Below are 56,753 nucleotides of genomic sequence, written 5' to 3'. Positions count from 1 at the left end.
GGCAAGAACGATCTTGGTCAGCGGCCGTACGTGAGGTTCTGTACCGCGTGCACGGCGAGGGCCTCCTCGACCGCGTCGGCGTTGTACTCGGGCCAGTACCGGTCATCGAAGTGCAGGGTGGCGTCCGCGGCCTGGTAGAGCAGGAATCCGGACAGGCGGCGCTCGCCGCTGGTGCGGATGACCACGTCGGGGTCGGGCAGTCCCGCGGTGGACAGGTACCGCTCGACGGGCAGTTCCTCGCGCTCGTCGTAGTCCGGCGCGTAGAGGGCGTGGGCGACGGCCTGGCGGATGTCGGCGCGGCCGTCGTAGCCGATGCCCAGGCAGACGGTCATCCCCGTCCGGTCGGCCGTGGCCTGCTCCGCGCGGTCGATGGCGGCCAGGAGCCGGCCGGGGATCAGGTAGTTGCCGGAGAACTGGCGCAGGACACGGATCGGGCCGGTCGTCGCGGCGGTCTCCTTCTCCAGGATGTCGACCATCACGTCGGTGAGGATCTGCACCTCGGCCTCGGCGCGGCCGAAGTTCCGGTCGGACATGAGGAACACGGACGCGACCTCGAGGCCGCGGGCGCGGCAGTGGTCGAGGACCTGGTGGACGACGGCCGCGCCCTGACGGAAGCCGTGTTCGACGGTGTGACCGTTGGCGGCCGCCCACCGGCGGTTGCCGTCGGCGATGACGGCGAGGTGGCGGGCGGTCGGGGCTACGGGTGCGGAAGACGTCTGCATGGCCGGGAGGAGTACAGACACGGTGCGCCTTACGTCATGCGGTGAGGGCGGCGAAGACCAGGCCCGCCGTGATGGTGCCCGCGGCCGCGCCTGCGATGGTCTGGGCGAGGGTGTGGTCACGCAGGCTGATGCGGGACCAGGCGAGGATGGCCAGCAGCGGGTAGGCGAGCCAGACCAGCGGGCCCCAGGTGAGGGCGAGCATCGCCAGGGCTCCGCCGGCGACCGCGGTGTGCACGCTGATCTTCCACTTCCACACGGCGGTGGGGACCAGGAGCACGGCGAGGGTGGCGAGCATCGCGAGGACCAGGGCGAGCATCGCGCGGGGGGCGTGGAAGACGAGCATGGCGCCGATGCCGGTGGCGACGGACGCCATGATGACGGGTATCAGCAGGGTGCGGCGCTGAACCTGGCCGACGTGCCGGTCGGCCCACTTCCCCGCGCGCATCCCCTTCTTGATGTACGCCATGGGGATCGCCGCGGCGAACAGGATGGCCTCGAGCGCCCACAGCGCGCCGGTGAGCGGGTTGTCCTGGGCGAGGCCGACGCCCAGGGACACCAGGATGATGACGTTGCGGGGCTCGGCGCGGTCGGTGATGAGCCGGGCGGCCCGGTTCTCGACGGGGGCCGGGGCGGGTGCGGTGGTGCTGCTCATGCGGTGGCTTCCTGGAGAACGAGGTGTCCGGCGAGGCGGTTGGCCGCGTCGTCGAATGCGGGCGAGGCGTAGTGGCGGGCGACCCGGGCCAGCCATCGGGTGTTCGACGCCAGGTCGTCGCGCAGGGACAGCAGAGATACGGCGGGGGTCCTAGCGTGGGGCTCGCCGTCGACGGCCCGCTGGCGGGCGACGCGCAGGCACAGGGCCTGCTTTGCTGCCTCGGCCTCCCCGCCGGAGAGGCCGGCCGTGCGGGCTTCCTCGAGCGCCCGGCCGGGGAGGTCCTCCTCGACCCACGGGAGCAGCTCGAACGCGGCGTCGGAGATGTCGACGATGCGGGCGTCCAGGCGGCCGTACAGGTCGGTGAAGGTGTAGCGGTCGGCCAGGGCGCCCGTCGGCTCCTGAAAGCGGCGCTTGATGACGTCCGGCGGGAGGACGGAGACGAGCTCGGCCCACAGGGGGCGGAGGTCGATCAGGGCCCGGCGCATACGGACCGCGCGGAGGACGATCTCCACGGCGCGCACGGAGCTGCCGACGATGATGAACAGGATGGTCACGAGCTGGATGAGCGACCCGCCGCGGTGGAACTCGGCCTCGTTCAGCGGGAACGTCCAGTGCGTGAACCCGCAGATCAGGAACGCGATCCGGTACACCGGGTAGAAGGCACCCGCGGCCGCGCCCGCGGCCATGAGGCGCATGCAGACGCGCAGGAGGCGGTCATCGGTGCGCCTGGCCACGGTGAGGCAGAGCACCGCGGAGGGGGCCAGGGCCACACCCATGGTCAGGAGGTAGGCGGCCAGGTGCACGGTGCCGGCGACGTCGCCGTACTGGGCGGAGGCGAAGTCGGGGGAGCCGTCGGGCGCGGTGATCGAGGGCCGGACGTACGGGAAGACGGCGGAGGCCGCGATGCTCATGACGGCCACGAAGACCATGCGGGGCTTGAAGTCGATCCAGCGGAGCCAGGCAGGCTCTTTGTCACGGGGTGGGACGACCGACTTGAGCCAGCCCACCAGGAGGATGCTGGCGAGCATCACGCACAGGTGCTTGGGCAGGACGGCCGCGTCCTTGAAGTGGAACAGGCGGGCCAGGGCGTCGTCGATGAAAGCGAGTCGCAGGGTGGCGCCGACGGTGAGGGCGGTGAAGGTGGCGAGGATCGCCCGCTTCCCCGGGGTCTTGGGCCAGTAGTAGGTACGGACCGCGACCACCACCCAGAGGGGGATGGTGGTGAACAGGTCTATGAGGTCGTCAGTGGACACGGGGGCCTTCGGCGAGGGGTGGGCGGGGGAGGGTCACAGGCTGTCGTGCAGCCGGCCGACCAGCGGGTCGTGGTGCCGGGTGTCGCGGGCCTGGTCCGCGGCCGTGCGGCGCAGGAGGAACGCGAACCGTTCCGCCGCGTCCTCGACGCGCACGTACTCCGGATCCTGGGGCCCGTCGTGGGAGCGGGCACGGCCGAACAGGCAGCCGTCCAGGAACTCGGAGCTGAGGAATTCGTACGTCTCGGCCTGCCGTGGCTCGGTGGGGAGCTCGAGGGGCTTGTGCCGTAGGGCCTGGTGGCCGAACTCGTGGCCGAGGGAGTGCACGGCGGCCGCGCCGGTGAGCGCGGGGTCGAGCCACACCACGTCGCTGTCAGCGTGAGGGCGGGTCAGCCACAGGGCGTTGGCGTGGATCTGGGGGAATGGGGAAGCTCCACGCCACAGCTCGAGAGCACGTGAGTAGCACGTCTGGTAGTGGTCCCGCATGACTGCGAAGAGAGAGTCGACTGTGAGCGGGTTCGGGACGGTCAAGGCCGCCAGAGTCTGGCGCACCTCGCGGTCGTTGGAGTATCGGATCACCTGAGTGCGTACCTTGTGGGGGGCTAGTCGCTGGACGGTGCCATGGGCTCACCGGCGCCGCGTTCCATGTCTTCGATCTCCTCGAGCCGCTGGGCGTACTGGACGACGCGTTTCTGGCCGGCGGGAGACAGGCGGCGTGCGGCCCGCGCCAGCACGGCGACAGTCGGTGGTTCGTCGTCAAGGGTTCGACGCCTGTAGGCGGTCAAACGTTGCACTTCTTCCATGACCTTTTTCGAGGTCTCGCTGCCAGTGGCGTTGAACACGTCCAGGGGCAGGCCGAAGAAGGCGGCGAGCAGGGAGGCGGCCTGCACGCTGGGGCTCTTGATGTCGCCCTTGCGGAGTCGGCGGACGTACTCGCCGGTGATGGACCCGGGGCCGAATTTGGCGTTGATCGCCTCGGCGACCTCGGTGTTCGTCGGGGGAACGAACGTGCCGGGGTTCTTCGGATCCTCCTGGGCCTGTGACTCGAGGAGGAGGTTCAGCACTTCGCTGAACGAGCGGGGAGGGGGGGTGGCTGAGGTCACGGTGTGGTGGTCTCTCCTGGCGGGACGTGAGGTTCTCACCCTAGCTCCAATCCAACAATCGGTTGGCGCTGCAGAGGTTTCGACCACGAATCGTTTGACGATGACCCTGGTGACCATCTTTGATGGGTGGCGGAACGGCACGATCCTGCAACGCTTGGTTACCGGAAGTGCTGCCGTTTGCCCTGGATAACCGCACGTATCCCCCCGGAAGGCCCCCCGTGGCATCGCTACCTCTCCTCCGCCCTCACTGTCCGACCACCCAGTCGGTTCCACCCGCTTAGACCCCTCGCACGCTACTCGGTATCGAACTAACATTCGAGAACGAGCCATCGACGGAACGGATCAACGTGACGATCTCTGACATCGGGCCCCACGACCTCTCTCCGCGCACGCTCACGGAGAGAGGTACCGAGAGCGACCCCGCGCTGCTGTTCGGCGTGGAGAACTCGGTCGATTTCGTGATCGGCTCCGAGGTCTCGCCCGTCAACGCGATGGAGCAGGCCCGTGCGCTCGCCGCGCTGGCACTGCCTCGGATGCTCGAGGGCGTGCGCGACGTCACCACGATCTCCGCCGACGTCCAGGCCGTCCTCGTCGAGCTGGTGGACGTCACCGCCCGGCACACGGTCGGCGCCGGCCTGGTCGCACGGATCGCGTACGACGGATGGCACGTGATGCTGTCGGTGGGGGAGATGAACTGCCCTCTGCCCGCGCCCGAGGAGGAGCCGGGCCTGTACCTGGTGCATGGCGTCGCCGCCGAGGTGGGCCAGAACATCGGCGACCACGGCGGCCGCGTCACCTGGGCCGCGATCAGGACCCGGGCATGACGACGCCCCCGGCCACGTCGGCAGGGGGCGCGCAGGATCAGCGATCTACAGGTCGAGAACGGCCCGGACGGCGCGGTCTACGCGCTCCATGTCGGCGGCCGAGACGTAGCCCTCGAGTTTTCCCTGCTCGAAGCGCTGCGGCCGGAACGCGGAGATGTCGGGAGCCATGACGACGCCGGCCACAGGCTCCTGGATCGGGACGGTGACGAGGGTGTCCCGAGCGTCCGCGACCTCTTGGATCAGGGCACACAGGATGCCGCCCGGGTGCAGTCGGATCACCGCGTTGTTCTCGATGACCAGGACCGTGCGTTCGCGACCCACGGTGGGGATGCGCCACACCGAACCGCGCTGGATGTCGGTCACGCGGCGTCCGCCTCGGCGGCCTCGAACAGGTCCTCCGCCGGGTCCAGGGCGCGCAGCCGGTTGTACTCGAGCATCCCGTCGTTGATGAGCTTCTCCTCCAGGGCCTGCTCCATGTAGGCGGAGAAGTTGTCGCCGGCCGCAGCCTGGCCGCGAGCCTCGAGTTCGAACGGCAGCGTGATGCTGACCTTCTTCCTCGCAGGCGTCCGTGGTGTCGTCATGCCAACCATCCTACCGTTCGGATGACGCAGGTGTAAGGTGTGATCGCCGCCACCGAAATTAGCGGCAGACATGCAGAAGGGGCATCAACCTGGCCCGGTTGACGCCCCAACTTCCTACCCGGTCCTCGCCAAAGGGGGTAGGGACTGCTTGGCATCGAGCATACAGGCACCTCGGCGCGGCCACTCGTTTCCGCGCCAGGCTGTGATATTCGCGATGCGCGGTTCCTGCCTCTCTGGACCCATGAACCTCAGAGAGAGCGATTGTGAGTCTCGACCCGATCCTGTGGGCGATGAAGGACGCGCCCACGGCAGACATCAACGAGTGGGGCACCCTCTGCTGCCTCGCCGAAGCGGCCGACGAAGACGGCTGCAACGCCTTCCCGTCGGTCAAGACGATCGCGAGCTACGCCAAGATCAGCACGCGCACCGTGCAGCGCGCCCTGGCCGCGATGGAGGAGCGCAAGCTCATCGCCGAGGGCGACCAGCGCGCGGCCATGTACATCCCCGAACACCGACGGCCCACGGTGTACGACCTGCTGATCCCTCACGAGTGGTTCCGTGACATCGAGCGCACGAACGCCTTCCGCGCCCGCCTCGGCCGCAGGCCGCTGACCCGCGAGGATCGTCCGGCCATCGCCCCGGCCCCGCCGAAGAAGACCCGCGCCGACAAGGGCAAGCCCAAGCCGAAGCAGGCCCCCGAGTCGGCCCCCGCGGAGGGCGAACAGGAGGGGCGACTGGAAGTCACCCCTGTGGAAAACACCCCCTCCGAGGGGGGGCGACAGGAAGTCACCCCTGTGGAGAACCCCGAAAAGGGGGCGACTACAAGTCAGGGGGTGACTACAAGTCCCGAGAGGGGTGACTACAAGTCCGAGGGGGGGCGACTTGAAGTCACCCAACCCTCCCCTACTACCCGCACCACTGACTCGCCCCTTCCCTCCGTAGGTTCCAGCGCTGCAGCTCCTGCAGCCGGGGAGGGAAGGAAGGACGGCCAGGCTGTCGATATCCGTACCCAGAAGAAGAAGGCTCGAGCCGTGGAGAGGACACCCGGCGTCGACCTGCTGCTCGGTCTCGGCCACGAGAGGCCGGAGCTGCTGCTGACGGGGAAGGTTCTGCAGGACCAGGGCCGCGCCGTCGATGGGCTCCTGTTGGACGACTTCCCCCGCGATCTCATCCTCACCGTGCTGCTGCGGCCGCTGCCGACGGACACCCGGTCGGTGGGAGCTGTCATCGCCCGGCGCCTGTCGGACCTCGCGTCGACGCCTGTGCCGCGCCGCGCGGTGATGCCCGCTCCCCGCGACCCGGAGAACGCCCCCGGCTACTGGGAGCGCTACGAGGAGATCAAGAACAGCAGCGTCTGGCAGCCCGACGCGATGATGCCCGGCGAGGACGTCGACGGGATGCTTCTTCGCCGCACGAGGTTCTCGGACTGCAAGGAGTGCCGGGACCCGATCACCACGCCCACGGGCACGGACCGGTGCGTGAAGTGCGAGGGCTGGCCCCGCTGCCCGCTGTGCCAGAAGTATGCCCAGCCGGGCACCGCGTGCGAGTCCTGCGAGGTCCGCCCGGACGAGGTGGTGTTCGAGGTGTGCGAGGAGCACGGGGACCGGTTCGTCCAGGGCACGGCGTGCTTCCAGTGCGTCGTCCCCAGCGCGTGAACAGCGCCGCCCGCCTCGGAGGGTTCCGGGGCGGGCGGTCAGTCGAGCAGGCGGAGCCGGTTGGCGGTGTCGGCCACGACCTCGGCCCACTCGCTGGTGTCGTACCAGGCGACCGGCAGGCCGTCCTCGTCCGTGTCGACGACGGCGAAGGGCTGCAGCCGCCCCTTCCGCACGACGTTGTCCTGGGGGCGGAAGGCGACGCCGAAGCGTTCCGGCGGCCCGTCGCCGGCTGCGCCGATGCGGGCGAACTGTTCGGCGATCTCGGCTCTGTCCGGGTCGGCCGGGGCCGAGTGCGGGGGGAGTGGGCGCCGGCGGCCGGGAGGCTCCGGGAGATCGGCGGGCGTCACGCCCAGGCGCTGCAGGGCCTCGGGCACGAAGCCGAGGTGTCGGGCGACGATGTAGTCGTTCTGCTCGGGGATCGTGCCCAGCTCGCGTCTGCCGAGCCGTACGTACAGGGCGAGCAGCTCCTCGAGGGCCGCGGCCGCGGCGCGCTCGTCGCCTGCGGCGCGGGCCTGGTCGATCTGCTGGAACAGCGGGCCGGCGGGCACGGCGAACGGGTCAGACACGGTGTGGCTCCTACCCACGTCGGGTCGGTCGGAGGTGCCAAGCTACTACCGTCTGAGTGGATCCGGATAACGGGCCTGGGCGCCCCCTCCTCCTAGGTGCTTTTCGCGCGCACAGCCCACGCGCCTCGCGGCGCGGCTGGCAAGGAGGGAGGGGCGCCCAGGCCCGTTATCCAAAGAATCAGTCAGGCCGTGGCCGTGACCTCATCGGGGTGCATCTTGGAGACCCTCATCACGTAGAACCCGACGTGGTCGGGCACGCGCTTGATACGTAGGACACCACGGCGTTTGCCGGTGCGGATCACCAGCCGGAGGATTTCACGAGGTAGTCCCACGTTCTCCACGTGCGCGGCCGCGGCCGGCGCCGGGATCCACTGCTGGTGGGGGAACCGCATCAGGGCCAGGTCGATGTGGGACGGCTGGTCAACTGCGGGCGGCGTGATCACGGGGGTGCTCCTTCTCTTTAGGTCTGGCTCCCGCCGCGGTGCTCTCCGCGACGCTCGCCTGCAACGGCGAGATTACAGTAAGCCCAGGGCAATCGAACATCGCACATCCGTACGGTGACGCCCGGAGAGTGGCCGGTTATGCTTCCTGAGCGCCACAGCGGAAGACGATCCTCCTGTACCGGGTTGGGTGTTCTGAGTCCTCGGACCCGCACGTCGGGCGCCCAGACGGCACATGGGGGGACTTCACGCCGTGACCGACCGATCCGTAACCGTTGACCAGCTCATGGCACGTGCAGCCTCCGGAGGCGCCAAAGCGCCAGAGGCCATCAGCGAGCTCTACATGCGGCTGCACTCCGTGGTCCATAACTGGGTCCGCCAGTACGTCCGCGACCCGCACATCTCCGAGGACCTCGCGCAAGAGGTCTGGATCAAGGTGGCGCAAAACGTGGCGCGATACCAGCCGGGCACGAAGCCCATGGCCTGGCTCGCGACCATCACGCGCAACACCGCCGTCGACTACCTGCGCAAGGAGCAGCGTCGGCCCACCGAGGTTCTGCAGGCCGACGACCTGATGCTGGACCGGCCACGGCCGGGAGCGTCCGTCGCGCAGCAGCTCGAGCAGAAGCAGGTGGCCGAAGCCATCGCCCAGGGCATGAACGAATTGAAGCCCGACCAACGTAAGTGCCTGCAGCTCCGATTTTTTGACGGGTGCACTCCTGCGCATACTGCGCAGATCATGGGAAAGACCGAGAGTGCAGTGCGTACTCTGCAACATCGCTCCTTGAAGCGGCTGGCGAAGGTCTTGCCCGAAGGGGAGTCCTCCGCCGACCTGGTGGAGATGCTGCTGACCATCGCAGCAAGCAGAGGAAGAGTCGTAGGTGTTCGTGTCGAGGCCGTGCTGGAGAGGGAGAGGGCGCATCATGTTCGGACGCGCTGACAGGGAAGCCGAGCGCCTGGAACGTGCGCTCGAGGGCGGCCCAGTCCCTCACGACATCGAGACGCGCCGCGCGATGGCGGCCGCGGGAGCCCTGGCCCCGGGCCACACACGGAGCCCCGAGCGGATCAAGCAGACGCACGACGCGATGATGGCGGCCTTCATGCGGACCTTGAACCCGCTTGAGACCCGCGACGACGCCGGCACCGACGACGGCCTGGAGGACGTGAGCCTCCACCGCGAGGAGATCGCCCTGCCCGGCGGTGGCGAGCTCGTGGTCTCCGACATCGAGGAGATCACCCCCGACCGCCTGCAGAACCTCGCCGCGGCCATGGCCGAGGTGATACAGCGCAGGGCGAAGGACCACCAGCCGTGAGCAGCCCGGCGGAGAAAATCGACATCGTCGTCGGCGACTTCCCGGCCGACGCGGCGCTGTTCAGGATGCACGGTGTGCGCACGCTGTTCATGGGCCAGGGGCAGACCTTCACCCGGGCCGTGGACAACGTGCTCAACGTGCTGCCCGGGATCACCCGGGAGGCCGCCGAGCGGATGATCCGGGAGCAGTGCCCGGAGTTCAAGGACCTCGACGACATGCTGGGGCTGAACGCCCCGGCCCCGCCGAGCGTCGAGCGCCCGCCGGTCGACCTCAAGGACGACGTCGCCACGGAGAAGCTCCCGCCCGCGGGCAAGCGGCGGCGCAAGGCGGTCGTCGTCGCCGCACTGCTCCCTGCGCTGGCGGCGAGCTGGGCCCTGGGCCGGTACACGAACATCGTCGACGACGCGCCCGTGCACGCGAAGGCCAGCGCGCCGGACGTCACGCCGGACGCGGCCGGGACCAAGGTCGAGAACGCCCCGTTCACCGACGACAAGTTCGACTATTTCTCCGGCGCGAGCAAGATCGAGTGCAACCCGGTGAGTGCGCTCGAGGCCGAGTGCACCGATGCCGACGGCATGGTGATGTCGACCAAGGCCGCGACCGGCCCGGACAGTACGATCTTCACGTTCTCCTACGGCAAGGAGCAGATCGGCCTGCGCATCTTCTACGACGCCGACTATGCCCGCACATGGGCACGTCAGGACGGGTCGCAGGAGCTGTACCAGGACATGAAGGTGCACGGCCGGTACGTGCTGTGGGGCACCGACCAGGCGCGCATCGCCGAGTACATGAAGCTGCTGCAGCAGGCGGACAAGGACGCGGGCCCGAACGTGATGGGCGGGTCCACCCCGCTCCCGCCGCGGCTCGCAGCCCTCACCCTGGGCACCCTCGGCCTGAACAGCCAGGAAGTGCACCAGATCATCGCCCAACCCGCGGTAGCGACGTCGGACGCGCCGTCGATGGTCGCGGCCCGCCTGGTGCTCGGCCTGGTGGACGCGACGCCCGTGTACGGCGGCCCCGGCGGTGACGACATCGTGGCACTCGCCATCGGCATTGAGCGGCCCCCGGCCGCCACTGGTGGCGGTGTGGTGCTGGTGACAACGCCCGAGCCGCCGGCGCAGACGACCACGCCGCCGCCCGTGCAGACGACCACGCCTTCCACCCCGACGGCCCCGTCCACGCCCACCACCACACCGACGTCGACCCCGTCCACGCCGAGCACCCCGACGACGCCGCCGACGCCGCCGACGGACACGACCACCACCCCGCCCGCGCAGACGACCCCGCCGCCGGTCGAGACGACCCCGCCGCCGACCGCGGACCCCACGCCGAGCCAGCCGGAGGGGACGACCCCACCGCCGGTAGAGACGACCCCGCCGCCGGTCGAGACGACCCCGCCGCCGACCGCGGACCCCACGCCGAGCCAGCCGGAGGGGACGACCCCGCCGCCGGCAGACACGACGCCGCCGCCGAGCGCGGACCCCGTGCCGAGCGAGCCGGACGGGACGGCCACCCCGCCGGACGAGGAGACGCCGCCCCCGGTCACCGACACGCCGGTGGAGGAGACCCCCGCGCCGCCGGTGGAGGAGACCCCGGCCCCAGTGGAGACGCCCGCCGAAGGGGCCACACCGCCGGGGCAGGACACCAACTCGGAGTCCGCCAACCCTCCCGGCCAGGAGCAGAAGGCGACCGACGACGAGGGCCAGGCCGACGCCGACGACTTGCTCATCCTGCCGTCGGCCTGGACCGTGCCCGCCGCGGCCTGAACAGCCGAGAGGGGCCCCGGACGATGGTCCGGGGCCCCTCTCGTGTGCGTACGGCTAGAACGGCGGCTCGTCCGGCGCCGGGCCCGCCCACGGGTCGTCAGCGGCCGGACGGCCAGCGGACGGTGTCGAGCGCTGCACCCCGTTGCCCCCGCCGCCCCCGCTGGTCTTGGTGACCTTCGCGGTGGCGTTGCGCAGGCTCGCGCCGACCTCCTCGACGTCCAGCTCGTAGACCGTGCGCTTGACGCCCTCACGGTCCTCGTAGGAGCGCTGCTTGAGGCGGCCCTGGACGATGACGCGCATCCCGCGCTGCAGGGACTCGGCGACGTTCTCGGCCGCCTGCCGCCACACGGCACAGGTCAGGAACAGGCTCTCGCCGTCCTTCCACTCGTTCGTCTGCCGGTCGAAGGTGCGGGGAGTCGAGGCGACGCGGAACTTGGCCACCGCGGCGCCGGAGGGAGTGAAGCGGAGTTCGGGGTCGTCGACCAGGTTTCCGATGACGGTGATGACGGTCTCGCCTGCCACAGCGGGCCTTTCAGGAGTCGGGGACCGGCCCGCGGGTGCGAGCCGGCCGGAGGAGGGTCAGGAGAACAGCAGCTTCCACGTCTTCGGGCCGGGGATGCCGTCGGCGTCACCCGCGAGGGAGGCGTGCGCGAGCTGGAAGGCACGGACATTCTTGCGGTCCGCATCGCTCCACGTCGGGCCGGGACCCGAGGTGTAGTACTTGCCGAACCCCTTCTTCACGAGCTGCTTGCCCATGGCCGTGATGTGAGCGTTGCTCTTGCCCGGACCGAAGTACTGGGCGCCCGGGAACGGCGGCGCGGGCTTCGGCGCCGGGGTGGACGTGCCGCCGCCGGTGGAACCGCCCTTGAGGGCCGCGGCCTTGATCTTCGCCGAGGACAGGAGCGCGGCGATGGGGATGTTTCCCGGGTCGCCGTGGTCGTTCTCCGGGGGGTGCATGTGGCCGAGCACGCCCTTCGCGGCGCGCCACTCCGCGAACGTCATCCGCACGCGGCTGTTGCCGTACGAGGACGGGTACGGGAGCCAGTCCTTCGGCGTGGTCAGCGGCACGCCGTTGTTGACGTTCTGCCAGGCCAGGAAGTCGGCCAGGTCGTCGAGCGCCCAGTCCGGTGCCTCCGGCCAGAAGATGTAATGCACGCCCGCCTGCAGCTTGCCCCACGTCTTGCGGTGCGCGGGGTCGCACGTGCCGACGAGCTCGACCTGGGCGACGTCGTCCGTGTTGGTCTCCACCCCGCCGGCCTTGTTGACCAGGGCGCGCGCGGAGTGGGTGAACGGGTAGTGCTGGTACCACTCCAGCCGCTTCTTCGCGAAGTTCGGCATGGCCGTGATGTTCGGCGCTACGGCGCCCTTGGAGTAGTCGACGAGGGTGGTCCCCTCGGTCGTGTGCAAGAGGACCTTGTCGGGGTCCATCAGGTCGCCCGGGTAGGTCTTCGAGAAGTCGTACGCCCTGCTGGCGCCCGGGTAGTAGGCGGTTGTCACGGTGCTTCCTCCGCTGCTGGAGATCAGGAGGGGGCACCGTGCAGGGCGTGCGTGGTTAACGTCGCGTGCTGGCTTGCGGCCCTACTCGTCGCGCAGCACGGTGGGCAGTTCGGACTCGTCCCACTCGCCGAGGCTCTCGTCAAAGTGCCTGCTCCCGCCGTGCTCGGGCGGCCAGGAGCACTCTGCGTCGCACGCCTCGTCGTCGGGCCAGAAGACGGTGCGGGCGCCGCAGAGCGGGGCAGGCGCGGGCGGTTGCCGGGTCACTCGTCGACCACCTCGGCGTCAACGACGCTGCCGTCCTCGAGCTCCGGCGGGTACTCGACCGAGAACAGGCTGCGGTCCAGGCGTTCGGCGAGCGCGGCCAGGTCGACGGCCCCGTCGTCCGCGCCGGCCGGGACGTCACCGAGGCCGGTGATTTCGAGGGCGAGCGTCGCGTCCTTGCCGTAGGCGTCGCGGTGTTGCCGCTCGAGGTACCAGGCGTCAGCGCGCCAGTCCGGGGGCGTGCGGTCCTCGACGGTCTCCTCGACGATCTCGCCGGTGACAGAGTCGCGGAACTTGCGGGTGGTGATCTTGGTGACGATGCCGCCGTCCGCGATCCTGCGAATGTTCATCATGGCGCGCGCGCCCGCGGTGGCACGGGCGGTGCGGACCTTCTCGAACAGGGCCGCGTACTCCTCCTCGGCCGGGTCGGGCTTCTTGCCTTCCTCACGGGCGTCGACCTCGGCGCGGCCGCGGGCCATCCACGCCAGGAACGTGGAGCGAGAGATGCCGGCCATCTCGGCAGCCAGCTCGACGGCTACGCCCGTGCGGGAGGCCGCGACGAGACGGGACTCGACCTCTTCGGAGAGCAGGCGTGGGCGACCGCTGCGGCCCTCGGGCCGGCGTGCCTTGCGTCGGGTGGACATGGGCGTTCCTCGGGAGGCGGTCAGCGGCTGGAGGTGAACAGGTGCCCGCAGGCCGGGCACGTCGTGTGCGGTGCGCGGCCCTCGTCGTCGGGGCTGAGTCCGTCGCCGCGCTCTCCGTCGTCGGGCAGGTGGAGCAGGGGCGTCTCGTCCTCGCGGCCGCCGCCGGGCAACGTCTCCGGGTCGACCTGGCCGAGCATCTTGTCGATCTCGTCGTGGGGAATGGCCAGGGAGTCGAACAGCTCCACCTCGTTCGTCGCCAGGTCCTCGAGGATCTCGGCGAGCTCGCGGGGGTCCCATCCGCCCTCGCCGGGCAGCCGGTTGAGCTTGATGGCCAAGGCCTCCGCCTCGGCGTCGTTCCTCGAGTGCCAGCCGCGCAGGATAGGGACCAGCCAGCCCCCGTCTTCGTCGACGACGACACCGCTCGGGACGCGCATCCCGCGGTTCTGCATCTCCAGCAGGGACTCGCGCCGGCCGTGGCCGTGGAGGGTCTGCTGGGTCCGCTCGTCGACGACGGGTATCTCGACCAGGCCGTGCATGTCGATCGACGCGATGATCAGCTCGAGCTCGTGCCGCTTCGGGTTTCGGGGCGCGGGGGACAGGTCGGTGAGCGGCACGTACGCGATGTAGCGCGGCGCGGCGATCGTCTCGGTCACGGCTGGTGCGTTCCTCTCCCATGCGGTCGGTGTCCGGCAGCGGGTGAGGGCTGCGAGCCCGCGGACTCCTACCGCGGCGCCCCGCCTCGCAAGCGGGACGATGCCGTCATGGCCGACCCTCACCTGCCGCCGGGCCGGTTCCGCCCTCGTTCCGGATGGGGCGGAGCCGGGGCCCTGCTGCTCCCGGTGACGTCGCCGGATGCTGCAGAGCCGCGAGGAAGGTAGACGGACGAGGCGCTTGTGTCGCGCGCTCCACATCGCGTTGCCCTGGGTGTACTATTCGGCTCAGTTGGGAGAGCAACCCAGCTACCTGGGCCTAGGTGTAACAAAAATCGGCCGGCGACGTACCCCAAGGTGACGCGCCCCGAACACCAGCCCGGGAGGACCAGAACCCTGGGCCAGGCGTCCGGGGAAAGAGAGGAACACCGAGATGTCGCACGACGTTGCCGACGCCGTCCCGGCCGATGAGTCGGACTCCGGGCCTGACCTGCATACTCTCGGGCTCGTCGGGGCAATCGCCCGCGCCATGACGGAACACCAGGCGGCGATAATCACCCCGAAGGTGAACGCCCCGAAGGACCCCCTCGTCCAGGCGTTCCTCGAGCGTAAGCAGTCGGACCTCACCATCACCGTCGGCGGCGAAGAGGTCGGTCACTACAAGGTCAACAAGACCCGCGACCGGTTCGAGATCGCCGACGAAGCCGCGTTCGACGAGTACGCGGAGGAGAAGGGCGAGTACGACGTCGTCATCGTCCGGAAGAAGTCGTTCGAGACGGCCGTTCTCCGGCACGCCCAGCGCGACCCAGAGACGGGCGCCATCTTCGACTCGCGGTCCGGTGAGCTCATCCCCGGTCTCAAGTTCGTGCCGGGCGGGAAGCCCACCGGCACCGTCACCTGGACCTGGAAGACCTTCAAGAAGCAGCCGATAGGCAAGGCCGCTCTGCTGGCCGCCTACCGGCGCGGTGACCTCGACGACGAACTGCGGGAGACGCCGGAGCTGCTGCCCAAGGCGCAGCCCGGCGCGCGCGACGAGTGACGACAGCCGCCCGGGTCCGGCCCCTCGCGGCCGGGCCCCTCTTCCCAGGGACCAGCACCATGACCACCACGCAGACCCGCCCCCGGCGCCTGTCCGACCGCGCGCACCGTGTTCTCTTCCAGCTCGCCCTCCACCCCGACGGCGAGTGGGTCGACCTCGCGTCCATCTACACCGGCCTGGGCCTGAACTCCCACCAGGTCCGCAGCGCCGTCACCGAGTTGCGCAACGCGGGCATGGCCGAGCGCCGGTACCGCTACCTGAGCAACGAGTCCGGCCGCCGCTCCAAGCGCACCGACTTCCGCCTGACCAACGACACCCCCAGCGAGGCATCCGCATGAGCCGCCTGTCCGATCCCACAGGGGTGCGGGTCGCCCGGCGCGTCTACCACGTGCGAGTCGAGTCAACGACCGCCCGGGACACGAGCATCAGCTTCCGCGCCCTCGGCCTGCTCACCTACCTGTTGGACCAGAAGGAGGGGTGGCAGGTCCGCTCCGACCAGCTCTCCAAGGGCGAGGGTCGGGAGGGCCGCGAGGCCGTCCGTACCGCGCTGCGCGAGCTCGCCGCGAAGGGGTATTACCGCCTCGAGCGCCGCCGTCTGCGCACCGGCAAGGTCGTGATGGGCACGTCAGTCGCCGAGTACCCCGTTCCCCAGTGGGCCGCCGACCACGCCATCTTCAGCTCGCAGAAGGACCCGGCCGTCCCCGTCATCGAGCAGGAGGACGGCACGTTCCTCGTCGAGTACCCGGACGGCACCCTGGGCAGCGACGGGTTCGAGCCCGACCCCCGCGACGAGGAGCCCCCTGCCCCGGAGGAGGAGCCCGCGGCCGCCGAGGAGCCGCCGGCCGCCCCCAAGCGGCGCACCCGCCGGACCCCGGAGCAGAAGGCCGCCGACGACGCGGAGAAGCAGGCCGCGGCGGACAAGAAGGCCGCGGAGAAGAAGGCCATCGACGAAGCGGCCGAGAAGGTCGCCACGTGGTGGTGGGCGGACGCTGAGAAGCACCTGGGCAAGTACGTCGGCAAGACCAACGGCTACATCGCTATGCGCGGCATGGTGAAGAAGGCCCTGGAAGCGGGCTACACGCAGCGCCAGTGCGCGGACGCCCTCCGCCGCGCGCGTAAGCACCTGCCCAGCGCGCAGCAGTGGCAGGACGCCCTGGGCGTCGTCACCAACCACATCACCCCGACCCGCTCCAACGGCGCCGTTCCGTACAGCGACTCGGCGACCTGGGGCAAGCAGGGCGAGACCCCACCCGGCACCCCCGAAGCCCCCGAACACGACGACTCCGACGACGCCACGTTCGGCGTGGTCAACCGCACGCAGGGAGTGTGATCTCGATGTCCCTCACGGTGGATGCCCCGGTGACCCCGGGCCCCGAGCGCGGCCTGAACCTGGCAGGCGCCGTGACCGACCACATGTTCGCGATCCTGCGCCGCGGTGGCGCCGACATGTCCCAGCTCGGCGTCCCCGACCGCCGCACCGACAGATCAGAGATAGAGCTCTGGGAGGACACGGCCGTGCCGAAGGCTCACGCGCGACGACTCGCATGGGAGCGGAGCGTCGAGGACGCGGCCCACCAGGAGTACCTCGGCTTCCGGTTCACCACCGGCCCCCTCAAGCTGGACAAGAACCAGAAGCCGCAGACCCTGCAGAACTGGCTTCACTCCCTGGTGGAGGCGAAGCGGTCCGGCTCCCGCCCGGAGACCCTGAACATGATCATCCCGGGGAACATCGGCAGCGGGAAGACCGCCGCGGCGTTCGCCCTGGGCAACGAGGCCGTCATCGCGGGCGTGGACACCCTGATGATCAAGCACGCGACGTACCTGACGTGGCGACGCCCGGACTCGGCCCCGCACAACTTGAAGGCGTGGGAGGTCCGCAAGAAGTTCGTAACGTGCGAGCTGCTGATCCTCGACGAACTGTGCGGAGAGATGGACATGACCGCCACGGAGTTCGCACGGCGGGAGACCATCGACCTGATCGACGCCCGCATCTCGGCCGGGCGGCCCACGGCGTACACCACGAACCTGCGCAGCCGCCGGACGCCCGACAGTCCGGGCCTGGGCGTGGTCGACATCCTGGGGGAGCGGCTGCTGTCCCGGCTCGAGTCCTCCGCGCACGTCGCTCGGATCGTCGGCCCCGACCGGCGGAAGCCGGCGGAGCCCCTCGACTGGTGACCGGCCCCAAAACACCCGGTATGACCGCGTCCCTGACGCACTGTGGGAACTGATTCAGGCACAACAGGCGGAAGACGCTATATCGTTTGGTCGACCCGGAAGGCCACGAGCATAAGCCGACCGGGGAGACCCGAACGAGAGGAAAGGTGTCCGTGAGCCAGTTCCCCCATACCCGCGAGGACGACTCCGGCGTCCCGCCGCTCAGCCGTTGGGAGCGCTTCGGCGCGGGCCTGACCGCAGTTGGCGGAGCCGCCGTCGGCGGACTGGGCTTCTTCGCATCATTCGACGCCGTGTCCAAAGCAGCCGAAGACTGGGGTTTCACCGAGCCGTGGGTCCTGCCCACCGCCATCGACTCCGCTATCCCCGTGTTCACCGGGGCCCACCTGTTCCTGATCCGCACGGGGATGCCGCTGTGGTGGGCGCGGCTCGTCCCCTGGGTGCTGAGCCTGACGTCCTGCGCGTTGAACGTCGCGTCCGGCGAATCCCTCTGGTCCAAGATCGCGCACGGAGCGATGGCCCTGCTCTGGGTCATCGTCTCCGAGATCGCTACGCACACCTACGCCGTCCGTATCGGCGCTGCCACCGGCCGCCGCCGTCAGATGGACAAGGTTCGGTGGGCGCGCTGGGTCCTCTCTCCGCTGCCCACCTTCCTGCTGTGGCGCCGCATGAAGCTGTGGGAACTCACCTCGTACGACACGGTCCTCAAGCTCGAGCAGGAGCGACTCGTCTACCAGGCGCAGCTCCGCGGCCGGTTCGGTCGAGCCTGGCGCCGGAAGGCGCCAGTGGCTTCGCTGCTCCCGCTGCAGCTCGTCAGCGCCGGCGTCCCCCTCGCGGAGACGGCCGCGGCCGGTCTGCGCGCGGCGGGCATCGACCCCACGGGCATCTTCGCTGAGCCGGTCGAGGTCGAGGCGCTCGAGGCTCCGGCCCCCGCCGCGGCCCCGGTGCTCCCGCCCGCTGCAGCTCTCGCACCGGCTCCGGCCGCGGTCGCTCCGGCCGCTGCCCCGAAGCCGCGCCGGGTCACGGCCACCGTTCCCGCGCAGCCGACCATGGCTCTCGAGCCGATGGCCGCGCCGGAGCCCGCACCCGCCGCCCCGGCCGGAGAGGCGCAGGGCGCGCCCCAGCCGTACGTGGTCCCCGCGTGGAGCACGGAGGAGGAGCTGCGCGCGATCATCGCCGAGGTCATCGACGGTGGACACCGCGACGTCTTCGACGGGCCTTTGACCGGCGCCGCGATTGCGGAGGTCCTCGGCCAGCACGAAGGGAGCGGCCGCAGGACACGCGGCCGCATCATCAAGGAGTACGCCGCGCAGAAGGGGGTCCTCCTCCCGCAGCCCGCGACCGTCGATGCTGTCTTCGCTGCGTTCGACCAGGCGCTGACGGCAACCGGCTCGTAAGGCATCCTGCCTCTACCCGTACCGAAGCGGCGGGCCCCCGACCTGGGGCGCCCGCCGCCCGCATGATCGGACCCTTCCATGGAACCGGAGATCCTGGCCCGGATCACCACCGCCCGCGCAGCCCGCGACCTGTCCGACCTCGCCCGGCAGACAGTCGCGACCACCGCCGAGACCACCAGCCCGGCCGACCGCATCCTGCAAGCCCGCCGGCTTCGCCAGTTGGCCAACGAGATCGTCGACCGCGTCGTCCTCGCCGAGGCCCTGGGCGGCGCCTCATGGCAGGAGATCACGGAGGCCCTCAATCGCCAGGACCCGGACACGGTCCGCGGCGAGTACGAGGACGCAGTCGCCGAGTGGGAAGCCATGCCCGAGGACCAGAAGGCGGCCGCGGCCGACGGGCTCGAGGCCCTCGACGCCTGGTATAAGCGGCACCGCGAGGACCAGGACCCGAAACTTGCAACTCCCGTCGCGGATCTGCTGAACCGGCATTGATCTACCCCACCAAGCGGGTAGAATAGTAAGCCAGGGACAACGGCGAGAGGTTAACCCCTTCGCCGTTGCATCCTCCGCGGGAGAGCACCCGGGGAGACCACGAAGCGAGGAACACCGATGCCTGGTATCACCGCGCCGCAGCGCGCCCGTACGTCCCGGAAGCCGACTTGCCTCCCCAACCCGCCGTTCATCCTGCTGTGCGGGCCCGAGAAGTGCGGCAAGAGCTACGAGGCCGCTGTCGGCTCGCGCTCCGACCTCATCGGCATGACGTACTGGCTCGAGATCGGTGGGTCCGAGGGCACCGCGGACTACTACGGCAAGATCCCCGGGGCCCGGTACGAGATCGTCGAGCACGACGGCACCTATCAGGACATCCTCGACGCCGTCCGCTGGATCGTCGCGCAGCCCCGTGTCGACGGTAAGCCCAACATGATCGTCGTCGACAACGGCTCGAACCTGTGGGAGATGCTCGGCGACGAGCAGGCCCTGTACGCGCGCCGCCGCGCCGTGCGGAAGGCGCAGGAGAACAAGCGCCGCGGGCCCTCGCTGGACGACCCGGTCGTCATCGACGCCGACCTGTGGAACCGGGCGAAGGACCGGTGGGGCGAGTTCCTGTGGCTGCTCCGCCGGCACTCCGGCCCCGTGGTGATGATCGCCCGCCAGGAGATCGTGACCGCGTTCGAGAACGACAAGCCCACCCGGAACACCACCCGAAAGATCAAGGCCGAGAAGAACCTTCCGGCCGCCGTCGACGCCATCGTGGAACTGCACGGCCTGGGCGACGCCTACCTGACGGGGGTCCGCACGCTGCACTGGGAGATGAAGCCCGGCGAGACGGAGCGGTACCGGGACTTCAGCATCGACAGCCTGCTCCGCCGCATGGGTTTCCACGAGGCCGCCGCCACCCGCCAGGTCACCGAGACCCGGCCGGACGCGTACCTGGACGAGCAGGGGGAGCGGCCGCCGCAGCAGCAGAACCAGCGGCAGCAGGGGCCGAACCAGTCTCAGCAGCGCCCGCCCCAGCAGGGAGCCCAGCCCCAGCAGCATGCGCCCCAGTCATCCGAGCTCACCGGCCAGGGGGCCGTCAGTCTCGTGCACCAGGCGCTCAACGACCCGACCGATCCGGAGGCGCGCCTGGTCGACATCCGCGAGACGTGGGGCAAGCGGACCCTCGAGCGGATTCCCACCCGCACGAAGCTGTGGGGGGAGATGAACGCCGACGCCCTGATCACCCGCGCCCTGACCGCAGTCAGGGAGCAGGCCAAGAAGAAGGCGGAGGCGGCCGCCGCCGGGCAGGGAACCCAGCCGCCCCAGCAGGCACCGAGCACCGCCCCGGCCCCGCAGGACCAGCGGCCGGAGCAGGCCCGCGAGCACCAGGCCCACGAGGAGCCGGAGCCGCCGGCCGAGTACGACTCCGCGCCCCCGCCGCCGGACCCGGAGCACGAGGAGCCCCCGATCGACGAGAACCCGGAGGAGACCAGCCAGGCCGAGGAGCCCCAGGACGTCCCGCCCCCCGCCGCCGCGCGTCCGGCCTCCCGGAGGAACAGGGGCGAGGAGCTCGCATTCAAGGCCCTGTACGAGGAGGCCGAGGTTCAGGCCCGACTCCTGATGATGACTAAGGGTGAGCACCTGGGGCCGATCTCCGAGACCGGCGACCCGGAGCTGCCCGAGCTGCGGAACTACGTCCTCGGCCACCGCCCGGGACTCGTCGAGTACCTCGAGGCGGCTGGAGAGACGGAGCTCGCCGAGTACTACCGGAAGGCCCCGCCGGTCGACCCGAAGCTCGCCAGGCGGTTCGCGCCGTACTTCGAGGGCGCGCCCGCCGGACAGTGACGTGACGTGACGTGACGCGCGCCCGGCCCCCTCGGGCGCGCTTCCACGGCGCGCGCCGCTCCCCCTTCTCTCGTCACGTCACATCACCTCGAGGCGCGCCCGCGCGCCGCGCCGTCCCTCCCCCAAGCGCGCGCCCAGGCACTGCGCGCCTTCCCCTGGGCGCGCCTGCCAGGCGCGCCCGCGCCGCTCCCCAAGCGCGCCGATCCGCGCGCGCCCAGGCGCGCCCAGAGGGAGCGCGCGCCATCCCGTACCGCGCCGCGCGCGCGGACCCAGGCGCGCCGCCGGGCGCGCGCCCAAGCGCGCCGATCCAGTGAGCGCGCGCCATACCCGCGCCGCGCCGCGCGCCCTCCTGACGATCGCGCGCGCGCCCGATCCGACCGCGCCGCGCGCCCGCGCCATGGCCACCGCGCGCACGCGCGCCACAGCAAGCGCGCCAGGGCGCGCGCCATCTGACCTGCCCTTTCTCGAGGGCGCGCCCCGCGCCTGGCCGTGGCGCGCCCTCGAGCGCGGCCCCGGGGGGAGCCCCGCGCGGGCTCCGGAACGGCGCGCAGGACTACCGCGCCCCTGACCGCTCGAGCGCGCGCGCCCATCCGCGCGATAGGTGGCGCGCGGCGCGCCCACCGGCCGGCCGCGCGCCGAGGACCGCGCCGAGTCCGCGCGCGCGGCGCGGTGCCCAGGCGCGCCCGGACATGGAGAAGGGCGCGCCATCGGGCGCGCCCTTGAAGGTGGAGCGGTCGGCCAGGAGCGCGCCTCAGCGCGCGCCGGTCTGGGCCGCGCGCCGAACGTCCCGGGCGTCGCGGCGCGCTTCCTGCTTGGCGGCGCGGGCCTCGCCGCGGACCCGGCGCAGGAGCTCGAGCAGCTCCTGGGGGTGGGCCTGGCCGAGGAGCTTGAGCGCCTGCAGCCGGTGGTTCGGTTCGCTGGGCATCCGGCCCTGGCGCGCCTCCGCGTACTGGACGCCGTACCGCAGGAACGCGGCCTCGGCCTCCACGCGCCGGCGGAACTCCTCGACCCGCTTCTGCCGCGCGGTGCGGCTCTCGCCCGGAGCGGGCTCGGGCAGGAACTGGCCCGGGTCCTCGTCCATCAGGCGGCAGAGTGCCGCCGCCCTCTTAGCCACTCTGTGTGACCGGAAGCCGAGAGCCTCAATCCGCTGGGACGTCGGCGCGGGGGCAGGCTCGCCGAGGACGAAGTCGGTGAACCGGTCGGTGAACGAATCGTCGTCGAGGGCGGCCAACTGCTTCGCGTGCTCGTGGGCCAGGTCGTCGACGACGTCCTGGAGCGGGCCCATCGCGGCCTGGATCCTCGCCCGCCACGGCGCGATGCGGGCCTGCTGCTCCCGCTTGGTCTCGCCCTCCTGGAGGGGGTTGTACTGCCGCGCGCGGCGCAGGGCGGTCTCGAGGGCGTCGAGAGTGCGGGATGCGAGCCGCGGCGATCCGAGTGCCTCGCCCTGGACGGCCCGGTGTACGCGCGGGTCCGTGTCCCCCATGACGTAGGCGACGACGACGTCCATGAACGTCTCATCGGACATCCGGGACAGGTATCCGGTCTCGGCGGCGACCTTCTGCGCGATGCTCATGGGCGAGTGTTCCTCCGGTTCGGGTAGGGCCGTGCTCTCGGTCCCTGGGTGGTGCCTGCTGAGACAAGGCGAGGCGGCCGCACGGTCGCGAAGGACGAGGCCGGTTCGTCGCAGGAGCATCCGCTCCCCGGCCCCGAGTGCTCTACACGCACCCGGTTAATCGACTCCTGTGTGATCAAGGGCGACCACGGGAAGAGGAACACTCCCATCTGAACTAGAGGTGTGTTGTCAGTCCCAAGAACCCTTGACCGGAGCCTCGAACGCGTCTCCGCGGTAGTCGTGCGACCACCTCAGTTGCCGATGGTACCCGCCAGTTGAAGGGCCGGCGGGCCCCATGGTCCCTATTCGGTCTGCTGTGCCCCCTTCCGCGTGGTCAGGGCCTCGATCACGGGGGCGATCTTGGAGGGCTTCCAGATCAGGTCATAGGACGTCTGGGCGGCCGCCAGGACGCCGAGGAAGGTGGCCAGGGTGAGCTTGCCGTGCTGGAACTGATCCCAGCCGCCGTCTGCCGCTACGGCCGCGACGCCGGCGACGACTGCGGCGACGACCGCGACGACCTGCTTGTACCGGGCGGACCAGGCGGGGCGCTGTACGACCGCGGTGAGCAGCGGCAGTACGGCGCCCACCTGGCCACCGGTGGAGAGTGCTTCGAGCACTGGAGACATGGGGTTGCCCTTCATGCGGGGATGCTTGACGGGCGGACTGTGCGCGCGGCCGACGGCTTACGTCGCGTTGTCGCCCAGGTCCTCGGCGAGCTCCCGCGGCGGGGCCGGGGCGGGACTCTCACGGAGCCGGCCGACCAGCGCGCGGAGCTGGTGGATGTACTCCACCGCGGCGGCCTTCCACCTCCGCCACTGCCGTTGTTCCTCCTCGAGGCGCTCCACGCGGGCCTCCACGGTGGTGAGCCGCTCGAGGGTCTTCGCGTTGGTCTCGCGCTGCTGCTCCAGCAGCTTGGTGAAGCCCTCTGTCACGGTCGTCACAGCGGTGACTGCGGTGTTGGCTTCCGCGGTGCGGGCGTCGGTGTCGGTCTTGTGTTTCGTCTGCCGGTACACCATCCAGGCCCCGCCCAGCACGCCAACCATGCCGGACAGGGGGGCGAGGACAGGCGCCAGAGAGGTGAGCCACTCCATGAGCGCCTCCTCGGTCATCGGTCGTCGGGTGGGATGCGCGGGAGCCGGGGCCCGAAAGCCCGCGGCTCCCCGCAGCCGGGGACCCTGCACCACTGCGACCGCTTACGTCTCAACCACCATCGGCTCCGCTGCCGTCGGGCTGACGCCGGCGACTGCGTTCCAGCCAAGGCGGATCGCTCCGAGGATCTGGTCGTCCGTGATCGCGGCGGCCATGGCTGACGCGCCCGTCGCACCGGTGGCGGCCGCCGCGGCGACCATGGGGGGCGAGGCGACGATGCCGACCATCATCTGCATCGTCTGTGCCGCTGTAGGGCTCAACACGGTCTTGGCCAGGTTCCAGCGCAGTGGGTAGCCGGGAGTTTCGGGAGGCTCGGCAAAGACCTCCTGCGCGATCATCGCAATGGCCAGGCGGACCCGCGGCAGTAACGTCGGCTCATCGGCGAGACCGCAGAGGGCGCTAAGCGGCAGTGGCAGTGTGGGCACGGGGCCTCCTCACTTCGTGTAGGTGACGCGGAGCTTCGGGGGGTTGGTCTGGCCGTAGCCACGCGCGCGGCCGTAGTAGGTCAGGCTCGAGCTGTTTGGGTCCAGGGCAATGCCCCGCCACTTCGTGGAGTCGAACACCGATGTGATGTCGACCCACTTGCCCTCGTTCTTCGCCCAAGAGATCGTCTTGGACTCGGGATCGGAGGAGAACGTGGACGGGCGGGACGTGAAGCTGTGCGCCTTGATCACGGCGCTACCGCCGTTGTTGTAGTACCAGTGATCGAAATACAGATAGACCTCGGCCTTCTGGATGGTCGCGCCCGACAGGTCGGTGCCCAGGGACGACGAGAAGCCGATGAGGCTCGCCTGCATGCCGTTCGTGGAGCTGTAGTAGCCCTGATAACAGGAGTTGCCGTAGTAGCTGTTGTACGAGCCACGGTTCGAGTACGACCCGGACCAGGTCGCGGAGTAGGTCTTGGTGTACTGGACGACAGGCGGGGTGGCCGTGCCACCTCCGGTGTTGTATCCGCCGGTCTTCGGGATCTCCGGGCCGATGTCCTCGGCGTAGAAGACGCAACTCCGGCCGGTGGTGGCCAACCCCAGTTCGAACGTCGTACCGCTGGTGCTGCCGGAGTTCTCGAAGGAGAGCAGGAATCGGTGCAGGCCGGCGCCGAGGGTGCTTCCAGGAACGATGTACTCGAGCTCTGCCGTCCAGTACCGGCCCGTGTGTGACGGGGTGAGGATGACGTGCTGGCGCAGCGTCGACGAGATCGAGGGCGTGGAAGCCCCGCCGTCGCGGAGGTACAGGCGGGCCTCTCCATCGTTGTTGTTGTCGAAATCCGCGGTCGCGTGGAACTTGATGCGGTACATCCGGCCGGACTCGACCGTGACGGGCAGCTCGAAGTAGCCGAGCTCTGTGCCGGTGGCCGTCACAGTCGTGGCGGGCACGCCGTACGAGATGATTCCGCGCGGCCGCTGGTCGAGGACCGCGGTCAAGGGGTCCCCGCCCACGGTGAGGGTGTCGGCGACCGCCAGGCTCTGGAAGTAGGCGCCGCCGGTCTGGTCGATCGTCGCGACGGGCAGTCCGTCGGAGCTGAGCGTCAGGTAGTTGGGCCGGCCGGTCAGGAGAGAGACGGCTTCCTCGCCGTTGTCGTCAAAGAGCTGCAGGCCTCGAGGGCTGATCTCGGAGCGGGCCCCAGCAAAACCGGAGGCGAGGACGATGCGCGCGGTCGTGTTGTCGAACTGGACGGTGCCCGCGCTGGAGTTGGTGGTGGAGCACGCGATGCGGAGCTGGGTGGTGCCAGCGGGGGCGGCATCGTCGGGAACGCCGCTCAGGGTGGTCCATGCGCCCTTGACGGCCGCGTTGTCGCCGGTGGTGATGGTGCTGTATCCGAGGATGTTGCTGGCCGCGTCCAGCCACTGCCCGTAGAAGCTGATCCGGAGGCCGTTCCAGTCGGTGGAGGCGTAGTAGTCGATGGACAGCCACAGCTTTTGACCGGGCATCCCTGGCACCGTGGCCAGCGTCAGGGATCGGGTGATGGCCGTGGCGTTGGCCGCATTCACCTGAAGGGCCTGCGGGGTGTTGTTGCCGGGGCTGACGATGGACCAGTACGTACTAGTGGACGCCCGACCGACGGAGACGGCGCCCTCGAAGCTGGGGTCGGCGATGAGGTTGCCGTCAGTGCCGAGGGACAGCCGGTCGGCGGTAATTGCCCCAGCCTTGATGTGGGTGGCGTCGATGGAGCCCGCCTGAATGGCCGTCGCCGTGACCGAGTTCGCCGCGAGCTGCGCCGCCGTGATGGACAGGGCTTGGATCTTGTCGGCCGTGATGGTGTTCGCCGCGAGCTTGTCGCCCGTGATGGTCAGGCCGACGATCTTGTCGGCCGTGATGGTGTTGGCCAGGATCTTGTTCGCCGTGATGGCGCCATCGGCGATGTTGACGGTCTGCACTGCGCCGGTCTCGATGACTTCGACCGTGATGGAGCTGATCTCGGCGGTGCCGGTCCCGCCGCTGTAGTTCAGGTAGAACAGCGGCGTTATGTAGCGGGCGTTCGCGTGGAGCACGCCCGGCGTGGTGGGCGAGGTGGTGGCGCCCTGGGTGGCGGTGGCGCCGGTCGCCGCATAGCCCTTGAGGTAGCCGGTGAAGCGCTGCCATCCGCTGCCCGCGGTGAGGTTCTGCGAGGCCGCGGCGATGTAGTGCTGGGTGGCTGCGGAGGCTGCGCCGGTGGTGTTGACCAGGGTGGTGCCGTCCGCTGCCACGCCGGCCACGCCCATGTAGAGCCGCTGCTGCGAGGTGTCGCTGCCCGCGACGGTCTGCCGGGCGACGACGGAGACCCGATAGAGGATGTTCGGGTCGAACGGGATGAGCACATCCGGCCGCCAGGCGGCAACGACTCCGCCGACCGCGCGCATGACCGATCCGCCGGCCTGGGCATCGGCCACCTGGACCGAGGCCAGGTTCGAGGGGGTGGTGACCGTGGTGGTGCTCGAGCCGCCGGTGCGCCACTTCCCGGCGTCCGCGCCGACGTCGTAGAACTTCTGCAGCACGCTCGCCGCGGTGGTGACGTTGAGCTGGCTCGTAGTAATCGAGCCGGACACGATGCGGTCGGCGTTCAGGGTGTTGACCGCGATCCGGTCGCCCTGGATGGACCCGGCGACCATCTTGGGCGTGGTGATCGCACCGTCGGCGATCTGCACGCCCGCCACGACCGGGCGAACGGCGATGTTGTCGAACCAAAGGGTTCCGGCCGAGGCATTGAAGGATTCCGCCCAGATGGATGCCTGCACGGTCCCGGCGGGGGCGGTGACGGTGGCGGTGGGCCGGTTCCACGTGCTGCCGCCGAGGACGGGCGGGGAGGCCGCTGCCACGCCGTAGCCGATCGTTGTCCCGGTGGAGTCCTCCCACCGGGCGTAGAACTTCGGGGTGGCAGTGCTGGTGTAGTCGCTGGAGGCCAGGTAGTCGAACGCGAGATAGAGCTGATCACCGGCGAGGATCGGCACCCGAGTGATCATCTGCGACTTGGTGGTGGCAGCTCCGGCAACTGCGTTCAGCTTGAGGGACTTGGCGGACCCGTTTCCGATCGTGTCGATGGAGAAGTTGTTGCTGCCGGCGACGAGGGCGGCGCTGAACGCTCCCTCGAACGAGGGGTCGGACATGAGATTGGCGCCGCCCGCGACGGTCAGCTTGTCGGTGGTGACCGACCCGGCCGCGATGGCGTTGGCCGTGACGGACCCCGCGGAGAGCTCCGATGCCGTGACGGAGGACGCCGCGAGCTCCCGCGCGGTGACTGCGTCCGCCGCGATCTTTCCGGCCGCCACGGCGTCCGCGGCCAGGGCTCCGGCCTGCACCGCCCCGGCAGCTATCTGCGTCGCCGTGACGGAGTTCGCGGCCAGTTGTCCGGCCGTGATGGTTCCCGCCGCGATGGCGGCCGCCGTGACGGACCCGGCGGACAGCTCCGCGGCCGTGACCGAGTTCGCGGCCAGCTCCCGCGCGGTGACCGCGTCAGCCGCGATCTTCCCGGCCGCCACCGCGTCCGCGGCCAGGGCCGCCGTCTGCACGCTGCCCGCGGCTATCTGCGCCGCCGTGACGGAGTTCGCGGCGAGCTGCCCGGCCGTGATGGTGTTCGCCGCAATGGCGGCCGCCGTGACCGATCCGGCGGACAACTCCGCGGCCGTGACCGAGTTCGCCGCGAGTTCTCGCGCGGTGATGGCGTCGGCCGCGATCTTCCCGGCGATCACAGCGTCCGTCGCGATGGCCGGGGCCGTGACCGCGCCGGACGACAGGTTGATCGTGTCGACCACGCCGGTCTTCAGGGCCTCGATCGCGACGTAGTCCATCTGCATCTTTGAGGACCCGCTGGACTGCTGGTTGTAGTTGAGCCAGATGTACGGGCTGATGAACCGCACGCCCGCGTTCACCAGGCCCGGGGAGCGGGGGTCGTTGTTCGGGCCGGCGCTGCCTGAGACACCCGAGGCCGCCCGGCCCTTCATGAACCCGATGACCGTGACCCAGCCGTCCGTGTTCGCGACGGCCTTCCCCGACGCGGCCGGGTAGTAGTGGCTGTTCACGGAGTTGGAGCCGTCGCGGTTGACCAGCGTCACGCCGTCCGCGCCGATGCCGAGGACGCCGACATAGACCGCGTCGGAGGTGCCGGCCTGCGGCATCCGGACCCGGGCGGAGATGCGATAGAGGACGTCGGGGTCGTACGGGATCAGGGTGTTGCCGCGCAGCCGGGCGAATCCGGTGGCCTGGCCGACGGTCTGTCCGGTCTGGGCGTCGGTGACGCCGGTGAGGAAGTCGAAGGCGCCGCCGGTGCTGAGGGCGGCCACCGTCCAGGTGGACGGGTCGCCCATCGTGTCGACCCAGCGCTGGGAGGCGACGTCGGCGAGCGCCCCGGACAGGTTGGCGAGCGTGACGGCCTGGGCGGCGAGCTTGCCCGTGGTGACTGCGGCCGCGCCGATCTTTGCCGCTGTCACGGCCGCGTCCGTGATCTTCGTGGAGTCGATCGCGTTGACGGCGACCTTCGCCGCCGTGACCGCGGAGTCCGCCAGGGCCAGCGCGCCCACGGCGCCGTCGGCTAGCTTCGCCGCGGTGACCGCGTTCTGCCCGATCTTCACTGCCGTGACGGCCGCGTCCGCGATCCTCGTGGAGTCGATCGCGCCCACGGCCACCTTCGCCGAGGTGACCGCCGAGTTCGCGAGGGCGAGTTCCGTGACCGCGTTCGCCGCCACCTTGGACTGCGTGACCGCGTTGTCGGCGAGCTTTTCCGCCAGCACCGCCCCATCGGCGAGGGCAACCGTCCCCACGGAAGCGGCCGCGAGCTTCGCCGCGGTGACCGCGTCGTCGGCCAGGAGCAGCTCGTTCACCGAGCCGGCCGCAATCTTGTCGCTGGTCACAGCCGACAGCGCGATCTTGGCCTCGGTGATCGCCTCGTTCGCGATCTTGACGTCCGTGATGATGTTGTCGATCAGGTCCTGGCTGACGGCCTGCCTCGCCTGCCCCTGCACCGCGTCCGACGGATCACCTGTCAGCGCCGCGGTGTTCACCGCGACCAGGCGCACCCACACGGGGTCGTAGCCCTCGACGTGCACGGTCGTCTTGCCGCCGGTCACGTCGTTGATCTGCGAGACCTGGGTGGCGGCGTTCGGGGTGAAGTCGGCGGGTGTGCCGACGTGGACCTGGACCAGGGCGAAGTCGTTGGGCGCGGTCTCGGAGTTGGCCCACTGGCCGGACCATGTGATGTCCAGCCCTGCCAGGGCGGAGTCGACGGTCGGTGCGGTCGGTGTGGGGGGCGGGTCGGTGTTCTCCGGGTGGGGGACCAGGGCGACCGTGCCGTCGTCCTGCACGCCGACGGAGCCCTTGAGGGCACCGTCCTCGTCGTAGATGTCGAGGGCGCCGCCCTCGATGCTCGCGTTGTTGAGCTGGTTGGTCCGCTCGAGGTTGGCGATCCGGTCCTCGAGCTCTTTGAAGTAGGTGGCGAACTGCCTGCGCTTCTCCCGCTCGTCCAGGTTGAAGGACGACACCCGTCCTCCCCTCCGTGTCTCCGCGGCCGCCGGGATGTCCGGGGCAGGCGGAGAGTGGAGGGGAGAGCGGGTTAGTGTCGCGTGCTGGTCATCCGTAGAAGTCGGAGCGGGTCAGGGACAGAACTGCGGTGCCGCCGGCCGGGTCGATCTCCTCGGCCGTGATGCGGTGCCAGATCGCGAGCTCACCCACCCACGGGATCTCGACCTGGACGAGGATGCGGTCCCCCAGGGCCCATGAGCCCAGGGGCGCGTTGGGGTGGTGGCGGACTGCGATGGACGGGATCGTGAGCTGCTCGGAGTGCTTTGCGCGCTCCTTCTTGCCGTACTCGGTGAGCGTCTTGGCGTGCGCCGTGGACTTCCGGGTGATGATCTTCGCCCGGCGGAGGCGCTTGTCGTCGACGACGACGCGGACGCGGGCGGTCTTCTGGCCGCTGCCCTTGCCCAGGACGTAGACGTTGTTCGCGAAAAAGTCGCCCTGGTAGGAGGGGGTCGCGATCTCGATGACGTTCTCGCCCTGGGCGAAGCGGAGGTCGGAGCGGGCCTTGCCGAGGCGCCTCTTGCCGAGGTCGATGTGGTGGAGGATCTTCTCCTTGCTGCCGTCCCAGTAGTGCCGCTCGAGGAAATCGCCCTTCGCCAGGTTCATCACGTCGGTGATGGTGGAGCCGCAGTCGGGGGAGTCCCACCACAGCAGTTCCCACGGGTCCTTGCCGCTGGCCGCGCCGAGGAGATAGCCGGAGTCGTGCTTGTCGAGGGTGACGCCCAGGGCGCCCATCTTGTAGCTCTGCAGGTGGCTCCAGATGGTCCGGACGACGTCGAAGGCGTCCACCCGGCTGCTGATCTTGTCCTTCGGCTTCTTCGGCATCTTCCGCTTCGGGTGGGTGCCGTCGATGTATCCGTCGTGATTTTTGTCTTTTCCGTCGTACGCCCACTTTTGCGGGATTGTGGCGCCGGAGCGGATCACGCTCCCGAGGTACGGCATCCCGGCCGGGTAGGCGGTGTAGCCCGCGCACGTGACCTTCATCGACTGGTTCTCGAAGGCGAGGTTCGTGATCAACCCACCCCACCGGATGCGGCCCTCGAACTCCGCGAACAGCGCGGTCGACCACTCCGCGAGGACGGGCAGGCCGTCGGGCTTGGCCATCAGCCGCATGTACTCCGGTGAGATCGTCCCCGTCATCTGGCCCGGCCCGTTCAGCTCCCGCCGCGGCGGGGAGTCGGCGACGAACGGGACGTCCCAGTCCAGGAAGTCGCCCGACACCGCGCGCATCGCGATGTACCGCCACCCGCTCATCAGGCGCTCACCGGCTCCTGCGAGTAGGTCACCTCGAGCGACAGCACCGTGTAGGCGTCCGCGCGCAGTACGCCCGTGAAGCCTGCGGTGCCGGTGCCCTCGACGTCGATGTCGCGCATCTCCCCGCGGTCGGCCGGGGCAAGGGTGAACTTGGCTCCCGCCTGCACCGCGAGGCGGCCGGCCTGGGTGGCGCTGAACGGCATCCCCACACCGTGCTGGGTGTCGGCGAACGACACCCGGAGCTGCCCGCGGGCCTCCGTCGTGTCCGGGTGGAGCAGGCCCGTGATGGACACGTGCACCGACACGTGGGTGGCCCACTCCGGGACCTTCTCCGTCCAGGTGGCGCCGAGCGGGAAGCCCTCCCAGGTGTCAGTGATCGCGCCGACGTCGTCCGTGGTCGCCCAGGCGCCGGGCAGGTAGCGGCGGGAGGTCTGCGACCGCGGCCGCGCGAGCTGCCGCAGGTCGGTGACCATCGCCGCAGTGATGTTCGTCGTCCCCGCCGGTATGTCGACCCGGGCCAGGGTGACCGCGGTGGAGTCAGGGTCGATGTCGAGGATGCTGGTGGTGCCCACCGGCACGTCGGAGATGACCCGCGTGAAGACGTACGGGCCGACGCTCGGGTCCTCCGGCGTCGGCCACGACTCCCCGCCGTACGGGTCCTCGACGCGGGCGATGATCAGGTCCGAGCGGGCGCCGTCCACCGACGTCGGCTCGATGTCCACCTGCTCCGTCGTCGGCATCCGCGCGGCGTAGCTCTGGCTGCCCCCGCCTGCCGCCGCGCGGCGTATCGCGACCATGGCGCCCGGTCCGACCTGGACCGAGCCGGCCGGGACGTCCAGTGCGGTGACGAGGAGGTCCGCGGGGCTGATGATGCCTTCCCCGCCGCACGCGGCGACGTCGGCGATCAGGCGCAGCACCTCCTCGGACGCCGCGGTGTTCTCCACGAACCAGGGGATCGGGTCCCACGTCATGCTGCTCTCCTTCTCCGTACGGGAGGGGAGAGAGTGGGCGGCCGCGGGGGCTAACGTCGCCCGGTCACCACCAGTTGAAGGCGTCCCGCCAGTTGATGAGGATGCGCGGCCCGTCGTGGGAGGTGGCGCCGGCCGTCTTGGTGTACGACAGCGACGCCGACCAGCGGCCGGGCGGAATGAACATCTGCGCCAGGCGGGGCGAGGCCCGGGTCAGCTTGTCCGCCACCGATTTGGAGTCCGACTTGGTGTAGAGGGTGACCGTGCGGACCCATGGCCGCGGGTCGATACGGACGTAGTCCCCCGCGGCGATCGTCATGCTGAGCTGCACCGCCCACAGGTCACGGTTGATCGTGAGCTTGGGGTTCTTGCACGGCCCGTAGATGTCTATGTAGGGGAAGGTGTTCACCGTGCCCCGCTGCTGGAACGCGACGGTCTTCTTCGACGTGTACAGCCAGTCAGGCAGGTGTCCCCGGCCCGGCCGCCACGGCAGGCCGATGGCTATGTGGTCGTAGAGCTCGACCTGCTGCTCCGTCTCGTCGTAGAAGCGATCGTCGACCGCGACGAAGTCGGCAACGACGGGGGTGTACCCCTGGGACGAGAGCCGGGAGTGCGAGACCGCGAACTTCCGCGGGCGGCCGTACAGCCGGCGGGTGCGCCCTGCGGTCTTGTGCGCGAGCCAGGAGACGCGCCCTGCCTTGCCGCGGATGGCGTCGGCCCGCCACACCTGGCGCATCAGGTTCACGCCGTCCAGGCCCCGCACGGCGGGGCCGTCGTCGTGCTTCTTCACGAGCGCCATGATGGCTTCCATCTCGGACCAGTCACCGACCCGGTCGCCTGGGCCGGGGCGCAGGGGCCAGTGCCGGTCAATGACCGTCCGGCTGCCGTCTATGCCCAGTTCGAAGGTGGCCGTGGCGCTGCGCTGGTAGTCGCGTCCCATGCGGACGCCGTCCTCGCCCGGGAGCGCCGCGTCCGCGACGTCGACGTCCGCGAACGCGATGTCCGGCTCCGACAGGCAGTAGACGCCCGAGTCCTCCCGCCCGAAGTGCATCAGCGCGCCCGGATAGTTGTCGGCGGCGTAGTAGCCGATGTACCAGTCGCCGTCACGCATAGCTGCCTCCCAGGCGAATCCGACGCAGCTCGAACATGGCGTCGTCCAGTGCGGTGCCCGTGGAGTCCACGGCACCGATGTTGAGGTTCAGGTCACCGCCGACGAGGGAGGCCGCTGCCTGCGCGGCCGATGCTCGCTGACGGACGGTGGCGGCCCGCGCGCGGACGCCGCCCTGGGCGTACTGGCGCAGCGCGCCATTGGCGAAGTAGACGACCCGGCCGCCGAACATCTCCGCGACCTTCTGCAGGATTGCCTCGCTGCGCTTGCGCTTGCCGGGGGCCAGGGGGATGTACGCCTCGCCACCGGTCTCCGGCTCCGACCACAGCCGCCACTCGCCGGGCTTGCCGATCTGCGCGATGTGGTTCTCGGCGCCGGCCGCGAACGCCTTGATCCGGCCGACTGCCGCGCGGATACCGCCGTTGGCGTACTGCACGATGCCGCCGTCCGCGTGCGTGCGGACCACAGCCGGCTTGCCTGACTCGCTGTACTGCACGGTGACGTGCACCGTCTTGCCGGTCAGGTTGTTGATCGCGGTCTGGACGCGCTGGACCTGGGCGAGCGGGGTGGCGTTCGGCGCGGTGATCTTGACCTTCTTGCCGCCCTTGTCGACGTTCGTGATCTTGTATCCGAGATCCTTGAGCGCCTTCTGGGCCACGGCCGTCGGTGCCGTCACCGTGATGGACTTCTTCGGCTTGAGGCTCGCGACCTTGTCCTGGATCCCCTTCAGGTCGCCCGCGGCCTGCTTGATGATCGCCTGGACCGTGACCTGCTTCTTCTTCGGCGCCTTGGCCATGTCCGAGACGAGAGCCGCGAGGTCGACACGCGCGCCGGTGGTCGGAGCGGTGACCGAAATCTTCTTGCTGTGGGGGACCTTCTCCACCGTGAAACCCAGGGCACGGAGTTGCGCCTGGGCATCGGCCGTGGGGGCGTCGATCTTGATGGTCTTGCCGGGCTTCAGGCCGTCGAGCTGGTTGCGCAGCGCGAGGACCTGCTGGGTCGCCTGGGGCATGTTGCCCATGACCACCGTCTGAATCTCGGACGGCACAAAACCCATCTGGTCGGCGAGTGCCTTGGCCTGCTCCTTCGGGATGCCCATGTCCCGGGCGAGCTCGATGGCTTTCTTCCGGGCCTTCTCCATGGCGGCCTGGCTCTTGTCCATGGCCGCGGACATGGGGATCAGGCCCTGTTCCCCGGCTTCCTGCGCCTTGGTAGCGACGGACAGCATGTTGTCGCGCAGGTCGGTGAGCTGGCTGTTCAGGGTCTGGCCGTTCTTGGTGCTCGTGTCGACCAGCTTGTCGTTGCCGACGAGCGCCTTGCCCCAGCCGTCCGCGTGGTCGATGTTCGACTTCATCGTGTCGTCGATCTGGAGCATCACGGAGTTGAGCTGTGCCTCGGCGTCGTGGAACGACTGGGTGTTGCCGTTGAGGGCGTCCAGTGCCGACTTGAGCGCCTGGGTCCGCTCGTCCGCCGACTTGGTCTTGTCGGAGAAGCCTTGGACGGCCGTCTGCAGTCGGTCGTATGCCGTCGTGCCGGTGGCGGTGCCGCCGTTCGTCGCGTCGTTGAGTTCCTTCTGCTTCTTCTTCGTCTCCGCGAGGGTGCCGCTCATATCCCCGAGGGCGTCGGCCGCGGCCTTGTACGCCTCGCCCTGCTCCGTGTACACGAGCTTGGACGCCTTGTCGCCGGCGTAGCTCTTGTAGTACTTGGTGGCGTCGGCGAGGGTCATCAGCTTCTTCTGCAGGTCGTCGATCGAACCGCCCTGGGAGAGGTAGGCGTTCGTGACGTCCTTGAGGCTCACGTCGGCGTCGCGCAGGACGTCGACGAGCTTCCCCTTGCCGTCGGCGAGTTTGACGTCCTGAAGGTAGGTCGCTGCCTGCGCCCGGACGTTGGCGTCGACGACGCCGTTGGACTGCGCCAGGGCCTGGGCCAGGTTCTGCACCTGCTCCTCGTGCGCCTGGGCGGCGCGGGCCGCGGCCTCCTGCTTGGAGGCGAGCCAGCCGAGACCGATCGTCGCCGCGGCGATGGCGATACCGAGAGGGCCGCCGAGCGCTCCGGTGACACCGCCGAGCGCCCGCATGGCTACCTTGTTGGCGGCGCCGATACCGCGCAGGGTGCCGGTCAGGCGGTTGCCCTGCTGGGACACCCGGCCGTAGACGCCGGTCATACGGCCCCAGACGCTCAGACTCGAGCCGCTCGCGGTTGCCGTGCCGCGCAGCGTGTTGTTCAAACGGGTGATGTTGGAGCCTGCGGTCACGACCGACGTGCCGAAGCCGCGCAGCATGGTGGCGACAGCGCTGACGACCTTGAGCGACACCATCGTGCCGAGGAGGATCGCTGCCACGGTGTTCAGGGCGGGGAACGCGCTCGTCAGCGCGTTGATGCCGTGCAAGAGACCGTTGAAGGCCACGAGCAGTACCCCGAGACCGCTGCCGGCCGCAGAAAGGTTCCCGATGGCCTCGGCGATGTTCGAGATGACCGAGATGATCGCGGGGCCGACGGTCTGGCCGAGGTTGTTGAAGAACGTCCCCAGCGCGGGCATCAGTTGGAGGCGGATCTGCCGGACCAGGTCGACGATGCCGCCGTCCTTCATGGACTTGCCAAGCCCGCGCATCATGTCGCCGAACAGGAGGTTGACCTCGTGGAAGGCAGGCGCAGAGTCGGAGAAATACTGCTTCATCGCCTTCTGGCCGGCGCCTGATTGGGCGTAGCGCTCGAAGCGCTTCATGCTGCCCTCGAGGCCGTCGAGCAGGGCGCCGCCGGTGTCCTGGGCCGCGCGGCCGATACCGCCGAGTCCCTTGATCAGGCTCCCGGTGGCGCGCCCGAGCTGTCCGGCCGCGTCGCCTGCGTGGTCGAGGAACTTGGCGAGGCTGCCCGTCTCTCTGCCGGCCTGGACCTGGGCGCGGACCCACTGGGTCATGCGCTCGGTACCGCGGCCGACCCGCTCGACGAACGGACCGCTCGCGACGAGGAAATCGAGCGTGGCGTGGCCCATGTTGGCCAGGCCGTTGGTCATGCTGCCGATGACGCGGGAGTTGGTGCCCGCGATCGTCTTGAAGTCCCGGCGGAAGATGCTGGACTTCATGAACTGGGCGCCGCGGTCGGCGAGCTTGCCCATCTGGGAGGCCGAGTCGCCGAGGGCACTCTTCAGCAGGGGGAGTGTGGTCTTCGCGAGCGGCTTGATGTCCCCCTCGATCTGGGAGAAGAACCGTTCACTGATGGACTTCTTGACCTTGGCCCAGGCCGGGGACAGTGACGCGATGTCCTTCACGGACTTGCGGGCCGAGGTGCCCAGCTTGCCCACGGCCTGGTCCAGCTTCTGCTGCTCGGCCTTCGTGATTTTGGTTCCGTCGGCCTGCTGCTGCTGGATCTTCAGCGTCTCCTTGAGGGCGTCGCCGAACCCAGAGAAAGCGATCTTCGTGCCGATCGCCGCGGTACCCGCCGCGGCGATCAGCCCCGGTATCGCGCCTAGGACACCGACCGCGGGCGCGGCCGCGGACACCAACGCGGTAAGGCCTGCGCCGTACTGGGTGATCAGCGCGACGGCCGGCTCGAGGAGGGTGAGGATGCCGCCGATCAACGCCCCGCGGCCGCCGGGCAGCTTCGGCTTCACGGGGACGTTGACGGGGCTACGGTCGGCGTCGTCCTGGGCGCCGCGGATCATGCGGCGTAGGCCGTCGCGGAGACCGTCACGGCGGCCGTCGCCGTCACCGTTCGGCCGGACGGGAACGTGCAGCTCCTCGTCATCGAGGCGGCGCCGCAGCCCGTCCAGCTCGGACCGGAACCGCTCCTCGTCGACCTTGACCTTGATCTTCGCCGTGATGCCCTTGGAGGCTTCCTCGACTGCCTTCTTGATCTGCTTGCGCAGACCCTTGGAGTCGACCTCGACCTTGATCTTCGCGGCCAGGCCCTCGGCGGCCGCCTCAACCTCGCTGCGCAGCTTCGCCGCGAACCCTGCGAGGTCAGCGACGACCGGCACATCGAGGCGGCCAGCCTGTAGGCCCTCACCCACTGCGGACCATTCCTCTCTGCATGGCGGCCATGAGCATCTGGCGGTGGCCGGTCATGCGGGGCGCCTGCGGTTCCGGCTCGGGCGGCGGGAGCTGCTGGCGTGGGGTGCCGGAGCTGCTGCGCGTCGCTGTGCCGGGGCGCGGCGGACGAACGATGGTGGTGGGCTCCTCGCGCCGTCGGTCGGAGGCAAGGAGTCCGATCTCCTCGACGACCATCGCCAGGAGCTCGAGGTACCGGTTCCAGCCCCCCATGGGGGCAGAGCGGACCTGGGAGTCGTCAGGCAGGCCGTCGACGAGGGAGATCAGCCGTCGGAGTCCGAGGAATCCGGGCTGTCCGGGGCGGAGCCAGACTCGTCGGGCGTCGATCCGGTGGTATCGGGAGAGGTCGGACTCGAGGTCTCCGAATCGCTCTCGGAGGAGTCGGCCGACCGAAAGAGTTTCCCCAGCTCAACCCCGTAGACCTTGGTCAGGCCGGTCGTGAGGCGGACGTAGTCGCCGATGAACGGGCGGCGCTTGAGGAACTCCTCGTGCTGGTCACCGAGGAGGATCGCGTACGTCTGGCGGATCGCCTCGAGGAACTTGCGCGGCAGGGACGGGCGCCGGAACAGGGCGTTGACGACTTCCTTGATGCCGGCGTCGCCGTCGGACGACTCGAGGACCTCGCCCAGGAGGCCGACCAGGTCCAGCTCGTCGGACAGGATCGGGTCGAGAGCTTCGGCCGGCAGCTCGGCCGGGAAGATGAACTGTTCCCCGCCGAACTTCACGGGGATGCCGTCGGGGTACTGGACCTCGCGGCGCTCGGCGTCCAGGTCGATGACGAACGACATGTGGGTGACCTCTTCTTGAGTAGCTGGGTTGCCGGGGTGCGGCAGCGCGCGGACAGTGCCAAGCCGGTGGGGCTTGTGTCGCGCGCTGCCGCGGGAGGTCACGCCGCGGGCGCGAACGCGGGGTCGTCGGTGAGGACGTAGAAGGCATCCAGGTCGTCGCCGCCCTGGACGGCCAGGCGCAGCGGGAGGACGGCCTCCTTCGTCTTCGCGAGGTCGGAGGCGACGCCCTCCATCTGCATGCAGCGGGGGATGACGTAGCGGTAGTGCTTGCCGCCGTCGATGACCTCGACCACGGCCATCACCTCGGTACGAGAACCGATGCGGGGCGGCGTGAACTTGTAGTGCTTGGGGGTGCCGGTGCCGCCGCTCGGCGTGATCTCGGCGATGGTGCCGCCGCCGTACACGGCCTTGAAGTTCTCGCCGGACCACTGCTGCAGGTCGACCTCGATGGTCGCCGCGTCGGAGGTCTGGAAGGTGCGGGTCGGGTAGGAGCTCTGCGCGCTCTTGACCTGCTCGAAGTTCGGTTCGGAGTTGAACTTGAGCGAGTCCTCAGTGGTGAGGCCGACGCTCCGCAGAGCGGCCGGCATCGCCACGGTTGCGTCGGCGGGCGCGGCCGTGCCGACGGGCCCCAGGTAGACGCGGGTGATGCTGGGGACAACGATTTCGTTGTTGTTGATCGTCTCGCCACTCATGACGGGGCTCTCCAAGGTGTCCGGTGTCAGGGCGCGGACACCTTGGAGAGCGGGAGTGGTTAACGTCGCGTCGTCACGGGTGCAGGGTCACCGAGAGGTTCATCAGCCACCTGGGTTGGCCGTTGACGAGCGGCGACCAGACCAAGAGGCCGGAGGGCTTCACCCCGTTGATGACGGGCTGGCCGGGCGTGTGCGGCGCCTCGACGATGCCCTTGGCGGCCGTGGCGCAGCGCACGAGGATCTTCCGCAGTTCGGCCTTCCCCGGCCAGCCGCCCGGGTCCCCGTGCACCTCGAGCGTCACCTCCGGTGCCATGGCCCAGTTCAGGTCACGCAGGTCCCCGCCGGCGCCGTGGTCGATGACCAGGTGCGGCCACGGCGCCTCGGCGACGCCGGACACGCGATTGGGGCCACCGAGTGCGTCGGCGACCTCATCGCTCTGCAGAAGCCACGCCAGGAGCACGGAGACCGGGTCGGCGTCGGCAAGGGTCGGCTCGGTCATCAGGTGCGGGCGACGTAGCCCTGACCGCGCAGGCCGCGGGCGTAGTCGGGGGACACGCGGATCTCGACGCCCGGCAGATAGTCGGCGCCGTCGATCCGCAGGTGGTGGGACAGGGTGACGGTGACCGCCTTCTCGCCGTCACCGAGGGGCGGCCCAACGACGTCGGGTGCGCGGCGGGCGCGCTCCGGGCGGGCCTCAGCGGTCTCGATGACCGGCTCGGTGTTCTCCTCCGCCTCAGCGGCGGGCTTCCTGGTGGTGGGGTTCGTAGCCATGCCGGGCACTGTGGGCGCCCGGCCGGCTTGTGTCGCGCGGTCAGCGACGGGCGGCGACGATCGCGGCCGCGCGGGACATGAAGTGCGTACCGTCCGCACGCAGGTTGCCCGGGTACACGGTGCCCACCTCGGCCTCGACGACCTGGGGGGCCTGAACGGACACGGTGACGGTGACCTTCTTCCCGGCCACGACCGGCTGGCCAGTGTTGATGTGCCGGGCGATGCCCTGCGGGTCCTTGTGCGTGGTGCAGCGGCAGTTCTTGATGTTGGCCACGGCCCGGGAGCTCTCGTCGCGGGGCTCGAGCATGTACGTGCTGGGCCCGACTCCCCGATGTTCCATGTCCCAACGCATGGAGTTGATCGTGAAGCGCAGGTTCCCGGGGACCTCCTGGCCCTGGGCCGCGACGTGGGTGGGGCGGACCTTGTCGTCGCCGACGGTCACCCACCGCTTGGTGGGCGGCGCCAGGCGCTTCGCCTCGATCTCCACCTGGTGCGCGATGCGCTGCACGTACGGGGCGAGCATCCGGGCCAGGGCCTCCTCGAGACCCTGGCGCGGCGTGAACTTCGCGTCCGCCATCACAGCACCTCGGGCGGGTTGAGGGTGGCGACTGCCTGGACGTAGTCGACATCAGGGCAGCCGGGCACCGCGTGGTTGCGGGGCGAGCCGGTCAACGTCCAAGAGCGGCCCGTCTCGTCGCTGATGGTGTCGCCGTCCTTCACCGGCCAGGCCCGCGGGTCGAGGCGCACCGACCATGAGCCGTCGTCCTGCAGCAGGACCGACCCGGGCCAGGTGCCGCGCGGGGCCGGCTTCTGGTTCGGGTTCGGGGGGACGGGCACCCCGTTGGCGTCCCTCCCCCAGGGGTGGGCGAGGGCGTACACGGTCAGTACGGCGTTCGGGAGGACGACAGCCATGGTCAGCCCGCCCCGGCCGTGACGAGGGCCTTGGAGATGCCCAGCTTCACCGCGGCGACGTACGAGGTGAACGCCGCCGTGGTGTTCTTGCGATTGGCCCGGGTCATGTCGCCGCCCACGAAGAACGCGGCGCGCTGGGTGGTGCTGATCTCGAGCTGGACGCCCATGCCGCGCCGGTTCTTGTTGCAGATGTTCGCCGGGTCGTTCCCGTTCAGCTCCTCCGTGGCGAGCTGCACCGTGAACCCCGCGTCGCGGAGGCACTGGCCGATCTGGTCGCGGAGGTTGGAGTCCCGCCCACCCAGGTCGGTGAACGCGGTGGTGCCCGTGGCGCCGTGCCACGACACGATGTGCGTGGCGGCCGCGGCCATGGCGAGGGCCTGCGGCTCGTCGTACCGGGTCGACGTGATGTGCAGGTCACCGTTGCTGCCGGCGGCCTTGAAGGCGTCCAGGGTGTAGAAGTCGTGGATGTCGGCCGCGGCCGCATCGGCGAGTTCGGTGGTACCGGTCTCGATGCCGCCCCCGTGGATAGCCAGGTGCAGCAGCGTGGACACCTCGGACGTGCGCCAGGTCCGTTGGTAGTCGATGCCCTCGATCTGGCCGCCGGTCAGCTCGCTGTAGGACTGGTAGAGGTCGCCCATCGGAGACGCTCCTTTCGGATCAGCGACCGCGGCCGCGGTACGTGGAGTACGGCCACGGCGGGCGGGCCGGGCGGTTGAGGGGCTGGTACAGGCTGCGGCGCAGCCGGTTGAGGGAGGCCAGCGTGGGCGCTGCTCCGGCCTGTCCTTCGGTGGGTGCGCTCTCGTAGGAGATGGACTGTCCCTCGGCGCTCACGGAGGTCACCCGGCGGCCGGTGGCGCCGACTCCGCCGGGGCGTTGCCGCTCGGACTCCGCGGCCGCCGCGGTGACGTAGCGGACGATCGTCTCCTCGCGGGCCCCGTTGAGGCCGATGAGGAAGTCGACGTCGTACGTGCCATCCGGGTTGGCTCGGTAGGCGCTCACCACGACGTTGTCGTCCTGCTCAGGCAGGGGCCAGGTGTCGGCGTCGTCGAGACGGCCGGTGTAGAACGGCATCACGGCGCGCAGGGTGAGTGCCCGCGGCACGATGGGCCGGTTGATGTGGCCCACCACGTCGGCCTGCGCGTTGCGGATGGCAGTCTCCAGCGCGCCGCGCTGCTCCGGCGTGACGGGCAGGGGGACACCGAGTTCGTCGGCGACGGCCTCGGGGGAGGTGACGAGGCCCATGCCCATGGGCAGGTCCAGGCGCGGACTCGTGTCCTTGACCGGCTGGGCCCCGTCGTTCGGGGTGAAGGTGACCATCCCCCAGTAGCGGCCGGGCGGGACCTCGGGCAGGTCGAACCGGTACACCCCAGCGCGGAGCCGGGTGACCGTCGTCGCCGCGGCGACTACCGGCCCGCCTCGATCGGCCGTGCCGTACAGGTCCAGGCGGCTGACAGCTCCGCCGGCCGGTTCGGGGTCGTACTGCGCCCCGCCGTACATGGGTTCATAGTCGAAGACCACCCCGCGCCCCCTTAGTCGTCGTCGCCGTTGCGGGCGGCGAGCCGGGCGGCCTGGGCGTCGAGTCGCTCCTGGATGCGTGCGGCGACGCCCTCGGAGACCTGAGCGCCCGCGGGCTGCAGGAGACGCTCGATGGGGTTGGAGTGCGGCCCGACGTGCGTCCGCTCGATCAGGCGCAGGGTGCACACGAGGGTGGAGCCGTAGGGGGTGAGCGGTCGGAACACGCTGCTCGGGTCGGCCGGGGGCTGCTTGGTGGCGTCGTCGATGATCACCTCGGCCAGGTTGGCGTCGTCGGGGATGACCTCGGTGGGGCTGGCGTAGCCGGGCTCTGCAGGCGCCTCCGGGGCTTCCTGGACGGCCGGAGGCTCGAGCGGGGCAGCCTCGGGCGCCTTCGGGGTGCTGTCGGCGGCCGGGGTGTCCTCGGCCACGGGCGCCGCCTCCTCGGCGGGGGCCGCCGCGGTCGTCTCCTCGGCGGCCGCCGGGGCGGTGGTCTCGGCGGGGGCGGTCTCCTGCGCGGGAGCAGCCTCGGCGGTGGTCTCCTCTGCGGGGGCGGCCTCGGTGGTCTTGGCCGTGGTCTTGCGGGTGCGGGCGGTGGTGCCTGCCATGGGTGGCTCCCTCTCGGGGGGTTCGGTCCGGACGGCGCGCACCCTGCACGTCGGGTACGGCTTGTGTCGCGCGGTACGACAGGGGGCGGCCTCCTGGGTAGGAAGCCGCCCCTCGTGGTGCGGGTCAGGCGTAGGTGAACCCGCCGGTCTTGGTCGTGTTGCCCGCGTCGTCGACCAGGACGACGTCCCTCACGCCTGCCGCGACGGCCGGCGTGGTGACGGTCAGCTTCGTGGCGGAGACGACGTTCAGGGCAGTGCCCGCGACTCCGTTGAAGGTCACCGAGGTGACACCGTCCAGGTTCTTGCCGGTGATGGTCACGACCGTGCCTCCGGCGACACCACCGGTTGCCGGACTGATGCTGTCGATCACCGCCGCGGGGTACAGGGCATTGATCGCCGACTGTCGGACGACCTGCCCGGCCTTGAAGGCGAGGGTCTTAACGGACCCCTCGGGCTTCGAGTCGTTGCTGGTGCCGGGGTAGTAGCTGCCCTCGTCGCTGTGACGGGTGGCGTATACGTCCTGCGTGACGATCACCTCGGGGTCGGTGATGCCCGCCGTGGTGGAAGGGAACGCCGACTTCGTGATCCGGCTTCCGTCCGCCTTGTAGAGCCCCATGCTCCACGCCCCTCTCTCGTGTCTGTGTTGGGCGCGGGCACCGTGCCCCACCCGGACGGTTACGGTCGCGCCCTGCCGGGTGGGGCACTTGCCCAATTGGGCAAGAACGATCTTGAGCCTGTAGCTACGGGCGCCCGCCGCGGAACTGCTTGCCGGGCCCGCGGCGCTGCGCCTTCCGTTCGCGCTCGAGCTCGCTGAACCGCTTGCCGCCCTGCTTGGTCTTGAGGTGGCGGATGTTGTTGGCGGGCAGTCCCACCTTCTGCGGGCCGAGAATCGAGATCAGGTCCCCCAGGTCGCCCCGGGAGGTGTAGCCGGCCGCCTCGACGGCTTCCTCGTCGGGGAAGACGTCGACGTGCCGCTCGGTCTCGAGGTCGATCAGGTGGTCCTCGCGGCCGCCGAGGGAGTACACCCACTTGAAGTTCGCGGGCGGGTCCGGTTCCACGCACTCGCGGAACAGGCTGACGCTCTTGGTGTACGCGTAGAACGTGACGTCGGGGGCGGAGCGCATCACGCGCATCCAGGCGGCGGTGTACTCCGGGCTGAAGAAGTCGCCGGCGTCGTGACAGCGGACGAACTTCCCGCCTCGGTAGCGCTTGTGCTGGAGCTCGGCGGTCATCGCCGCCTCCCAGCCGGGCAGGTCGTCCAGGACCATCATCAGGTTCGCCTCGTGGGCGGCCTTGACGGTGCGGAACTGGTAGGTCCCCGTCCGGGCGTAGCAGAGGGGGGCGCAGACAGAGGCGCCAGGACAGGTGTTGTAGTTGCGGCCGTCGGGGAGGGTCCCTGCCCACGCGGGCAGGGTCCACTTGTAGGTGTTGGCGTAGTCGGATCCCTTGTAGGTGGTCAGGAGCCACCGGCGTGTGGAAGTCATCCGCGGACGGTGAACTTCCGGTCTCCTTTACGTCTTCTTCACAAGATGCGGAGGTCGTCCCAGCCCTCGGGGCCGACGCTGAACACGAGCAGGCCAGACGTGGAGACCTCGCCGGAGCGGACCGCGTACCAGTCGGAGCCGTTGTCGAGAGTCGGGGCCTGAATCCAGAGCCTGCCGTTGCCCATCTGCTGGGTGCGGAAGTGGTGGTAATGCCCCGTGATCAGGATGTCGGCGTCCGCGACGGGCTGCCGCCCGAAGGTCTGGCCCCTCCACCAGTCGCCGGCCTTCTCCGGCCGCGGGTACTGGTGGCCGTGGGACAGGCCCACGATCTTCCCGGCGACGTCCAGGCTCACGGTGTCCCGCCACCGCTCCGGCATCACGAACGAGACGTGCCCGTACGCGTCCTCGTTGCGGGCGTAGGCGTCTGCCACCTGGGACATGACCTCTATGCCCCAGTCGTCGACCGGCGGGCCCACAGCGTCCTTCCCGCGGCGCACGCGGCCGTGGTTGCTGCCGCAGGTCGCGGCGACGACGCGGCCGAACTTCCCGGCGAGACGGTCCAGGCCCTCGAAGGTCACGCGCCGGTGGACGCGGATCATCTCGGTCAAGGTCAGGTCGTTGGTGAACGCCTGCTGCGTGGTGTTCTCGAAGCCTTCGACACAGTCTCCGGCGTCGGCCCAGTAGGCGACGGACGGGCCGCGGCCCACGGCCTTCAGGTCCCGGACGTGGTCGTCGAGTCGGTCGAACCGCTCGGCGATCCGGGCGATGAGCTCCGGCGTACCTCCGTCCCGGCCCACCTTCCCGGCCTGGGCGTCGGCGTACACCACCACCAGGGCGCGCTCCGCGGTGTCGACGGCCGGACGCGCCTTGCGGCGGCGGCGCATCGCGTCGCGGACCAGGGCGTCGACGTCGCCGGCGGACATCCATGCGGGCGCAGCGGGTTCGATCACGTACCTGCAGCGCCACACCGCGCGGGTGACGGCGTCGTCGCCCTGGGCGTCACGGTGCCAGGCGGCCGGGTCGTGCTTGGCCTCGACCAGGCGGACGCGGAAGCCCTCGGGGATGGCGAGGCCCATCTCCTCGACGCGCTCGCGCCAGTCGGCCTCTCCGGCGGGCGGGCTGTCTGCGGGCGGGGCCGTGACGACCATCGTGCCGCCCGGCTCGTATCGCACCCCGGACTCCCAGCCGCGGGGCGCGGCCTGCTGCGGGCGCTGCGACTGGGCGGGCTGGCTCTGCTGCGGGGCGGCCGGCTCGAGGAGCGCCTGCAGTTCTGTGCTCAGGCTCATCGGGGGCACCTGCATCCGTTGGGGGTTCCGCGTCTGCGGTGCCGGTTGACCGTCCAGGCTGTGACCTGGTTGCCGTGCCGGCCGAGGGCTTCCGCAATGACCGTGGCGGACACGGTGGTCTCCAGGACGGCGCGCAGCGACTCGGCCACGTCGGCGTCCGCGCCCTCCAGGAGGAGCCCGATATGGCACCGCGGCCCCCGGTGAGCGGCCGGGGCGCTGGTGAGTGCGTCCAGGTCTGCCGCGAGTCCAGTGAGTTGCTTCTCGATCACCAGGGTCCTCCGTCGTCGTGTGGTGGTACGGGGGAGGGGGCGCACCCGTGCCCGGGTGCACCCCCTCACTGCGGCGTGGATCAGCCGGTCGGCTGGGTCCAGGTGCCGATGACGAAGCTCTCCGGCCGGGGGACCTCGAGCGCCAGGCGCTCGTCGGCACGGAAGGTGATGAGGCCCTTCTCGTAGTTGTCCGCGTTCTCCGAGGAGACGGTCACGGAGACGTTCTCGCGGTCGTGGAGCTGCGCGCCGAGGCCGAAGGCGCCGATCAGGAAGTCGGTGTCGGCCATCGCGGTCGTCTCGACGACGTTCAGCCTCCAGACCTTCTTTTCGGCGCCGATGGCGACGGCGATGGCGACGCGGAAGGCGCCGTTCTTGTCCTCCTCGACCTCGACGTGCTCCCACATCGTGGGCGACAGGACGATGCCGGTCGGGTCGTACTCGGCCAGCAGCGCCTTGGTGATGGCGCGGCGGATCTGGACGGAGTACTGGTCGGCCGCGAGGCCCGTGTACTGCTGGACGCCGGGGGTGTTGTAGATGCCGGTGAGGGACTGGCCGTCGCCGACGGAGTGCAGGAGGTCCCAGTCCTCCGCGTACTTGACGCCCTCGACCATGCGCGTGTTGATGAAGGTCTTCAGGCGTGGCTCGTCGGACAGGATGTTCTTGTGCGCGTCCAGGAGGTGGGCGACCTCTGCGACCGGGTACATCACCGGCGTCAGGGTCAGCTTGGACCGCGGGGCCCGACCCCAGGTGTCGGTGTCCGCCCCGGTGGCCGGCGAGACGCCGTCCGCGGCGTACCGCTCCTTGACCTGGCGGGCGGAGTTGGTCCAGCCGGTCTCACGTGCGCCGTACAGGACCGGGTTCTTGGTCGTCGACTTCGGGAAGAGGTCGCGGATGTGGAACTTGCGGAACGGGCGCTCGGCGATGCCGAGGTTCTGCGCGGAGCCGAGGACCTGGTGGGTCACGGTGCCGGCCGACAGGGAGAAGATGCTCTTTCCCTCGATGTCGGCGCGGATGTACGGCTTGTCACGGAACTCGGCCTGCGTGGCGCGCTGGAAGGAGCTGGACTCGACGAACAGGTCGCCGAGGGACTTCTCCTCGACGCCCATGTGACGCTGGGCGTAGTGCGCGGCCGCGGCCGGCGGGGCGTCCGGGGCGTCGAGGTACTGCTTGATCTCGGTCAGGCCCTGCTCGGCGTCGATGAGCGCCTTGATCTCCTGCGCCTCGCCGGAGACCTTCTTGAAGGCCTTCGCCTGCTCGCTGGAGACGACGAACTGACCGCCGTCCTCGACCTTGAAACTCTGGCTGATGCGCTCGGCCTCGTTGCTCTTGAGCTCGAGCGCCTTCTGCAGCTCCTGGATACGGCTGGTGGGCATTGCGGGGCTCTCCCTGATGCTGGGGTGGCGGTTGACGTGCGCCGTTCGCCCGGCCAGCACCGGGACGCCTCAACGCGAGGCGGGATGAAAGTGGGAGAGGGGGGTTAACGTCGCGCGCTGCCCGCTCGAGACGTCAAGAGCGGGCAGCGCATGGGGTTTGACCTGCGGTTTTGTTAACTGCGGTAGAGCGGGGCCGGCGGGGTGGAGTGGTCGCGGGGGTGCAACTCAGCTCCGCAGTGCGGCGAGTGCGGCCTTCACTTCTTCGGGGTCCAGGCGGACGGTGTCGTCGTCCGACTTGAGGGTCGGGTCGTCCTGGTCGCCGTCCGGGTCGTCGCCCGCGGGGTCGCCCTCGGGCTCGCCGTCCCCGGTGTCGTCGGGCGTCTCTTCGTCGTCCTCCTCCCACAGGTCCAGCCCCATCCGGCGCGCGGGCTGTGCGTCGGCGACGTCGAGTCCCTTCGCCGACAGGGCGGCGATCAGGTCGCGGACCTTGTCTCGGACTCCCTGGAGCTGCTTCGGGCCCGCGGTGGTGGTGCTGATCCGCGCGGTCGCGTCGCTGAGTGCGTCGACCGTGGGCTGGACGACGCGGGCTTCGGCCTCCTCGTCCTCGTCGGCCTCGCGCGGCTCGTCGTCGTCCTCGTCGGAGACGACGACGGTGGCCAGCGTGACCGGCTTCGGCGTGCCCAGGGTCACGTCGTCGCCGTCGAGGGTGTACGGCACCAGGTAGTGCTCCTCTCCCTCTTCGCCGGAGTGCACCGAGGCGATGACGTGGTCCGGGTAGGTGCCGTGGATGCACGCCCAGGTGTCGTCATCGGGAGCGAGCAGCACGCGGACGGCCTGGCCGAGGCGGTCGCGAATCTGCTCGAACGACTGGGGCAGGGGCTGGATCGGGTCCATGGGGTCTCCAGTGCTGGCGCTGAGTGCTTTGGCTTCGAGGACCGCGCGGCGAGCGCTCTTGCTCTCGGCCGCGTGGGTGGCGGGGTAGATGCCCAGGGCGTCCTTGTGGCGGAGATTGCAGTAACCCTTGGCGTTCTCCGGGCTCATGTGGCGTCCGGCGATGGACACGCAGCGGTCGAAGTCGCCGGGAGTGCCCCAGCCGATTTGAGCTGCGCCCTCACCGCGGACGTACCAGTGCCGCAACTGCTCGGCGTCCCCGCGGTTCTGGTCCGCGCCGCCGGCGGCCTTGGCCTCGGAGACGATGACCCGGGCGGACTTGTGCTCGAGGTGCGGCCGCGTACGAGCGCCCTGCACCGCGGCGTGCGCGGACTTCTTCTCGGCGGCGGCCAGGGCCCGGTAGCGGGACAGCACGCCGTCGGCGAAGTCTTGGGCGGCGACGGTCCCGGCCGCGACCTTCACGGGGTCGAGGCTCGGCCCGGAGGGCTTCGGCAGGGCGGCGCCGGCCAGGAGGTCCCACGGGGTTTCGCGGCACTCCTGCCGCAGGAGCGGCATGTCGGGTAGGGCCGTGATCGGCCACCAGGCGGTGACCTCGGTTGCGTCGCCGTCCGGGTCGTCCGGGTTGGCGATCCGGCGTTCGTCGTGCGGAGTGTTGATCGGCACGGACGCCTCGGTCGGGACCACGGCCACGTAGAGCCGGTAGATGCCGTTCGGGGCCGTCCAGGATCCGACGACGCTGGCGGTGCCGGGGAGCGTCGAGCCGGTCTCCTCACCCCACTCGCGGATCGCGGTCTGCAGCGGGTCCTCGTCGTCCTCTCCATGCCCGCCGGGGAACTCCCACGTACCCGCGGCCGGGTCCTCGTCGTCGAGCGCGCGCTGGATCATCAGGACGCGGCCGGTGTCGGCGGCCTTGACGACCAGGCCGGCGACCTTGATGGCGGTGTCGTCCTTCGGGGCGACGACGTCGATCTCCGCGGTGCCGGGCGTGGACTTGTACTCGAGCCCGTCGTGCCCGCTGCCGGCGGCGGACTTCACCTCGAGGCTGCGGGTCATCGGGTGCGCTCCGTGCAGCACGGGCGAGACCTCGAACAGGTCCATGTCGTGAATGATGCGGGTCTTGTTGCGCATGGTGGCGCCCCACTCGGGGACGCGGAAGCCGATGGAGAACGCGGCCTGCTTGTGCTCATGCCACTGTTTGACCTGCTCGTAGGCGTCGCGGCCCTGCTGTGTGCGCAGGTTGTAGAGCACGGTGGCGACGAGCGCGCCGGCCTCGGGCGGCCAGTCGGGGATGCTCTTGAATCGGACGTCCCCGGGCATCCACTCCTCGCACTCGAGGACGACGCCGACAGGGTCCTTCCACCCGTGATGCCACACGGACTTGACGGGCCGTGAAGCCAGGGTGCGGGTGAAAGCACCAGGCAGGATGAGGTCCTCGACCTCGTCGACCACGCCCGTCACGGCGTAGATTGCCCGGCTGGTGCCTCGCTGGGTGGTGCTGGGACGGGTGGATCTGGTGGGTGGAGCAGCGCTCGGCACGGCGGGGAACCTCCGGCGGTGGACAGTGGGCCGCCGGGCACCGTGCCGAGTGGAGTGCCTTACTGTCCTGCGCTGGCTCCTACAGGCTGGGCGGCCTGGGCCTCGGCCTCAGACCGGGCCATGACCCAACCGCGGGTCCAGTAGCGGTATCCGAACCGCTCCTCCACGTCGGCGCCGTACATGTTGTACGGGCACGAGTCGGAGGGGTCTCCCGCCGCGTACGCGGCCTTGCCCTCGTTGAGCAGGTCCTGGAACGCCTGCCGGTTGAGCTGCACTCTCGACTCTCCTCACTGGCCCGCGAACATCAGGTCTTGCTTGCCCCGGTCGTCCGGGGCCTGTCCGCCCTGCGTGCCGTCCCCGGCCGCCTGGGCGTTGTCCTCGCCGTTGTGGTGCGTCTGCGTCATCTGGGCGCCGTCGACGTCGAGCGCCCACGCGTCGGGGTCGGTGTAGCGCCACACCTGGCCGCTGGAGTCCCGCACCCATCCGGTCAGTGTGCCGTCCTGGGCTTTGTCGAGCCAAGCCTGTTCCCCGTTGCTGCCGGTGAACGCAGACCACGACTGGGGGCCGTTGGGGTCGGTCTCGTCGCCCTCGTTGTACTCGTCTCCGGCCCAGGGGCGGGAGTCGTCTTCGGGCTGCGGCGGGGCGTCCGCCGGCTCCTGGCCGGTGCCGTCTCCCTCCGGTGGAGCGTCCCCGGCCGGGGAGGCTGAAGGGTCCTCCGGGGGTGCGGTGGGGTCCTCGGCGGGTGCGGCCGGGGCCGCTGTCGGATCCTCGGGCAGCTCGTCCGCAGGGTCCAGGGAGGTGTCGCTGTCGGAGGCGCCGGGGCTGGATGTCTCGAGCCCCGGGGTCTCCTCGTTCTCGTCGTCTTCCTGCCCGAAAGGCTTGGCGCCCTTGGGGAGAGCCTTGATGGCGAATCCGTATCTGGTCACGGGGCGGAGGATGAGCGAGCGGAGCGGCTTGTGTCGCCGCCACCCCGCCGCACCCCTGACCAAGATCATTCTTGCCCAATTGGGCAAGCGCCCGGGATCAGCTCCCGGGCACGCTCGCCTGCCGGGGTACGCGGCCGCTCTCCTCGATCACGTTGGTGTGCTCGCGCAGCACTGCGAGCACAGACGCCCCGTCGTCCCCGGCAACGGCCGCCAGGGGGCCGGTCGGGGACAGGAGGACCTTCTCGCCCAGGTGGAGCTCCACGAGGGCCGCGGCCCGGTGCGACCCGATCACCGGGCGGTCTGCCCGCCCGGTGATCTGCACGGTGTAGGTCGCACCGTCATCGAATGCGCCGGTGACGGTGAACACGCTGCCTCCTATCGCGTGGCGAGCAGGCCCAGGAGGAACGCGCGCATGTCGTCGTCCTGGTACCAGTCGCCACTGAACATCGCCTGAATGGATCGCGCGAGGGTGTCACCGGTCTCCGGTTGCGTCTGCTGCCGTCGCCGGAGCCGGTCCCACGGGCTGCGCTGCATCCGACGGGCGCCCGGCCGGCCGGTGTGCGTCCGGCTGAACTGGAACGCGCGCTGCGCGGCGTCGAGGTCGCCCAGGTGCCCGGCGAAGTGCTGGCCCAGGGCGAACCCGGCCGTGCCAAGTCCCTCGTCGGCCAGGTCGGCAACCGTGACCCGCTGCCCCTCCGGCTCGTACCGGCCCTGGGTGCCGTCCACGGCCGTCAAGCGGCGCGCCTCGGGGGTGTTGAGCCACGACCGGGGGATGAGCCGCTGAACGCCTCGCACGGCCCGTTCGGCGTCCGGGTCGGTGTCCGGGCCGAACACGATCGCGGAGTTGCCCTCGGGGCCCATGTCGCGGATGTCGGCCAGGGACGCGGCCACGGCGTCGGGCACCGCGGCGGCGTACCGGTCCCGCAGGTCCGAGTACTCCCGGCGGGCGGCCGCGAGCTCGGAGCGGGCGGCCGTGATCTCGATGTCCAGGTCGGGGTCGTCCGGAATGGTCGCACTGCTGCGGGCCGCTTGCAGGTTGACCAGACGGCGCTCGCTCGCGGCCACGTAGTCGTCGGCGTGCTGCAGCGTGGCGTGCGGGTCGTCCCCGAAGTCGTCGCCGAGAGCGGCGGACAGACGACGGGTCACGTCGGTGTCGACGTCTTGGCCGGCCATCCGCAGGGCCGCCATGTGGCGGAGCCCGGTCAGGCCGGGGCCGCCGTCGGCCGCACGGTCCGGGGTCCACTGGATCCGGTCCGACCGGTCCGGGAGACGACCGGACGCGAGGCGCGCCCACGTGGTCGGCCGCCAGAACGTGAGGCGCCGCTGCGCCTGCCCGAACCGGCCCGGCTCCGGCATGAGTCCGGCCCAGTGGCTGATCCGTGCGGCCAGCGACTCGCCGTCCGCGGCCGGCAGGTTCACCGCGCGGTGCAGACGGGCCAGGCGGCGGGACTCCGGCCACTGCCGGACACGGCGCACCATGCGACCCAGGAAGGCACGCAGGCGGGCCAGCCGATCGCGGGTGTCCCGGTACTTCTCGGCGATTGCGCGGGCGCCTTGCTTCACCAGCTCCCCGAACCGCTTGGCCAGTCGGACCAGGGCGGCGACGATCCGGGCGAGGAGGCCCGACTGCTGTCCCGCGTCGGGGTTCGCCGCGGCGACCCGGCGCGCGATCCGGCGGGCCGTGGCCTGCCGGGAACCGGCCATCTGCTGGGTGAGGATGCGGGCGATCCGCTCGGCGTCGCCCGGGTCCACGCCCGCGGCCTGGAGCTGCTGCAGGAGAGCGTTCACCGCGGCGTCCGCGTGTCCCGTCACAGCCCGGGTGACGTCCGGGTCGGCGTCGGGGTCGGCGTCCGGGCGGCCGGCGACCTGGTCCGGGATGAGGCGCAGCAGGTCCCGGGCGCGGGCCGCCAGGTCCTCGTTACTCTCCCCATCGAGCGGCTCGAGGTCGTTGATGGTCCGCAGGGCCGCGCGCACGGTGTCGTCGTGGGCCCGGTTGCGGGTGGTGCGCAGGCGGCGCTGGGCGCTCGCCCGGTCCCGGCCGGTAATGCCCGCGGCGTCGAGGGCAGCGATGCCGTCCTGGCGGGTCGCCTGGCGGGCGTTGGCCAGGGCGTCCGGGGTGAGGCGCTGGGCGATGCCCTCACGCAGGGCGTGGATGTCGCCGGGCGGCTCCGTGCCTGCGATGGCCTCGTCGATGATGCGGGCGGCGTGGGCGCGGCCGTGGTCGGTGACGAGCTGGTTGAGGTCGGTCTGCGGCACCTGGTTGGGGTCGCGGGGCGTACCGGCCGGGGGCAGAGCCGGGGTGGGCCGGTTCCTGTCGTAGACGTTCACGGCGCGGCCGTTGTGCAGCCCGAAGTCGTGGACGTTGCCGTCCTCGTCGACGCCGGTGAGCTGCATCCACCAGCCGTTGCGCTGCGGCTCGCTGATGATGGTCAGCCGCCGGTGGCCGTTGAACTGGTAACCGGTCCGGCTCACGGGCGCGTCGATGACGTCGCCGCGGCGCAGGCTTCCCGGGCGGACCTGGGCGACGGGCGCCGTGGGCTCGTCAGGCGTGCTCGGGCTGTCCGGCGTGCTCGAGTCGTCCGGCGCGGCGGTGGTCGTCGGGGCGGCCGGGGCGGCGGGGCCGTCTCCAGCCCGGCGCATCGGGCCGCCGGGGATACCGAATCCGGGGTCGCCCGCGGGGTCCGGGGCGCCGTCGGTGTCGTCGACGTCGGGCGGGTTGACGGGCTCCGGCTCGGCCTCGGGGAGCTGCCACACGGGCATGGCCCCGTGGACGACGCGGCGCCGCCACTGCTGGTTCTCGTCCTCCAGGAGGAAGCTGCGCACGCCTCCGGGGCCGTCCTCGGCGTCGATGACGCGGAAGACACGCACCTCGTTGCCGTGGCGCTCGTCCGGCATGGCCACCAGGTCGCCCTCACCGATCTGCGCGGCGTTCGACGCCCGGGGCCGGTCCAGGCCCGCGGGCGGGGTCCGGCCGGCAGCCCGGTCGAGGTGGTCCGCGGCGCGTAGTGCGGCACGGCCCTCCGGCGTCGACGGGTCCGCGGCGGAGCGCAGTTGCGTCGCCAGGGCCTGCGCCTGCTCCGGGGTGACGGGCAGGTCGCTGGTGATGCGCACGGCCGCCTGGTGGGCGTCCGGGTCGGTGTCCGGGCCGTCGGCGTGGTCGCCGATGACGTTCCGGTCGCTCGAGTCGAGCTCCGGGTCGACGGTCGGGCCGGTCACCGGGTCCACGGTGCGCGGGGTCGGGTGCACGGTCAGGTCGTCGGCCGGCTCCGGCGCGTTGTCCGGGCCGAGGTCCGGGGCGCCACCGTCCGGGCCCTGGGCGCGCGGGAGGACCGCGCGGGCGTCGACGTCGATCTCGCCCATCTCGCCGGTGGTGGTGTCGGCGTACTGCAGGGTGACGCGGTCGCCGTCCCGGTGGGGCGGGCTGGTGATCGCGACGGTAGAGAGCTGGCCGTCGAGGTCCAGGACGACGACGTCGCCGTCCTTGAGGTCCGCGGCCGCGGGCTCGTCGATGCCGGTCACCGGTGCGGTCGCGGGCTCGTCGTCGCGCACCTGGCCGGTGACGCGGAGGTCGCCCGCGCTGCGGGTGATGGTGCCGTCGGCCGTGTGGACGGTGACGTTGTCTCCGTCGACGTCGTCGACGGGGCCGAGGAGGGCGCCGTCACTGTCGCTGACGATGTTCTGCGTGGTCACCCGGTGCCCGTCGGCGGTCCAGCCGTCGGGGCGCTGGCCGTTGGTCACGGTCAGCGTGGTCGCCGGGAGCGCGTCGTCGTCGTTGCCGTCGGACCAGTGCACCGACACGGTGGTGGGAGCAGCGCCGGTGACGGTGCCTTCCCGGTCGTCGGTGCCGCGGACGGTGCTGCCGGGAAACAGGCCGTTGCCGTCACGGTCGGCCGGGATCTGGTCGGGCAGGTCACCCGAGCGCAGCGATGCCTGGGCGCCGCTGACCGGGGACCCGGGCACGACGTTGTCCGGCGCCTCGGCGCGCGCCGCGGTGGCGTTGGCGGACGTGTAGACGTTCCCGGCCGCGCCGGTGCCGTCCGGGTTCTCGGTGACCCAGGTACGCCACATCTGGTCGGTGCGGCCGCGGCGGGTGACGTCGACCAACTGCGGAGTGGTCTGCACGTATCCGGCGCGCTGGACCGGCCGGCCCCTCCTGGTGGTGCCGTTCATGCGGACCATGTCGCCCTGCTGCAGGTCCCCAACGCGGGCCCAGTGCGCGGGCTGGCCGCTGATCGGGTCCGGGTCCGGCTCCGGCGTAGGTTCGGGCGTCGCCGACGGATCGACGGTGTCGTCCGGGGCGTTTACCGGCTCCGGCGTCGGCGCCGCCGGGGCCGGGGCATCTCCGTCGCCCTGCGGCTCGCCGGGGGCGTGGGGGCGTTCCGGGCCGCTGTCCGGCTCGCCGAGACCCTGCTGGAGACGGTCCGCCCAGAAGGTGCGGGTCTTGAGGTCGGACAGCTCCTCGCGCTGCTGCTGGGTACGCGCCCGCCCCTCGAGGGCGTCGTGCAGCCACGCGAAGTCGTCGCGAGCCTGCGTCAGGTCCTGGCGCAGGTCGCCGGTGGGCGACTGCTGGTCCCGGAAGGAGTCGACCATGCTGGACAGCCGGTCGTACCGGGCGCGCGCCTCCGGGTCGTTACGGAGGGACTCCGGCAGCTCGGGCAGCGGGTGGGTGAGGCCTGCCAGGTGCAGGGTCACCGAGTCCCACATGTCCTCGTTCGGGTTCGAGGAGTCCGCGGGGCCGTTCTGCAGGGCGCGGGCGACCAGGTTGGCGATGGCCGTGTCCCGGCTCTGGGAACGGCTGTTGGCCGAGTGGTCCAGGCCGTAGAACGGGCTGGCGTCCCAGACCGGTTCCCCGTCGCCATTGCCGCCGTTGACGCTCCGGATGGTGCCGATCTGCCTGCCGTCGAGCCACACGCCTTCGGAGGTGGCCCCGTCCGGGCGCACCTCGGCCCGGTCGGCGAACTCCTGCATACGGTCGCGGCCGCCGAAGCGGAACGCGGCGTCGGCCTCGCTCTCGGGGGTCGCAGCGTTGAAGGGCGGCGCCGGGGTGACGTCGTCGTCGGTGAGGGGTGCCACCCCGTCGGGGGCTCCGCCTTCGGGGGTGCCCCCGGCGGCGCGCTGCAGCTCCTCCTCCTCGTGCTGGTGCCGCTCGGCGCGGTCGTTGGCGCGGCGGGCCTCGCGGAACTGGGCGAAGGTCTGGCGGCCGCCGTTGAGGTCGTACCACTCCTGCAATTCGTCGCTGGCGTACTGCCTCCACCGGTCTCGGGCGCTCAGGCTGCCGCCGGAGAACAGTTCCCGCTCGTTGAAGTCGGTGCCGCCGAACTTGTACTCCCGGCGGAAGAAGTAGCCGTTCGTGAAGTCCACGGCCTGCCGGTAGCGGGCCTCGTCCCAGTCGGCGAACTCTGCGCGCAGAGCACGGTCGGCCTCCCGCGCCCGGTACTGCGGGTAGGTGAGTCGGCCGTTGCCGGGGGTGGTGTCGTCGCCGTCGAACCAGTGCTTCAGCTCGGGCGAGGCCAGTGCCTTCGCCTGCTTGTTGCTGTACTTGCCACCGGAGAACAGGGCGCGCGGGTCGATGCCCTGGGCCTCGGCCTCGGGGCTGAGCATCCGCCCGCCGGTGGCCTGCATGGCGGCCTGGAACCGCTCCTCGTCGAGGGCGTCGAACTCACGGCGCAGACGTCCGGGGGTGGCCGGAGCAGGCTGCGTGACGTCCGTGTCGCCGAACCGAAGTGCCTCGTCCATGGCGCGGCCTTCGCGCTCCGCCTCGTCGGCGTTCGCCGGCGGTGTGGCCTGCGCGGCGGCACGGACCCGCTCGTCGACGTAGCCGTCGCGGCGGTCCATCTCCGCCATGACGCGGAGCTCGTCCTCCGGGCCGAGGCCCTGACGCATGGCGGCCTCGAGGTCGGCGTCGTCCATGCCCGTGAGGTCCTCGGGCAGGTTGAACGCTCCGGCGCGCTCCTGCTGGTAGTCGTCCTGCACCGCACGGATGGCCTGGGGCAGAGTGCGGCCTTCGCCGTCGCGCCACGCGGCGACGCTGGCCGGCCCCTGCGGCTGGTGCCAGTCGAAGGGGTCACCGTTGGCGTCGGTGATCTCCTCGAACCGGCCCGCAAGCGCGCGCGCTTCCTCGGGATCGTCGGTAGTCAGGGTGATGCCGGGCAGGTTCGAGCCGTTGCGGGCCTGCGCGAAGCGCCACACGGTGGTGCCGTCGTCCTGCTGCTCGGGGTACAGGGCGATTCCGCCCTGGGGGGACAGGGCGAGGCCCTCCCGGTCCGCCAGGGCGGCGAGATGGGCGCGCCGCTCGGGGGTGTCCTCGCCCGCGGTGAGTCCCTCACCGGATCGCCAGGCGTTCCGCAGGGAGTCCACGTCGTGCGGACGAGGGCTGTGCGGCGTACGCGGGTGGTGGCCATCGCCGTGACTGCCGTCGCCACCGTCTCCGCCTCCGCCCGTTCCGGCAGGGACGTTGAGGTCCGGCAGGCTCAGGTGCGGCAGGCCAGGGCCGCCCGGTCCGCCCCCGCCGGGGCCACCGGTACCGCCCCCGCGGTTGTTGCGGCGACGCCGGCGCTTCCGGCGGCGCTCCTCGTCGTCCTGGTTCTCCTCGTCCGGGTTCGGGGCGTCCTCTTCGTCGTTCGCGTGGTCGGGGCCGTCGCCGTTGTCGTCGTTCGAGTTGTTGCTGTCGTCGCTGGAGTCGGGCGCGCCTGCTCCGCCACCGTCGGGGGCGCCGTCGGGGGCGGC

55 protein-coding genes (1 of these 55 running past the window's edge) are annotated in these 56,753 nt (G+C 70.7%); 12 read left to right on the top strand and 43 right to left on the bottom strand.

What is annotated here, in order from left to right; genetic code table 11:
* Window positions 1-17: 17 nt before the first annotated feature.
* The 5 genes from uppS to ACFY3I_RS38695 are packed head-to-tail and all read right to left on the bottom strand — an operon-like array spanning window position 18 to window position 3,727.
* Entirely contained in the window at window positions 18-722 is a 705-nt protein-coding gene (gene uppS / locus ACFY3I_RS38715) for a polyprenyl diphosphate synthase (RefSeq protein WP_390865658.1), read from the bottom strand.
* Between the two features lie 34 nt (window positions 723-756).
* Window positions 757-1,374 carry a hypothetical protein gene (locus ACFY3I_RS38710; RefSeq protein ID WP_390865657.1) on the bottom strand — a complete coding sequence of 206 codons (618 nt, stop codon included), beginning with the start codon at window positions 1,372-1,374 and terminating at the stop codon, window positions 757-759.
* On the bottom strand, window positions 1,371-2,627 hold the full coding sequence (locus ACFY3I_RS38705) for an MAB_1171c family putative transporter (RefSeq protein WP_390865656.1): 1,257 nt from the start codon (window positions 2,625-2,627) through the stop codon (window positions 1,371-1,373). Before ACFY3I_RS38705 ends, ACFY3I_RS38710 begins: the two co-directional genes overlap by 4 nt.
* A 33-nt stretch (window positions 2,628-2,660) precedes the next feature.
* Complete coding sequence (locus ACFY3I_RS38700; RefSeq protein ID WP_390865655.1) at window positions 2,661-3,203, bottom strand: hypothetical protein; 543 nt, start codon at window positions 3,201-3,203, stop codon at window positions 2,661-2,663.
* 23 nt (window positions 3,204-3,226) lie between these two features.
* Window positions 3,227-3,727 (bottom strand): hypothetical protein, encoded by a 501-nt coding sequence (locus ACFY3I_RS38695; protein WP_390865654.1) that lies wholly within the window; start codon window positions 3,725-3,727, stop codon window positions 3,227-3,229.
* Between the two features lie 347 nt (window positions 3,728-4,074).
* Between ACFY3I_RS38695 and ACFY3I_RS38690 the strand changes: the two genes are divergently transcribed.
* The gene (locus tag ACFY3I_RS38690; RefSeq protein WP_390865653.1) at window positions 4,075-4,551 is read left to right on the top strand and encodes a hypothetical protein; all 477 of its coding nucleotides are present in this window, start codon (window positions 4,075-4,077) and stop codon (window positions 4,549-4,551) included.
* Between the two features lie 45 nt (window positions 4,552-4,596).
* On the opposite strand, the gene ACFY3I_RS38685 is transcribed toward ACFY3I_RS38690, so the two are convergent.
* Both ACFY3I_RS38685 and ACFY3I_RS38680 read right to left on the bottom strand, forming a co-directional pair.
* A complete protein-coding gene (locus ACFY3I_RS38685; RefSeq protein WP_390865652.1) occupies window positions 4,597-4,914 on the bottom strand; it encodes a type II toxin-antitoxin system PemK/MazF family toxin in 318 nt (105 codons plus the stop codon).
* On the bottom strand, window positions 4,911-5,132 hold the full coding sequence (locus ACFY3I_RS38680) for a hypothetical protein (protein WP_390865651.1): 222 nt from the start codon (window positions 5,130-5,132) through the stop codon (window positions 4,911-4,913). The genes ACFY3I_RS38685 and ACFY3I_RS38680 overlap by 4 nt, the downstream gene beginning before the upstream one ends.
* A gap of 290 nt (window positions 5,133-5,422) precedes the next feature.
* Between ACFY3I_RS38680 and ACFY3I_RS38675 the strand changes: the two genes are divergently transcribed.
* Window positions 5,423-6,787 (top strand): helix-turn-helix domain-containing protein, encoded by a 1,365-nt coding sequence (locus ACFY3I_RS38675; RefSeq protein WP_390865650.1) that lies wholly within the window; start codon window positions 5,423-5,425, stop codon window positions 6,785-6,787.
* Window positions 6,788-6,825: 38 nt separating this feature from the next.
* On the opposite strand, the gene ACFY3I_RS38670 is transcribed toward ACFY3I_RS38675, so the two are convergent.
* Window positions 6,826-7,353, bottom strand: coding sequence for a hypothetical protein (locus tag ACFY3I_RS38670; RefSeq protein ID WP_390865649.1), 528 nt, complete (start codon window positions 7,351-7,353; stop codon window positions 6,826-6,828).
* A gap of 182 nt (window positions 7,354-7,535) precedes the next feature.
* Window positions 7,536-7,796, bottom strand: a complete 261-nt coding sequence (locus tag ACFY3I_RS38665; protein ID WP_390865648.1) for a hypothetical protein — start codon at window positions 7,794-7,796, stop codon at window positions 7,536-7,538.
* A gap of 250 nt (window positions 7,797-8,046) precedes the next feature.
* Between ACFY3I_RS38665 and ACFY3I_RS38660 the strand changes: the two genes are divergently transcribed.
* From ACFY3I_RS38660 to ACFY3I_RS38650, 3 genes are read left to right on the top strand one after another with little or no spacing between them, the layout of a single operon-like run.
* Window positions 8,047-8,733 (top strand): RNA polymerase sigma factor, encoded by a 687-nt coding sequence (locus ACFY3I_RS38660; protein WP_390865647.1) that lies wholly within the window; start codon window positions 8,047-8,049, stop codon window positions 8,731-8,733.
* The gene (locus ACFY3I_RS38655; protein WP_390865646.1) at window positions 8,717-9,106 is read left to right on the top strand and encodes a hypothetical protein; all 390 of its coding nucleotides are present in this window, start codon (window positions 8,717-8,719) and stop codon (window positions 9,104-9,106) included. Before ACFY3I_RS38660 ends, ACFY3I_RS38655 begins: the two co-directional genes overlap by 17 nt.
* The gene (locus ACFY3I_RS38650; RefSeq protein ID WP_390865645.1) at window positions 9,103-10,872 is read left to right on the top strand and encodes a hypothetical protein; all 1,770 of its coding nucleotides are present in this window, start codon (window positions 9,103-9,105) and stop codon (window positions 10,870-10,872) included. Before ACFY3I_RS38655 ends, ACFY3I_RS38650 begins: the two co-directional genes overlap by 4 nt.
* 54 nt (window positions 10,873-10,926) lie before the next feature.
* Here the strand turns inward: ACFY3I_RS38650 and ACFY3I_RS38645 are convergent, their stop codons facing one another.
* The 5 genes from ACFY3I_RS38645 to ACFY3I_RS38625 all read right to left on the bottom strand — a co-directional run bounded on the left by ACFY3I_RS38645 (window position 10,927) and on the right by ACFY3I_RS38625 (window position 13,927).
* Window positions 10,927-11,394 carry a single-stranded DNA-binding protein gene (locus ACFY3I_RS38645; protein ID WP_390865644.1) on the bottom strand — a complete coding sequence of 156 codons (468 nt, stop codon included), beginning with the start codon at window positions 11,392-11,394 and terminating at the stop codon, window positions 10,927-10,929.
* Window positions 11,395-11,451: 57 nt separating this feature from the next.
* Entirely contained in the window at window positions 11,452-12,369 is a 918-nt protein-coding gene (locus ACFY3I_RS38640; protein WP_390865643.1) for a peptidoglycan-binding protein, read from the bottom strand.
* An 81-nt stretch (window positions 12,370-12,450) separates the two neighbouring features.
* The gene (locus ACFY3I_RS38635; protein ID WP_390865642.1) at window positions 12,451-12,633 is read right to left on the bottom strand and encodes a hypothetical protein; all 183 of its coding nucleotides are present in this window, start codon (window positions 12,631-12,633) and stop codon (window positions 12,451-12,453) included.
* Entirely contained in the window at window positions 12,630-13,274 is a 645-nt protein-coding gene (locus ACFY3I_RS38630; protein ID WP_390865641.1) for a hypothetical protein, read from the bottom strand. The genes ACFY3I_RS38635 and ACFY3I_RS38630 overlap by 4 nt, the downstream gene beginning before the upstream one ends.
* A gap of 20 nt (window positions 13,275-13,294) precedes the next feature.
* Window positions 13,295-13,927 (bottom strand): hypothetical protein, encoded by a 633-nt coding sequence (locus tag ACFY3I_RS38625; RefSeq protein WP_390865640.1) that lies wholly within the window; start codon window positions 13,925-13,927, stop codon window positions 13,295-13,297.
* A 526-nt stretch (window positions 13,928-14,453) separates the two neighbouring features.
* On the opposite strand from ACFY3I_RS38625, the gene ACFY3I_RS38620 reads away from it, so the two are divergent.
* The 7 genes from ACFY3I_RS38620 (at window position 14,454) to ACFY3I_RS38590 (ending at window position 20,857) form a co-directional block, all read left to right on the top strand.
* Window positions 14,454-14,963, top strand: a complete 510-nt coding sequence (locus ACFY3I_RS38620; protein ID WP_390865639.1) for a hypothetical protein — start codon at window positions 14,454-14,456, stop codon at window positions 14,961-14,963.
* 59 nt (window positions 14,964-15,022) lie between these two features.
* Window positions 15,023-15,301, top strand: coding sequence for a hypothetical protein (locus ACFY3I_RS38615; protein ID WP_390865638.1), 279 nt, complete (start codon window positions 15,023-15,025; stop codon window positions 15,299-15,301).
* Entirely contained in the window at window positions 15,298-16,293 is a 996-nt protein-coding gene (locus ACFY3I_RS38610) for a hypothetical protein (protein WP_390865637.1), read from the top strand. The genes ACFY3I_RS38615 and ACFY3I_RS38610 overlap by 4 nt, the downstream gene beginning before the upstream one ends.
* Before the next feature lie 5 nt (window positions 16,294-16,298).
* On the top strand, window positions 16,299-17,138 hold the full coding sequence (locus ACFY3I_RS38605) for an ATP-binding protein (protein WP_390865636.1): 840 nt from the start codon (window positions 16,299-16,301) through the stop codon (window positions 17,136-17,138).
* A 152-nt stretch (window positions 17,139-17,290) separates the two neighbouring features.
* Window positions 17,291-18,532 carry a DUF2637 domain-containing protein gene (locus ACFY3I_RS38600; RefSeq protein ID WP_390865635.1) on the top strand — a complete coding sequence of 414 codons (1,242 nt, stop codon included), beginning with the start codon at window positions 17,291-17,293 and terminating at the stop codon, window positions 18,530-18,532.
* A gap of 78 nt (window positions 18,533-18,610) precedes the next feature.
* Complete coding sequence (locus tag ACFY3I_RS38595) at window positions 18,611-19,024, top strand: hypothetical protein (protein ID WP_390865634.1); 414 nt, start codon at window positions 18,611-18,613, stop codon at window positions 19,022-19,024.
* A gap of 117 nt (window positions 19,025-19,141) precedes the next feature.
* Complete coding sequence (locus ACFY3I_RS38590) at window positions 19,142-20,857, top strand: hypothetical protein (RefSeq protein ID WP_390865633.1); 1,716 nt, start codon at window positions 19,142-19,144, stop codon at window positions 20,855-20,857.
* Between the two features lie 751 nt (window positions 20,858-21,608).
* Here ACFY3I_RS38590 and ACFY3I_RS38585 read toward each other — a convergent pair.
* From ACFY3I_RS38585 to ACFY3I_RS38445, 29 genes are all read right to left on the bottom strand, one after another.
* Complete coding sequence (locus ACFY3I_RS38585) at window positions 21,609-22,430, bottom strand: hypothetical protein (RefSeq protein WP_390865632.1); 822 nt, start codon at window positions 22,428-22,430, stop codon at window positions 21,609-21,611.
* Window positions 22,431-22,771: 341 nt separating this feature from the next.
* Window positions 22,772-23,095: a hypothetical protein gene (locus tag ACFY3I_RS38580; RefSeq protein WP_390865631.1), complete on the bottom strand. Its 324-nt coding sequence runs from the start codon at window positions 23,093-23,095 to the stop codon at window positions 22,772-22,774.
* 57 nt (window positions 23,096-23,152) lie between these two features.
* A complete protein-coding gene (locus tag ACFY3I_RS38575) occupies window positions 23,153-23,578 on the bottom strand; it encodes a hypothetical protein (protein ID WP_390865629.1) in 426 nt (141 codons plus the stop codon).
* Window positions 23,579-23,662: 84 nt separating this feature from the next.
* Window positions 23,663-24,043, bottom strand: coding sequence for a hypothetical protein (locus ACFY3I_RS38570; RefSeq protein WP_390865628.1), 381 nt, complete (start codon window positions 24,041-24,043; stop codon window positions 23,663-23,665).
* Between the two features lie 9 nt (window positions 24,044-24,052).
* Window positions 24,053-29,566, bottom strand: a complete 5,514-nt coding sequence (locus ACFY3I_RS38565) for a beta strand repeat-containing protein (RefSeq protein WP_390865627.1) — start codon at window positions 29,564-29,566, stop codon at window positions 24,053-24,055.
* Window positions 29,567-29,654: 88 nt separating this feature from the next.
* Entirely contained in the window at window positions 29,655-30,857 is a 1,203-nt protein-coding gene (locus tag ACFY3I_RS38560; protein WP_390865626.1) for a hypothetical protein, read from the bottom strand.
* Window positions 30,857-31,828, bottom strand: coding sequence for a hypothetical protein (locus ACFY3I_RS38555; RefSeq protein ID WP_390865625.1), 972 nt, complete (start codon window positions 31,826-31,828; stop codon window positions 30,857-30,859). The genes ACFY3I_RS38560 and ACFY3I_RS38555 overlap by 1 nt, the downstream gene beginning before the upstream one ends.
* Before the next feature lie 64 nt (window positions 31,829-31,892).
* Window positions 31,893-32,936, bottom strand: coding sequence for a hypothetical protein (locus ACFY3I_RS38550; RefSeq protein WP_390865624.1), 1,044 nt, complete (start codon window positions 32,934-32,936; stop codon window positions 31,893-31,895).
* Window positions 32,929-36,942, bottom strand: coding sequence for a hypothetical protein (locus tag ACFY3I_RS38545; RefSeq protein WP_390865623.1), 4,014 nt, complete (start codon window positions 36,940-36,942; stop codon window positions 32,929-32,931). The genes ACFY3I_RS38550 and ACFY3I_RS38545 overlap by 8 nt, the downstream gene beginning before the upstream one ends.
* Window positions 36,935-37,192: a hypothetical protein gene (locus tag ACFY3I_RS38540; protein WP_390865622.1), complete on the bottom strand. Its 258-nt coding sequence runs from the start codon at window positions 37,190-37,192 to the stop codon at window positions 36,935-36,937. Before ACFY3I_RS38540 ends, ACFY3I_RS38545 begins: the two co-directional genes overlap by 8 nt.
* Window positions 37,193-37,242: 50 nt before the next feature.
* The gene (locus tag ACFY3I_RS38535; RefSeq protein ID WP_390865621.1) at window positions 37,243-37,767 is read right to left on the bottom strand and encodes a hypothetical protein; all 525 of its coding nucleotides are present in this window, start codon (window positions 37,765-37,767) and stop codon (window positions 37,243-37,245) included.
* 98 nt (window positions 37,768-37,865) lie between these two features.
* Complete coding sequence (locus tag ACFY3I_RS38530) at window positions 37,866-38,459, bottom strand: hypothetical protein (protein ID WP_390865620.1); 594 nt, start codon at window positions 38,457-38,459, stop codon at window positions 37,866-37,868.
* 73 nt (window positions 38,460-38,532) lie between these two features.
* On the bottom strand, window positions 38,533-38,958 hold the full coding sequence (locus ACFY3I_RS38525; protein ID WP_390865619.1) for a hypothetical protein: 426 nt from the start codon (window positions 38,956-38,958) through the stop codon (window positions 38,533-38,535).
* On the bottom strand, window positions 38,958-39,230 hold the full coding sequence (locus ACFY3I_RS38520) for a hypothetical protein (RefSeq protein WP_390865618.1): 273 nt from the start codon (window positions 39,228-39,230) through the stop codon (window positions 38,958-38,960). The genes ACFY3I_RS38525 and ACFY3I_RS38520 overlap by 1 nt, the downstream gene beginning before the upstream one ends.
* Window positions 39,231-39,270: 40 nt before the next feature.
* Entirely contained in the window at window positions 39,271-39,807 is a 537-nt protein-coding gene (locus ACFY3I_RS38515; protein ID WP_390865617.1) for a hypothetical protein, read from the bottom strand.
* Window positions 39,807-40,142, bottom strand: a complete 336-nt coding sequence (locus ACFY3I_RS38510; protein ID WP_390865616.1) for a hypothetical protein — start codon at window positions 40,140-40,142, stop codon at window positions 39,807-39,809. Before ACFY3I_RS38510 ends, ACFY3I_RS38515 begins: the two co-directional genes overlap by 1 nt.
* A gap of 2 nt (window positions 40,143-40,144) precedes the next feature.
* Window positions 40,145-40,780: a poly-gamma-glutamate hydrolase family protein gene (locus ACFY3I_RS38505; RefSeq protein WP_390865615.1), complete on the bottom strand. Its 636-nt coding sequence runs from the start codon at window positions 40,778-40,780 to the stop codon at window positions 40,145-40,147.
* 19 nt (window positions 40,781-40,799) lie between these two features.
* The gene (locus ACFY3I_RS38500) at window positions 40,800-41,660 is read right to left on the bottom strand and encodes a hypothetical protein (RefSeq protein ID WP_390865614.1); all 861 of its coding nucleotides are present in this window, start codon (window positions 41,658-41,660) and stop codon (window positions 40,800-40,802) included.
* Between the two features lie 11 nt (window positions 41,661-41,671).
* Complete coding sequence (locus ACFY3I_RS38495) at window positions 41,672-42,262, bottom strand: hypothetical protein (RefSeq protein WP_390865613.1); 591 nt, start codon at window positions 42,260-42,262, stop codon at window positions 41,672-41,674.
* Window positions 42,263-42,386: 124 nt separating this feature from the next.
* Window positions 42,387-42,878, bottom strand: a complete 492-nt coding sequence (locus ACFY3I_RS38490) for an IPT/TIG domain-containing protein (RefSeq protein WP_390865612.1) — start codon at window positions 42,876-42,878, stop codon at window positions 42,387-42,389.
* A 124-nt stretch (window positions 42,879-43,002) separates the two neighbouring features.
* Window positions 43,003-43,746, bottom strand: coding sequence for a hypothetical protein (locus ACFY3I_RS38485; protein ID WP_390865611.1), 744 nt, complete (start codon window positions 43,744-43,746; stop codon window positions 43,003-43,005).
* 38 nt (window positions 43,747-43,784) lie between these two features.
* Window positions 43,785-45,032, bottom strand: a complete 1,248-nt coding sequence (locus tag ACFY3I_RS38480) for a hypothetical protein (RefSeq protein WP_390865610.1) — start codon at window positions 45,030-45,032, stop codon at window positions 43,785-43,787.
* The gene (locus ACFY3I_RS38475) at window positions 45,029-45,301 is read right to left on the bottom strand and encodes a hypothetical protein (protein WP_390865609.1); all 273 of its coding nucleotides are present in this window, start codon (window positions 45,299-45,301) and stop codon (window positions 45,029-45,031) included. The genes ACFY3I_RS38480 and ACFY3I_RS38475 overlap by 4 nt, the downstream gene beginning before the upstream one ends.
* Before the next feature lie 80 nt (window positions 45,302-45,381).
* Window positions 45,382-46,674 carry a phage major capsid protein gene (locus tag ACFY3I_RS38470; RefSeq protein ID WP_390865608.1) on the bottom strand — a complete coding sequence of 431 codons (1,293 nt, stop codon included), beginning with the start codon at window positions 46,672-46,674 and terminating at the stop codon, window positions 45,382-45,384.
* A 225-nt stretch (window positions 46,675-46,899) separates the two neighbouring features.
* The gene (locus ACFY3I_RS38465) at window positions 46,900-49,023 is read right to left on the bottom strand and encodes an NUDIX domain-containing protein (RefSeq protein WP_390865607.1); all 2,124 of its coding nucleotides are present in this window, start codon (window positions 49,021-49,023) and stop codon (window positions 46,900-46,902) included.
* A 137-nt stretch (window positions 49,024-49,160) separates the two neighbouring features.
* Window positions 49,161-49,376: a hypothetical protein gene (locus tag ACFY3I_RS38460; RefSeq protein WP_390865606.1), complete on the bottom strand. Its 216-nt coding sequence runs from the start codon at window positions 49,374-49,376 to the stop codon at window positions 49,161-49,163.
* A 12-nt stretch (window positions 49,377-49,388) separates the two neighbouring features.
* Window positions 49,389-50,027 (bottom strand): hypothetical protein, encoded by a 639-nt coding sequence (locus ACFY3I_RS38455; RefSeq protein WP_390865605.1) that lies wholly within the window; start codon window positions 50,025-50,027, stop codon window positions 49,389-49,391.
* 97 nt (window positions 50,028-50,124) lie between these two features.
* Window positions 50,125-50,394 carry a hypothetical protein gene (locus ACFY3I_RS38450; protein ID WP_390865604.1) on the bottom strand — a complete coding sequence of 90 codons (270 nt, stop codon included), beginning with the start codon at window positions 50,392-50,394 and terminating at the stop codon, window positions 50,125-50,127.
* A gap of 8 nt (window positions 50,395-50,402) precedes the next feature.
* Window positions 50,403-56,753: the 3' portion of a hypothetical protein gene (locus ACFY3I_RS38445; RefSeq protein ID WP_390865603.1), read on the bottom strand. It continues 5,628 nt past the right edge of the window; only the last 6,351 of its 11,979 coding nucleotides appear in the window; its start codon lies off the right edge, out of view; its stop codon occupies window positions 50,403-50,405.

Origin of the sequence: Streptomyces sp. NPDC001068 (assembly GCF_042897315.1) — a bacterium.
Classification (GTDB): domain Bacteria; phylum Actinomycetota; class Actinomycetes; order Streptomycetales; family Streptomycetaceae; genus Streptomyces.
Note: the sequence above shows the minus strand (reverse complement) of the source record. Positions and strands in the feature narration are given on the sequence as shown.

Bases quoted from the DNA above. Each gene is read 5' to 3' on its own strand.
- uppS (WP_390865658.1), bottom strand. From the start codon at position 722: ATGCAGACGTCTTCCGCACCCGTAGCCCCGACCGCCCGCCACCTCGCC.
- ACFY3I_RS38710 (WP_390865657.1), bottom strand. From the start codon at position 1,374: ATGAGCAGCACCACCGCACCCGCCCCGGCCCCCGTCGAGAACCGGGCC.
- ACFY3I_RS38680 (WP_390865651.1), bottom strand. From the start codon at position 5,132: ATGACGACACCACGGACGCCTGCGAGGAAGAAGGTCAGCATCACGCTG.
- ACFY3I_RS38675 (WP_390865650.1), top strand. From the start codon at position 5,423: ATGAAGGACGCGCCCACGGCAGACATCAACGAGTGGGGCACCCTCTGC.
- ACFY3I_RS38655 (WP_390865646.1), top strand. From the start codon at position 8,717: ATGTTCGGACGCGCTGACAGGGAAGCCGAGCGCCTGGAACGTGCGCTC.
- ACFY3I_RS38630 (WP_390865641.1), bottom strand. From the start codon at position 13,274: ATGTCCACCCGACGCAAGGCACGCCGGCCCGAGGGCCGCAGCGGTCGC.
- ACFY3I_RS38620 (WP_390865639.1), top strand. From the start codon at position 14,454: ATGACGGAACACCAGGCGGCGATAATCACCCCGAAGGTGAACGCCCCG.
- ACFY3I_RS38615 (WP_390865638.1), top strand. From the start codon at position 15,023: ATGACCACCACGCAGACCCGCCCCCGGCGCCTGTCCGACCGCGCGCAC.
- ACFY3I_RS38610 (WP_390865637.1), top strand. From the start codon at position 15,298: ATGAGCCGCCTGTCCGATCCCACAGGGGTGCGGGTCGCCCGGCGCGTC.
- ACFY3I_RS38605 (WP_390865636.1), top strand. From the start codon at position 16,299: ATGTCCCTCACGGTGGATGCCCCGGTGACCCCGGGCCCCGAGCGCGGC.
- ACFY3I_RS38595 (WP_390865634.1), top strand. From the start codon at position 18,611: ATGGAACCGGAGATCCTGGCCCGGATCACCACCGCCCGCGCAGCCCGC.
- ACFY3I_RS38590 (WP_390865633.1), top strand. From the start codon at position 19,142: ATGCCTGGTATCACCGCGCCGCAGCGCGCCCGTACGTCCCGGAAGCCG.
- ACFY3I_RS38585 (WP_390865632.1), bottom strand. From the start codon at position 22,430: ATGAGCATCGCGCAGAAGGTCGCCGCCGAGACCGGATACCTGTCCCGG.
- ACFY3I_RS38580 (WP_390865631.1), bottom strand. From the start codon at position 23,095: ATGTCTCCAGTGCTCGAAGCACTCTCCACCGGTGGCCAGGTGGGCGCC.
- ACFY3I_RS38575 (WP_390865629.1), bottom strand. From the start codon at position 23,578: ATGACCGAGGAGGCGCTCATGGAGTGGCTCACCTCTCTGGCGCCTGTC.
- ACFY3I_RS38560 (WP_390865626.1), bottom strand. From the start codon at position 30,857: ATGAGCGGGTGGCGGTACATCGCGATGCGCGCGGTGTCGGGCGACTTC.
- ACFY3I_RS38555 (WP_390865625.1), bottom strand. From the start codon at position 31,828: ATGACGTGGGACCCGATCCCCTGGTTCGTGGAGAACACCGCGGCGTCC.
- ACFY3I_RS38550 (WP_390865624.1), bottom strand. From the start codon at position 32,936: ATGCGTGACGGCGACTGGTACATCGGCTACTACGCCGCCGACAACTAT.
- ACFY3I_RS38540 (WP_390865622.1), bottom strand. From the start codon at position 37,192: ATGGGGGGCTGGAACCGGTACCTCGAGCTCCTGGCGATGGTCGTCGAG.
- ACFY3I_RS38535 (WP_390865621.1), bottom strand. From the start codon at position 37,767: ATGTCGTTCGTCATCGACCTGGACGCCGAGCGCCGCGAGGTCCAGTAC.
- ACFY3I_RS38530 (WP_390865620.1), bottom strand. From the start codon at position 38,459: ATGAGTGGCGAGACGATCAACAACAACGAAATCGTTGTCCCCAGCATC.
- ACFY3I_RS38525 (WP_390865619.1), bottom strand. From the start codon at position 38,958: ATGACCGAGCCGACCCTTGCCGACGCCGACCCGGTCTCCGTGCTCCTG.
- ACFY3I_RS38520 (WP_390865618.1), bottom strand. From the start codon at position 39,230: ATGGCTACGAACCCCACCACCAGGAAGCCCGCCGCTGAGGCGGAGGAG.
- ACFY3I_RS38515 (WP_390865617.1), bottom strand. From the start codon at position 39,807: ATGGCGGACGCGAAGTTCACGCCGCGCCAGGGTCTCGAGGAGGCCCTG.
- ACFY3I_RS38510 (WP_390865616.1), bottom strand. From the start codon at position 40,142: ATGGCTGTCGTCCTCCCGAACGCCGTACTGACCGTGTACGCCCTCGCC.
- ACFY3I_RS38505 (WP_390865615.1), bottom strand. From the start codon at position 40,780: ATGGGCGACCTCTACCAGTCCTACAGCGAGCTGACCGGCGGCCAGATC.
- ACFY3I_RS38495 (WP_390865613.1), bottom strand. From the start codon at position 42,262: ATGGCAGGCACCACCGCCCGCACCCGCAAGACCACGGCCAAGACCACC.
- ACFY3I_RS38490 (WP_390865612.1), bottom strand. From the start codon at position 42,878: ATGGGGCTCTACAAGGCGGACGGAAGCCGGATCACGAAGTCGGCGTTC.
- ACFY3I_RS38485 (WP_390865611.1), bottom strand. From the start codon at position 43,746: ATGACTTCCACACGCCGGTGGCTCCTGACCACCTACAAGGGATCCGAC.
- ACFY3I_RS38480 (WP_390865610.1), bottom strand. From the start codon at position 45,032: ATGAGCCTGAGCACAGAACTGCAGGCGCTCCTCGAGCCGGCCGCCCCG.
- ACFY3I_RS38470 (WP_390865608.1), bottom strand. From the start codon at position 46,674: ATGCCCACCAGCCGTATCCAGGAGCTGCAGAAGGCGCTCGAGCTCAAG.